Source organism: Catellatospora aurea (assembly GCF_042663325.1).
Lineage (GTDB): Bacteria > Actinomycetota > Actinomycetes > Mycobacteriales > Micromonosporaceae > Catellatospora > Catellatospora aurea.
Genome location: NZ_JBHTAC010000002.1, coordinates 286,564 through 339,905, shown reverse-complemented (window position 1 = coordinate 339,905; position 53,342 = coordinate 286,564). Strand labels below are relative to the sequence as shown.

General features: G+C 72.2%; 59 protein-coding genes and 1 pseudogene (2 of these 60 only partly in view). 20 read left to right on the top strand and 40 right to left on the bottom strand.

The annotated features are described in order from the left end of the window. Window positions 1-558, bottom strand: the 5' portion of a protein-coding gene (locus ACFQO7_RS03475) for a hypothetical protein (protein ID WP_376804993.1). Its footprint begins 159 nt before the window's first position; only the first 558 of its 717 coding nucleotides appear in the window; its start codon is at window positions 556-558; its stop codon lies beyond the left edge, outside the window. A 158-nt stretch (window positions 559-716) separates the two neighbouring features. Here ACFQO7_RS03475 and ACFQO7_RS03470 point away from each other — a divergent pair, with 158 nt between their 5' ends. Both ACFQO7_RS03470 and ACFQO7_RS03465 read left to right on the top strand, forming a co-directional pair. Beyond that, on the top strand, window positions 717-1,166 hold the full coding sequence (locus ACFQO7_RS03470) for a DUF3307 domain-containing protein (protein ID WP_360541240.1): 450 nt from the start codon (window positions 717-719) through the stop codon (window positions 1,164-1,166). A gap of 140 nt (window positions 1,167-1,306) precedes the next feature. Then, on the top strand, window positions 1,307-2,263 hold the full coding sequence (locus ACFQO7_RS03465; protein ID WP_376804992.1) for a phosphotransferase: 957 nt from the start codon (window positions 1,307-1,309) through the stop codon (window positions 2,261-2,263). 144 nt (window positions 2,264-2,407) lie between these two features. Here the strand turns inward: ACFQO7_RS03465 and ACFQO7_RS03460 are convergent, their stop codons facing one another. Genes ACFQO7_RS03460 through ACFQO7_RS03450 form a run of 3 tightly spaced genes read right to left on the bottom strand, consistent with a single transcriptional unit; the run spans window position 2,408 to window position 5,735 of the window. Continuing rightward, a complete protein-coding gene (locus ACFQO7_RS03460; protein ID WP_376805021.1) occupies window positions 2,408-3,154 on the bottom strand; it encodes a succinate dehydrogenase/fumarate reductase iron-sulfur subunit in 747 nt (248 codons plus the stop codon). 11 nt (window positions 3,155-3,165) lie between these two features. Next, complete coding sequence (locus tag ACFQO7_RS03455; RefSeq protein WP_376804991.1) at window positions 3,166-5,106, bottom strand: fumarate reductase/succinate dehydrogenase flavoprotein subunit; 1,941 nt, start codon at window positions 5,104-5,106, stop codon at window positions 3,166-3,168. Further along, complete coding sequence (locus tag ACFQO7_RS03450; RefSeq protein ID WP_376805020.1) at window positions 5,103-5,735, bottom strand: succinate dehydrogenase cytochrome b subunit; 633 nt, start codon at window positions 5,733-5,735, stop codon at window positions 5,103-5,105. The genes ACFQO7_RS03455 and ACFQO7_RS03450 overlap by 4 nt, the downstream gene beginning before the upstream one ends. A 331-nt stretch (window positions 5,736-6,066) precedes the next feature. Here ACFQO7_RS03450 and ACFQO7_RS03445 point away from each other — a divergent pair, with 331 nt between their 5' ends. Further along, complete coding sequence (locus ACFQO7_RS03445) at window positions 6,067-6,996, top strand: LysR family transcriptional regulator (RefSeq protein ID WP_376804990.1); 930 nt, start codon at window positions 6,067-6,069, stop codon at window positions 6,994-6,996. A gap of 74 nt (window positions 6,997-7,070) precedes the next feature. On the opposite strand, the gene ACFQO7_RS03440 is transcribed toward ACFQO7_RS03445, so the two are convergent. From ACFQO7_RS03440 to ACFQO7_RS03420, 5 genes are all read right to left on the bottom strand, one after another. Next, window positions 7,071-7,883, bottom strand: coding sequence for a GNAT family N-acetyltransferase (locus ACFQO7_RS03440; protein ID WP_376804989.1), 813 nt, complete (start codon window positions 7,881-7,883; stop codon window positions 7,071-7,073). A 95-nt stretch (window positions 7,884-7,978) separates the two neighbouring features. Further along, window positions 7,979-8,629: a nucleotidyl transferase AbiEii/AbiGii toxin family protein gene (locus ACFQO7_RS03435; protein ID WP_376804988.1), complete on the bottom strand. Its 651-nt coding sequence runs from the start codon at window positions 8,627-8,629 to the stop codon at window positions 7,979-7,981. Further along, window positions 8,626-8,991, bottom strand: coding sequence for a hypothetical protein (locus ACFQO7_RS03430; protein WP_376804987.1), 366 nt, complete (start codon window positions 8,989-8,991; stop codon window positions 8,626-8,628). The genes ACFQO7_RS03435 and ACFQO7_RS03430 overlap by 4 nt, the downstream gene beginning before the upstream one ends. Before the next feature lie 104 nt (window positions 8,992-9,095). Continuing rightward, the gene (locus tag ACFQO7_RS03425; RefSeq protein ID WP_376804986.1) at window positions 9,096-10,004 is read right to left on the bottom strand and encodes a pentapeptide repeat-containing protein; all 909 of its coding nucleotides are present in this window, start codon (window positions 10,002-10,004) and stop codon (window positions 9,096-9,098) included. A 56-nt stretch (window positions 10,005-10,060) separates the two neighbouring features. Then, a complete protein-coding gene (locus ACFQO7_RS03420) occupies window positions 10,061-10,585 on the bottom strand; it encodes a DinB family protein (protein ID WP_376804985.1) in 525 nt (174 codons plus the stop codon). Window positions 10,586-10,658: 73 nt separating this feature from the next. On the opposite strand from ACFQO7_RS03420, the gene ACFQO7_RS03415 reads away from it, so the two are divergent. Further along, complete coding sequence (locus ACFQO7_RS03415) at window positions 10,659-11,120, top strand: GNAT family N-acetyltransferase (RefSeq protein WP_376804984.1); 462 nt, start codon at window positions 10,659-10,661, stop codon at window positions 11,118-11,120. On the opposite strand, the gene ACFQO7_RS03410 is transcribed toward ACFQO7_RS03415, so the two are convergent. Then, complete coding sequence (locus ACFQO7_RS03410; RefSeq protein WP_376804983.1) at window positions 11,077-11,244, bottom strand: hypothetical protein; 168 nt, start codon at window positions 11,242-11,244, stop codon at window positions 11,077-11,079. The two genes, ACFQO7_RS03415 and ACFQO7_RS03410, sit on opposite strands and share 44 nt — an antisense overlap. Window positions 11,245-11,401: 157 nt before the next feature. On the opposite strand from ACFQO7_RS03410, the gene ACFQO7_RS03405 reads away from it, so the two are divergent. Then, window positions 11,402-11,590 (top strand): DUF1918 domain-containing protein, encoded by a 189-nt coding sequence (locus ACFQO7_RS03405; protein WP_203694847.1) that lies wholly within the window; start codon window positions 11,402-11,404, stop codon window positions 11,588-11,590. A 98-nt stretch (window positions 11,591-11,688) separates the two neighbouring features. Here the strand turns inward: ACFQO7_RS03405 and ACFQO7_RS03400 are convergent, their stop codons facing one another. Beyond that, window positions 11,689-12,447 (bottom strand): MerR family transcriptional regulator, encoded by a 759-nt coding sequence (locus tag ACFQO7_RS03400; protein ID WP_376804982.1) that lies wholly within the window; start codon window positions 12,445-12,447, stop codon window positions 11,689-11,691. 138 nt (window positions 12,448-12,585) lie between these two features. Here ACFQO7_RS03400 and ACFQO7_RS03395 point away from each other — a divergent pair. From ACFQO7_RS03395 to ACFQO7_RS03385, 3 genes and pseudogenes are all read left to right on the top strand, one after another. Beyond that, window positions 12,586-13,002: pseudogene (locus ACFQO7_RS03395) on the top strand (ASCH domain-containing protein); the annotation flags it as partial. Then, window positions 12,997-13,683: a maleylpyruvate isomerase N-terminal domain-containing protein gene (locus ACFQO7_RS03390; RefSeq protein ID WP_376805019.1), complete on the top strand. Its 687-nt coding sequence runs from the start codon at window positions 12,997-12,999 to the stop codon at window positions 13,681-13,683. The pseudogene ACFQO7_RS03395 and the gene ACFQO7_RS03390, both read left to right, overlap by 6 nt. Window position 13,684: 1 nt before the next feature. Then, window positions 13,685-14,947: a flavin monoamine oxidase family protein gene (locus ACFQO7_RS03385; protein ID WP_376804981.1), complete on the top strand. Its 1,263-nt coding sequence runs from the start codon at window positions 13,685-13,687 to the stop codon at window positions 14,945-14,947. A 91-nt stretch (window positions 14,948-15,038) separates the two neighbouring features. On the opposite strand, the gene ACFQO7_RS03380 is transcribed toward ACFQO7_RS03385, so the two are convergent. Further along, window positions 15,039-15,995, bottom strand: coding sequence for an XRE family transcriptional regulator (locus ACFQO7_RS03380; RefSeq protein WP_376804980.1), 957 nt, complete (start codon window positions 15,993-15,995; stop codon window positions 15,039-15,041). 12 nt (window positions 15,996-16,007) lie between these two features. Continuing rightward, on the bottom strand, window positions 16,008-17,498 hold the full coding sequence (locus ACFQO7_RS03375; RefSeq protein ID WP_376804979.1) for a peptide MFS transporter: 1,491 nt from the start codon (window positions 17,496-17,498) through the stop codon (window positions 16,008-16,010). 185 nt (window positions 17,499-17,683) lie between these two features. Here ACFQO7_RS03375 and ACFQO7_RS03370 point away from each other — a divergent pair, with 185 nt between their 5' ends. Beyond that, window positions 17,684-18,022: an RNA polymerase-binding protein RbpA gene (locus ACFQO7_RS03370; protein ID WP_360541067.1), complete on the top strand. Its 339-nt coding sequence runs from the start codon at window positions 17,684-17,686 to the stop codon at window positions 18,020-18,022. Between the two features lie 48 nt (window positions 18,023-18,070). On the opposite strand, the gene ACFQO7_RS03365 is transcribed toward ACFQO7_RS03370, so the two are convergent. From ACFQO7_RS03365 to kdd, 9 genes are all read right to left on the bottom strand, one after another. Continuing rightward, window positions 18,071-18,586: an FxsA family protein gene (locus ACFQO7_RS03365; RefSeq protein WP_376804978.1), complete on the bottom strand. Its 516-nt coding sequence runs from the start codon at window positions 18,584-18,586 to the stop codon at window positions 18,071-18,073. A 34-nt stretch (window positions 18,587-18,620) separates the two neighbouring features. After that, window positions 18,621-19,418 (bottom strand): polyprenol monophosphomannose synthase, encoded by a 798-nt coding sequence (locus ACFQO7_RS03360; protein ID WP_376804977.1) that lies wholly within the window; start codon window positions 19,416-19,418, stop codon window positions 18,621-18,623. Beyond that, on the bottom strand, window positions 19,418-21,019 hold the full coding sequence (lnt, locus tag ACFQO7_RS03355) for an apolipoprotein N-acyltransferase (RefSeq protein WP_376805018.1): 1,602 nt from the start codon (window positions 21,017-21,019) through the stop codon (window positions 19,418-19,420). Before lnt ends, ACFQO7_RS03360 begins: the two co-directional genes overlap by 1 nt. A 559-nt stretch (window positions 21,020-21,578) precedes the next feature. Next, window positions 21,579-22,913: a glutamate mutase L gene (locus tag ACFQO7_RS03350; RefSeq protein ID WP_376804976.1), complete on the bottom strand. Its 1,335-nt coding sequence runs from the start codon at window positions 22,911-22,913 to the stop codon at window positions 21,579-21,581. Continuing rightward, window positions 22,910-23,290 carry a 3-aminobutyryl-CoA ammonia lyase gene (gene kal, locus ACFQO7_RS03345; protein ID WP_376804975.1) on the bottom strand — a complete coding sequence of 127 codons (381 nt, stop codon included), beginning with the start codon at window positions 23,288-23,290 and terminating at the stop codon, window positions 22,910-22,912. The genes ACFQO7_RS03350 and kal overlap by 4 nt, the downstream gene beginning before the upstream one ends. Then, window positions 23,287-24,048, bottom strand: coding sequence for a lysine 5,6-aminomutase subunit beta (kamE, locus tag ACFQO7_RS03340; RefSeq protein WP_203694802.1), 762 nt, complete (start codon window positions 24,046-24,048; stop codon window positions 23,287-23,289). The genes kal and kamE overlap by 4 nt, the downstream gene beginning before the upstream one ends. After that, window positions 24,045-25,631, bottom strand: coding sequence for a lysine 5,6-aminomutase subunit alpha (gene kamD, locus ACFQO7_RS03335; protein WP_376804974.1), 1,587 nt, complete (start codon window positions 25,629-25,631; stop codon window positions 24,045-24,047). Before kamD ends, kamE begins: the two co-directional genes overlap by 4 nt. Continuing rightward, window positions 25,618-27,162 (bottom strand): amidohydrolase, encoded by a 1,545-nt coding sequence (locus ACFQO7_RS03330; RefSeq protein ID WP_376804973.1) that lies wholly within the window; start codon window positions 27,160-27,162, stop codon window positions 25,618-25,620. Before ACFQO7_RS03330 ends, kamD begins: the two co-directional genes overlap by 14 nt. 4 nt (window positions 27,163-27,166) lie before the next feature. Then, on the bottom strand, window positions 27,167-28,231 hold the full coding sequence (kdd, locus tag ACFQO7_RS03325) for an L-erythro-3,5-diaminohexanoate dehydrogenase (protein WP_376804972.1): 1,065 nt from the start codon (window positions 28,229-28,231) through the stop codon (window positions 27,167-27,169). A gap of 153 nt (window positions 28,232-28,384) precedes the next feature. On the opposite strand from kdd, the gene ACFQO7_RS03320 reads away from it, so the two are divergent. Then, window positions 28,385-29,749 carry a KamA family radical SAM protein gene (locus ACFQO7_RS03320; RefSeq protein WP_376804971.1) on the top strand — a complete coding sequence of 455 codons (1,365 nt, stop codon included), beginning with the start codon at window positions 28,385-28,387 and terminating at the stop codon, window positions 29,747-29,749. 65 nt (window positions 29,750-29,814) lie between these two features. Here the strand turns inward: ACFQO7_RS03320 and ACFQO7_RS03315 are convergent, their stop codons facing one another. Next, the gene (locus ACFQO7_RS03315) at window positions 29,815-30,675 is read right to left on the bottom strand and encodes a methyltransferase domain-containing protein (protein ID WP_376804970.1); all 861 of its coding nucleotides are present in this window, start codon (window positions 30,673-30,675) and stop codon (window positions 29,815-29,817) included. Window positions 30,676-30,819: 144 nt separating this feature from the next. On the opposite strand from ACFQO7_RS03315, the gene ACFQO7_RS03310 reads away from it, so the two are divergent. Continuing rightward, on the top strand, window positions 30,820-31,383 hold the full coding sequence (locus tag ACFQO7_RS03310) for a histidine phosphatase family protein (RefSeq protein ID WP_376804969.1): 564 nt from the start codon (window positions 30,820-30,822) through the stop codon (window positions 31,381-31,383). 15 nt (window positions 31,384-31,398) lie between these two features. Here the strand turns inward: ACFQO7_RS03310 and ACFQO7_RS03305 are convergent, their stop codons facing one another. After that, entirely contained in the window at window positions 31,399-31,905 is a 507-nt protein-coding gene (locus ACFQO7_RS03305; RefSeq protein ID WP_376804968.1) for a carboxymuconolactone decarboxylase family protein, read from the bottom strand. Window positions 31,906-31,959: 54 nt separating this feature from the next. Continuing rightward, window positions 31,960-32,592, bottom strand: a complete 633-nt coding sequence (locus tag ACFQO7_RS03300) for a TetR/AcrR family transcriptional regulator (protein WP_376804967.1) — start codon at window positions 32,590-32,592, stop codon at window positions 31,960-31,962. Between the two features lie 82 nt (window positions 32,593-32,674). On the opposite strand from ACFQO7_RS03300, the gene ACFQO7_RS03295 reads away from it, so the two are divergent. The 6 genes from ACFQO7_RS03295 (at window position 32,675) to ACFQO7_RS03270 (ending at window position 37,017) form a co-directional block, all read left to right on the top strand. Beyond that, the gene (locus ACFQO7_RS03295) at window positions 32,675-33,391 is read left to right on the top strand and encodes an SDR family NAD(P)-dependent oxidoreductase (RefSeq protein WP_376804966.1); all 717 of its coding nucleotides are present in this window, start codon (window positions 32,675-32,677) and stop codon (window positions 33,389-33,391) included. Window positions 33,392-33,420: 29 nt separating this feature from the next. Then, window positions 33,421-33,657, top strand: a complete 237-nt coding sequence (locus tag ACFQO7_RS03290) for a tautomerase family protein (RefSeq protein ID WP_376804965.1) — start codon at window positions 33,421-33,423, stop codon at window positions 33,655-33,657. 75 nt (window positions 33,658-33,732) lie between these two features. Beyond that, window positions 33,733-35,118: a ferredoxin reductase family protein gene (locus tag ACFQO7_RS03285; RefSeq protein ID WP_376804964.1), complete on the top strand. Its 1,386-nt coding sequence runs from the start codon at window positions 33,733-33,735 to the stop codon at window positions 35,116-35,118. 3 nt (window positions 35,119-35,121) lie between these two features. Further along, entirely contained in the window at window positions 35,122-35,541 is a 420-nt protein-coding gene (locus ACFQO7_RS03280) for an FMN-binding protein (protein ID WP_376804963.1), read from the top strand. After that, window positions 35,538-36,341 carry an FAD:protein FMN transferase gene (locus tag ACFQO7_RS03275; protein ID WP_376804962.1) on the top strand — a complete coding sequence of 268 codons (804 nt, stop codon included), beginning with the start codon at window positions 35,538-35,540 and terminating at the stop codon, window positions 36,339-36,341. Before ACFQO7_RS03280 ends, ACFQO7_RS03275 begins: the two co-directional genes overlap by 4 nt. A 64-nt stretch (window positions 36,342-36,405) precedes the next feature. Continuing rightward, window positions 36,406-37,017, top strand: a complete 612-nt coding sequence (locus tag ACFQO7_RS03270) for a hypothetical protein (protein ID WP_376804961.1) — start codon at window positions 36,406-36,408, stop codon at window positions 37,015-37,017. A gap of 112 nt (window positions 37,018-37,129) precedes the next feature. Here ACFQO7_RS03270 and ACFQO7_RS03265 read toward each other — a convergent pair whose 3' ends face one another. Genes ACFQO7_RS03265 through ACFQO7_RS03255 form a run of 3 tightly spaced genes read right to left on the bottom strand, consistent with a single transcriptional unit; the run spans window position 37,130 to window position 39,066 of the window. After that, window positions 37,130-37,582 (bottom strand): Lrp/AsnC family transcriptional regulator, encoded by a 453-nt coding sequence (locus ACFQO7_RS03265; RefSeq protein WP_155368639.1) that lies wholly within the window; start codon window positions 37,580-37,582, stop codon window positions 37,130-37,132. Window positions 37,583-37,592: 10 nt separating this feature from the next. Then, window positions 37,593-38,645, bottom strand: coding sequence for a zinc-dependent alcohol dehydrogenase family protein (locus ACFQO7_RS03260; protein WP_376804960.1), 1,053 nt, complete (start codon window positions 38,643-38,645; stop codon window positions 37,593-37,595). A 58-nt stretch (window positions 38,646-38,703) separates the two neighbouring features. After that, window positions 38,704-39,066: a VOC family protein gene (locus ACFQO7_RS03255; protein ID WP_376804959.1), complete on the bottom strand. Its 363-nt coding sequence runs from the start codon at window positions 39,064-39,066 to the stop codon at window positions 38,704-38,706. Between the two features lie 146 nt (window positions 39,067-39,212). Between ACFQO7_RS03255 and ACFQO7_RS03250 the strand changes: the two genes are divergently transcribed. Then, a complete protein-coding gene (locus ACFQO7_RS03250) occupies window positions 39,213-40,313 on the top strand; it encodes a LacI family DNA-binding transcriptional regulator (protein ID WP_376804958.1) in 1,101 nt (366 codons plus the stop codon). Window positions 40,314-40,324: 11 nt separating this feature from the next. Here ACFQO7_RS03250 and ACFQO7_RS03245 read toward each other — a convergent pair whose 3' ends face one another. The 5 genes from ACFQO7_RS03245 to ACFQO7_RS03225 form a co-directional block, all read right to left on the bottom strand. Beyond that, window positions 40,325-41,188, bottom strand: a complete 864-nt coding sequence (locus ACFQO7_RS03245; RefSeq protein ID WP_376804957.1) for an ATP-grasp domain-containing protein — start codon at window positions 41,186-41,188, stop codon at window positions 40,325-40,327. A 94-nt stretch (window positions 41,189-41,282) separates the two neighbouring features. Next, complete coding sequence (locus tag ACFQO7_RS03240) at window positions 41,283-41,666, bottom strand: hypothetical protein (protein WP_376804956.1); 384 nt, start codon at window positions 41,664-41,666, stop codon at window positions 41,283-41,285. Between the two features lie 95 nt (window positions 41,667-41,761). Then, complete coding sequence (locus tag ACFQO7_RS03235; protein ID WP_376804955.1) at window positions 41,762-42,757, bottom strand: hypothetical protein; 996 nt, start codon at window positions 42,755-42,757, stop codon at window positions 41,762-41,764. A gap of 236 nt (window positions 42,758-42,993) precedes the next feature. Continuing rightward, window positions 42,994-44,001 carry a hypothetical protein gene (locus ACFQO7_RS03230; RefSeq protein ID WP_376804954.1) on the bottom strand — a complete coding sequence of 336 codons (1,008 nt, stop codon included), beginning with the start codon at window positions 43,999-44,001 and terminating at the stop codon, window positions 42,994-42,996. A gap of 134 nt (window positions 44,002-44,135) precedes the next feature. Continuing rightward, entirely contained in the window at window positions 44,136-45,542 is a 1,407-nt protein-coding gene (locus ACFQO7_RS03225) for an aminopeptidase P family protein (RefSeq protein ID WP_376804953.1), read from the bottom strand. A gap of 129 nt (window positions 45,543-45,671) precedes the next feature. Between ACFQO7_RS03225 and ACFQO7_RS03220 the strand changes: the two genes are divergently transcribed. Continuing rightward, window positions 45,672-46,103 (top strand): hypothetical protein, encoded by a 432-nt coding sequence (locus ACFQO7_RS03220; protein ID WP_376804952.1) that lies wholly within the window; start codon window positions 45,672-45,674, stop codon window positions 46,101-46,103. A 40-nt stretch (window positions 46,104-46,143) separates the two neighbouring features. Here the strand turns inward: ACFQO7_RS03220 and ACFQO7_RS03215 are convergent, their stop codons facing one another. From ACFQO7_RS03215 to ACFQO7_RS03195, 5 genes are all read right to left on the bottom strand, one after another. After that, window positions 46,144-47,037, bottom strand: coding sequence for a carbohydrate ABC transporter permease (locus ACFQO7_RS03215; RefSeq protein WP_376804951.1), 894 nt, complete (start codon window positions 47,035-47,037; stop codon window positions 46,144-46,146). Continuing rightward, entirely contained in the window at window positions 47,034-47,930 is an 897-nt protein-coding gene (locus tag ACFQO7_RS03210) for a carbohydrate ABC transporter permease (protein WP_376804950.1), read from the bottom strand. Before ACFQO7_RS03210 ends, ACFQO7_RS03215 begins: the two co-directional genes overlap by 4 nt. Window positions 47,931-47,997: 67 nt before the next feature. After that, complete coding sequence (locus ACFQO7_RS03205) at window positions 47,998-49,215, bottom strand: ABC transporter substrate-binding protein (RefSeq protein ID WP_376805017.1); 1,218 nt, start codon at window positions 49,213-49,215, stop codon at window positions 47,998-48,000. A gap of 243 nt (window positions 49,216-49,458) precedes the next feature. Further along, window positions 49,459-50,043 carry a hypothetical protein gene (locus ACFQO7_RS03200; RefSeq protein ID WP_376804949.1) on the bottom strand — a complete coding sequence of 195 codons (585 nt, stop codon included), beginning with the start codon at window positions 50,041-50,043 and terminating at the stop codon, window positions 49,459-49,461. A gap of 61 nt (window positions 50,044-50,104) precedes the next feature. Continuing rightward, on the bottom strand, window positions 50,105-51,316 hold the full coding sequence (locus ACFQO7_RS03195) for an ROK family transcriptional regulator (RefSeq protein ID WP_376804948.1): 1,212 nt from the start codon (window positions 51,314-51,316) through the stop codon (window positions 50,105-50,107). A 64-nt stretch (window positions 51,317-51,380) separates the two neighbouring features. On the opposite strand from ACFQO7_RS03195, the gene xylA reads away from it, so the two are divergent. Beyond that, entirely contained in the window at window positions 51,381-52,565 is a 1,185-nt protein-coding gene (gene xylA / locus ACFQO7_RS03190) for a xylose isomerase (protein ID WP_203694775.1), read from the top strand. Window positions 52,566-52,688: 123 nt separating this feature from the next. Here the strand turns inward: xylA and ACFQO7_RS03185 are convergent, their stop codons facing one another. Together ACFQO7_RS03185 and ACFQO7_RS03180 are read right to left on the bottom strand one after the other, a co-directional pair. Further along, on the bottom strand, window positions 52,689-53,252 hold the full coding sequence (locus ACFQO7_RS03185; protein ID WP_376804947.1) for an HD domain-containing protein: 564 nt from the start codon (window positions 53,250-53,252) through the stop codon (window positions 52,689-52,691). Further along, window positions 53,249-53,342, bottom strand: partial view of a helix-turn-helix domain-containing protein gene (locus tag ACFQO7_RS03180; protein ID WP_376804946.1) — the end only. The gene runs 1,001 nt beyond the window's last position; only the last 94 of its 1,095 coding nucleotides appear in the window; its start codon lies off the right edge, out of view; its stop codon occupies window positions 53,249-53,251. The genes ACFQO7_RS03185 and ACFQO7_RS03180 overlap by 4 nt, the downstream gene beginning before the upstream one ends.

Below are 53,342 nucleotides of genomic sequence, written 5' to 3'. Positions count from 1 at the left end.
GGCGGCCGCCCACGCGGCCCGGTGCGCGTCGCCGCGGTGGTGGCGCAGCGCGCCCATGCGGGTGCCGACCTGCAGCGCGTACGACGCGCCGGCGGGCTCGTACACCGGCGTCGCCGCCCGGAACGCCGGACCGCCCGTGGCCTCACCGGCCTTGAGCAGCACCCCGAGCAGCTCGGCCAGGCGCGGCAGCGCCGCCTCGCCCGGCAGTGCGCCGAAGTAGGTCTGCGCCCACAACTCCTGCGCGGCGTCGGCGATCACCTGCTGCAGCTCCAGCGTGAACGCACGGCCCGGCTCGGTCAGCGACCAGGTGCCGGCCTCGTCGACGGCCATGATGCCCTGCTCCAGCTCCCCGGTCATGTCCGAGCCGCTGTAGGTGGTCGCCGCCGCGAACGCGTCGGCCGGCATCGGGCGGGCCAGCAGGCCGAAGTAGAAGCTGCCGTTGAAGCCCGGCTGCAGCCCGGTCCGGGCGACCAGCTCGCGGAGCCGGTCGCGGGCGGCCTGGCGCATTCCGATGTAGACGCGGTCGATCGCGGGCCGGACGAGCGCGGCGTAGGACATGTGGACTCCCCGTGGTCGGTTTTACTGAACCCGCCACCCTACCCAGCCGGGTGGAGGAGTTCCAGGCCACAATCCACGCTCAATCCGTAGTGCAGCACACATCGAAACTGTCGGCTGGATCGCAGCAGGACGCGCTGAAGCGAGCCACCATGGAGGGCATGTCCACCGTTGCCGACCCGATGGTGGTGGCCCGCGCGGCCACCTTCGCCGTGGTGCTCCTCGTGCTGTATGTCGGGCACCAGCTGGGCGACCACGTCGCGCAGACCGACCGGCAGGCGGAGGGCAAGGCCGCGCCCGGCCGGCGCGGCTGGGCGGCGATGGCCGGGCACCTGGCCGGCTACCACGTGACCATGGCGGTGCTGCTGGCCGGCACCACCGCGGTGCTGCGACTGCCGCTGTCGGGCTGGGGCATCGCCGCCGGGCTGGCGTTCTCCGTGGCCACCCACGCGCTGCTCGACCGCCGCTGGCCGGTCCGGGCGCTGCTGCGGGCCACCGGCTCCCCGAACTTCGCCGAGCTGACCACCCCGGTGTGCGGCATGTACGCCGCCGACCAGGCCCTGCACCTGCTCGCGCTGCTCATCTCGGCCCTGCTCATCGTCGCCGTCTGACCGGGGAGCCGCCACAGGCCGAAGGAAGGGCACCTTCACATCGATACACGTTGTGGAAGGTGCCCTTCCTCACCGTGCACCGGGGCGGGCCAGCAGAAATGGCGGGCGGGCCGGATGGCCCCGACGGTAGCCTGCCCCGCATGGACAACACGGTGACGCCCGACTGGGCGCGGGCCTTGGCCTGGATCGACGACACCCTGGCGGGAGCGGGGCTGCGGGCCGCCGGGCCGGTTGAGCAGACCCGGGTGAGGCCGTGGTCGGTGCTGGCGAAGGTGCCCGTCGGGGACGGCACGATGTGGTTCAAGGCCAACGGGCACTGCTCGACGTACGAGGCCCGGCTGCTGGACGCGCTGGGCCGCTGGGCCCCGGGACGGGTCCTGGAGCCGATCGCGATCGACGGCGAGCGCGGCTGGTCGCTGCTGCCCGACGGGGGCCGGACGCTGCGCGAGGTGGCCGCCGACGACCCGGCGCACTGGGAGGATCTGCTGGCCAGGCACGCCGAGCTGCAGCGCGACCTCGCGCCGCGGGCGGCCGAGATGATCTTGCTGGGTGTGCCGGACATGACCGCGGCAGAACTGCCGGGCCACTTCACGGCCCTGCTCGATGACCCGGCCGTCGGCGGAGCCCTGCCCGCGGAGCAGCTGGCGCGGCTGCGGGCGTACCAGCCGGCGTACCGGCTGCTGTGCGAGCGGGTCGCGGCGAGCGCGGTGCCGGTGTCGGTGCAGCACGACGACCTGCACGACGGGAACGTGCTGGTCGGGGACGGTTACCGGTTCTTCGACTGGGGTGACGCGTCGGTGGCGCATCCGTTCGCGGTGCTGCTGATCGCGCTGCGCGTCGCCGCCGACCGGTACGACCTGAAGCCCGGTGATCCGGTGCTGGCCCGGCTGCGCGACGCGTACCTGGAGCCGTGGACCGCGTACGGCACCCGCGCCGAGCTGGCCGCCGAAGTCGAGCCCGCGGTGCAGGCCGCCAAGGTCAGCCGCGCACTGTCCTGGCAGCGCTCGCTGGAGGGCGCCGACCCCGACGCGCTGGCGAAATACGGCCCCGCCGTGCCCGGCTGGCTTGAGGAACTGCTGACCCCGAACGTCCTCTAGCGGCGGCGACGCTCGCGGCGCGCCGAAACCCCGCGCGCGACAGCTCCCAACGGCGCTGACCAGCGCCGCCGCAGGCGAAAACGAAGGAAGGGCGCCTTCTTAACGGACGTCCGTTAAGAAGGTGCCCTTCCTTCGTCAAAAACCTCAGCTGGAGGCGCGGAGGGCCTGGCGGTAGTCCTTGTTGAGGCGGGCGATGGTCTCCAGGGGGATGCCCTTGGGGCAGACCGAGGTGCACTCGCCGGTGTTGGTGCAGCCGCCGAAGCCGGCCTCGTCATGCGCGTTGATCATGTCGATGACGCGGGTGTCGCGCTCCGGTTGGCCCTGCGGAAGCAGGCCCAGGTGGGTGATCTTCGCGGCGGTGAACAGCATGCCGGAGCCGTTCGGGCACGCCGCGACGCACGCGCCGCAGCCGATGCAGGTCGCGGCCTCGAAGGCGAGGTCGGCGTCGGCCTTGGGCACCGGGGTGGCGTGCGCGTCGGGCGCGGAGCCGGTGGGCGCGGAGATGTACCCGCCCGCCTGGATGATCTTGTCGAAGGCGCGGCGGTCCACGACCAGGTCCTTCACGACCGGGAACGCGGCGGCCCGCCACGGCTCGATGTCGATCGTCTCGCCGTCGGAGAAGTGCCGCATGTGCAGCTGGCACGTCGTGGTGGCCTTCTCCGGGCCGTGCGGCACGCCGTTGATGACCAGGCTGCACGCGCCGCAGATGCCCTCGCGGCAGTCGTGGTCGAAGGCGACCGGGTCCTCGCCGTCGAGCGTCAGGCGCTCGTTGAGCACGTCGAGCATCTCCAGGAACGACATGTCCGGGGAGACGTTCTGCAGCTGGTAGGTCACCATGCCGCCCTTGTCCCGCGCGTCGGCCTGCCGCCAGATGCGCAGCTTCAGGCTCATCAGCTTCTCGGTCACTTGTAGCTCCGCTGGCTCGGGTGTACGTACTCGAAGGTCAGGTCCTCCTTGTGGAGGACCGGCGTGTCGCCGCCGAACTCCCAGGCGGCGACATAGCTGAACGTGTCGTCGTCGCGCTGCGCCTCGCCCTCCTCGGTCTGGCTCTCGGCGCGGAAGTGGCCGCCGCACGACTCCTCGCGGTGCAGCGCGTCGATGCACATCAGCTCGGCCAGCTCGAAGAAGTCGGCCACCCGGCCGGCCCGCTCCAGGGACTGGTTGAGGCCCTCGCCGTCGCCGGGCACCTTGGCCCGCTGCCAGAACTCGGCCTTCAGCTCGCGGATCTCGCTGATCGCCTTGCGCAGGCCGGCGTCGGTGCGCTCCATGCCGCAGTACTCCCACATGATGCGGCCCAGCTCGCGGTGGAAGGAGTCGACGGTGCGGTCACCGTTGATCGCCAGCAGCTTCTCGATGCGGTCCTCGACCAGCTTGCGAGCTTCGGCGACCTCGGCGTTCTCGGCGTCCAGCTTCGGGAACGGGCCCGCGGCCAGGTAGTCGCCGATGGTGTTCGGGAGCACGAAGTAGCCGTCGGCCAGGCCCTGCATCAGCGCGGACGCGCCCAGGCGGTTCGCGCCGTGGTCGGAGAAGTTCGCCTCGCCGATCACGAACAGGCCGGGGATCGTCGACTGCAGGTCGTAGTCCACCCAGAGGCCGCCCATGGTGTAGTGCACGGCCGGGTAGATGCGCATCGGCGTGGTGTACGGGTCCTCGCCGGTGATGCGCTGGTACATCTCGAACAGGTTGCCGTACTTGGCCTCGACCGCGTCGCGGCCCAGGCGGCCGATCGCGGCGGCGAAGTCCAGGTACACGCCCAGCCCGCCGGGGCCGACGCCGCGGCCCTCGTCGCAGACGTTCTTCGCGGCACGCGAGGCGATGTCACGCGGCACCAGGTTGCCGAACGCCGGGTAGATGCGCTCCAGGTAGTAGTCGCGCTCGTCCTCGGGGATGTCGGCCGGGACGCGGTTGTCGCCCTTGGCCTTGGGCACCCACACCCGGCCGTCGTTGCGCAGCGACTCCGACATCAGGGTCAGCTTGGACTGGTGGTCGCCGGAGACCGGGATACACGTCGGGTGGATCTGCGTGTAGCACGGGTTGGCGAACAGCGCGCCCTTGCGGTGCGCCCGCCACGAGGCGGTGACGTTGCAGCCCTTGGCGTTGGTGGACAGGAAGAACACGTTGCCGTACCCGCCGGAGGCGAGCACGACCGCGTCGGCGAACTCGGTGCTGATCTCGCCGGTGACCAGGTCGCGGACCACGATGCCGCGGGCCCGGCCGTCCACGATGATCAGTTCGAGCATCTCGTGGCGGTCGTGCATCGTCACGGTGCCGGCCGCGATCTGGCGCTCCAGGGCCTGGTACGCGCCGAGCAGCAGCTGCTGGCCCGTTTGGCCCCGGGCGTAGAAGGTGCGGGAGACCTGCGCGCCGCCGAAGGAGCGGGTGTCGAGCAGGCCGCCGTACTCGCGGGCGAACGGGACGCCCTGCGCCACGCACTGGTCGATGATCTGCACGGAGATCTGCGCGAGGCGGTGCACGTTGGACTCGCGGCTGCGGAAGTCGCCGCCCTTGACCGTGTCGTAGAACAGCCGGTGCACCGAGTCGCCGTCGTTGCGGTAGTTCTTGGCGGCGTTGATGCCGCCCTGCGCGGCGATGGAGTGCGCGCGGCGCGGGGAGTCCTGGTAGCAGTACGACTTGACCTGGTAGCCCAGCTCGCCCAGGGTCGCCGCCGCGCTGCCGCCGGCCAGGCCGGTGCCGACCACGATGACAGTGAGCTTGCGCTTGTTGGCCGGGTTGACCAGCTTCGCGCCGAAGCGGCGGCGCTCCCAGCGGGTCTCGATCGGGCCGTCGGGGGCCTTGGTGTCGGCGACCGGGTCACCGAGGGTGTAGTAGTCCGTCATGGTCATTTCACCAACCCTGTGAGTACGGCGAACGGAACGGCGAGGAAGCCCGCGCAGGTGACGAAGGCGATGGCGAACGCGGTGCCCTTGAGGACGCGCTCGCGGCGGGCGTTGCTGACGCCGAGGGTCTGCAGCCCGCTCCAGAGGCCGTGGCGCAGGTGGAACCCGAGGGTGACCACGGCCAGGACGTAGAAGGCGGTGACGTACCAGCGCTCGGGGGCGAAGCCCTGCACGACGGCGGCGTTGGCCTGGGCGGTGTCGGCGACCGGGTTGAACGTACGGGTGGTCAGGTCGAGGATGTGGTAGACCACGAAGAAGAAGACGATCACCCCGCCCCAGCGCATGGTGCGTGCGGCGTAGCTGCCCTGGACCGGCTTGCGGTGGGCGTACTTGACCGGGCGGGCCTTGCGGGCACGGATCGTCAGCACCGCCGCCGACCAGATGTGCAGGCCCAGCGCGACCAGCAGGCCGACCCGCTGGATCCACAGGAAGCCCGAGTACGGCAACAGCGGCTCGCCGATCTCGCGCAGCCAGTGCGCGTAGTGGTCGAACGCCTCCGCGCCGAAGAAAATCTTGAGGTTGCCGATCATGTGCGCGAGCAGGAACAGCACGAGTGCCGCGCCCGAGATCGCCATGATGACCTTGAGGCCGACCGAGGAACGGAAAAGTCCAGGCCGGGAGAGGGTCTGATTCGCTACTGCCACGCCTCGGAGGCTAGGACGAAGTGGATCAGGCGTCCAATGCATGGGACCCGCAGAGTCCATAGCCGGGAGCTATCTGGAAACCAGCTGCACACCTGAACGCGTGCTGAAAGATCACCTTCAGCAGCGTGGACGTGGTCCCACCCACTGGACACCCTGTGACACATCCCTCAGCACGTGGCCAACCTCACTGCCAGCGCAAACGGACCTTTCCGGCAGGGTGGGGCATGGCAACGGGGGTTCCGATAGCCCTAGCCTATAGAGCATGCAGCTGCAGCAGCTCAAGTACTTCGTCGCGGTCGCCGATACCCGGCACTTCACCCAGGCGGCCGAGCAGGCCGGGGTGACCCAGCCTTCGCTGAGCAAGCAGATCCACGTGCTGGAGACCGAACTGGGCGCGCCGCTGTTCACGCGCTCGCGGGGCAACATCATGCTCACCCCCGCCGGAGAGGCGCTGCTGCCCCGTGCCCGGCGCATCCTCGCTGACGTGGAGACCGCGCGGCTGGAGGTGCAGGAGCTGATCGGGGTGCGGCGTGGGCGGCTGCGCCTCGGTGCCACGCCCAGCCTGTGCACCAGCCTGGTCGCGCCGGTGCTGCGCCGATACCAGGAGGGCTATCCGGGCGTACGCCTCATGCTGGAGGAGGGCGGCTCGCAGGACCTGGTCGGCAAGCTGGCCCGCGGCGGCCTGGACCTGGCCCTGATCGTGCTGCCCGACCAGGGCACCGACCCGGCGCTGCGGGCCGAGCCGATCCTGCGGGAGAGCCTCGTCGTGGCGTCGGCCGCGACGCTGCCCGCGCCGACCGAGGCGGGCGCGCTGAGCCTGTCGGAGCTGGACGGCCAGCCGCTGGTCATGTTCCGCCCCGGCTACGACCTGCGCGACGCGACCCTGGATGCCTGCCGCCGGGCCGGTTTCACCCCCACGTTCGCCATCGAGGGCGGCGAGATGGACGCCGTGCTCGGCTTCGTCGAGGCAGGGCTGGGCGTGGCCCTGGTGCCGTCGCTGGTCCTGTCCGGGCGTACCCGCCTGCGCTCCACTCCCCTGGCTCCCCCGGGCGTGCAGCGCACCATCGCCCTGGCCCACCGCCGCGACGTGACTCCCACCCACGCCGCCCGTGCCCTGCGCGAGGTTTTGCTCGCCTACGTGCACGAGGAGTCCGCCTGGTCCCGCCTGCCCACCGGCGTCGAACCCATCTGAGGGCGAAGGAAGGGCACCTTCTACAACGCAGAGCGTTGTAGAAGGTGCCCTTCCTATCCTTCGCGGAGCGCTGATCAGGCAGGAGGGTCGGCGATGCAGGCGGTGGCGACGCGGACGAAGCCCTGGCGTTCGTACACGCGGGCCACGTCCTCCGAGGCCGCGGACAGGAACACGGTGCGCACACCCTGGTCGAGGGCGTGGCGGGCGAGCAGGGCGGTGACGGTCCCGCCGAGGCCGCGGCGGCGTGCCGAGGGCAGCGTGGCCACTCCGACGATCTCGGCGACGTCGCCCGCACGCTGGTAGAGGCCGCTGGCCGCCGGTCCCTGATCGGGCAGCTCGGCCAGCGCGTTGGCCCGCACGCCGCTGCGGATGTCGGCGAGCTGCCGGGCCAGCGCCTCGGCGTCGGGGATCTTCAGCGCGGCGTCGCGCTCGGCCGGCCCGGCGTCGCCGGCCGCGGTGCCCGGGGAGCTGAATCCGACATGTGCCACGGCGCTGATCGCGGCCAGGTCGGCGGCTGCGTCGGGGGCGTCCGCGTCGACGATGCGGGCGGGTCCGGTGGCGGCGGCGAGCCGGGCGGGGTCGAGCACGAGCAGCGGGGCGCGCAGCACCGACAGTCCGGCGGCTTCGGCGAGCGGCAGCAGCCCGGGGGTGGTCTCGTCGACCCACTCGAACGCCTCGGGCAGGTCGAGTTCGCGCTGGCGGGCGCGTACGGCGGCGATGTCGGCCGCGGTCGGGACAGGCCCGCCGAGGACAGGGCGGGCGTAGAACGGGTACGGCGTGTTCTGGCGCAGGAACAGGTCGAGTCCGCCGTGCCGCTCCACGGCGGCCCGGTCGCGGGGCACGGCGTCGTAGAAGCGTTCCAGGCGGTTCAGCAGATCGTCGGTCACCGGCTGAGGCTAATGGCCGCCCGCTGGGAGTGGGGATGGGAAGGGCACCTTCTACAACGCGGAGCGTTGTGAAGGTGCCCTTCCTTCGTGCGGGGTCAGGGGCGGGGCCAGGTGGTGAAGGCGGCGCGGACGGTGGCGCAGGCTTGCGGCGACAGTCCGTAGAGGTGCTGCCAGACGTCGTCGGAGAGGCGGTCGAGGCGGGCCATGGCGGCGGTGAAGTCCTCGTCGGACAGGGTCGGGTCGGCGCGCAGGCCGAGCTCGACGAGCTGCTCGCGGGTGTAGTCGCGCAGCGCGCCCGCGACGTCGATGTAGTCGCGGGGCTCGGCGCGGGTCGCCAGCGCGGCGACCTTGCCGCCGAGCACGTCCTCGACGTGCAGCACCGGGCCGATGTCCATGACGACGGTGCCGCGGTTGCGGTCGAACCGGGCCAGGGTCAGCCGCATCACCGCGTCGGCGCGCGTGATCTGGAACTCGACGAGCTCGTCGTCGAGGCCGCCGAAGACCTCGCCGAGGTCGTCGCCGCACGCCGCGACGTCCAGCCCCGCCGCGGCCAGCGCCTGGGCGACCAGTGCCCCGGCGGAGCGGACCCCGCCGTCGACATCGGTGAACAGGTCCACGTCCTCGGTCGCGCGGTGCACGATGCCGTACAGGTTGAGCGCGTGCCCGCCGCCGAGGGCGAACCCGTGCGCCTGTGCCACACCCAGCGCGATCCGCGCGACCTCGACCTGGAGTTCCTCGACCGTCATCCGGCGGCCGTCATCGCCCGCCGGTCGGCGGCACGCAGCGCCGGGTGGCGCTGCTCCCACGCCTGGCGCACCCCGCGCGGCAGGAACAGCTGCGGCCACAGCCGGACCAGGGTCGGCCCGTCGAGCCAGGCCCGCAGCTCCTCGGTGGTGCTCGCCTCGCGCAGCACCGTCTCGTACATCCACTGCAGCAGGTGCGGGTTGTCCAGCTCGATACGGCGGTCGGCCTGCCAGAACAGCCGGTGCGGCAGGACCGCGACGCCGGAGGTCGGCCCGGCGAGCGCCGTCAGGTCCGGGGCCACCAGCGCACGGCGGCCCGGCCGCGCGCTCGGGGGCGCGGCACTGCGGCGATCGCGGCGGTCCACACACTGAGGGTAGCGGCTGGCGGACCCGCTGGGACAGCCGCGCGGGCCCGCCTTCGCCTGCCGGTGGACGGCACACCGTGTGACCTGGGCGTACGCGGTCGGGGTCAGCGGCGGCGGGTGGGGCGGTTCCGGGCCGGGCGTGATGGGCGTGCACGGCTGCCGGCGTCGCCGGTGGCGGTGTGCGTGGCGGGCCAGTGGGCGGGGCGGGTGTGGGTCGGCGGCAGCAGGGTGCCGAGGTCGCCGTGGGCCGCGTCGAGCTGTGACTGGAGCAGGTACAGGCAGCCGGTGAGGTCCGCGCCACGGATGTCCGCGCCGCGCAGGTCCGCGCCGAGCAGATCGGCTCCGCGCAGGTTCGCGCCGCGCAGGTCGGCGCCGATCAGGTACGTCCCGCGCAGGCTCCCCCGGCGCAGATCGGCACCGCGCAGGTCCGCACCCATCAGGTCGGCCCCGGACCGGTCGGGTCCGAGCGGCCCGCCGCGCCCACGCACCGCCGCGCTGGTCTGGCGCAGCAGGTCGGCGGCCTCGCGACGGCGGGCGTCGACGTCGACGGCGGCCAGTTCGGCGGGCGTGCCGCCGGTGAGCCGCTCGGTCTGGGCCAGCACCCGGGCCAGGTCCGCGCCCAGCGGGCCGCCCGGCTGCAGCGACACCGCCTCGTGCAGCAGGTACAGCAGCTCGTGCAGGTGCCGCATGACCGTGAACGAGGCGAACATGTCCCGGGCCGTGGCGGGTTCGGCGCGCCAGTCGCGGCCGCCGAAGGTGACCTGGGCGACCTGCTGACCCGCGCCGAAGCAGTCGAACACGGTGCACCCGGCGAAGCCGCGCTCGCGCAGCTGCGTGTGGATGCCGCAGCGGAAGTCCTCGCGCAGGTTCGGGCAGGCGGTGCCGGCGGGTTTGTCGATCGCGAAGTCGCTGGACCGGGCGAACGCGGGCGCGACGCAGCACAGCGCGAAGCAGCGCGAGCAGTCGGCGTGCAGGCGCTCGCGCCAGGTCTCGGCGGGTGGGGCGCTGGACACGACGACGGCTCCTGAGCTGGTCTTCTGGCGGTCGCTTCCGAGCCTAGCGGGCGGGTTCACTCGCCGGTGACGCCGTCGAGGGCCTCGCGGATCAGGTCGGCATGGCCGTTGTGGCGGGCGTACTCCTCGATCATGTGCAGGTACACCCAGCGCAGGGTCATCGTCTCGTGGAGGCGCTCGTGGGTGAACGTGTCGTCCAGCGAGGCTCCCGCGACGGCGTCGCGGCAGGCCTGCTGCTCGGCGGCCAGCGTGGCGAGGTCGGCGGCGGCGTGGTCCGGGTCGGCCAGGTCGAAGGAGGCCCCGGGGCGGCCATCGGGGTGGGCGTACAGCGCGGGGACGGCCTCGCCGCGGACCCGGCGGCGGAACCAGGTGCGCTCCACGTCGGCCAGGTGCCGGACCAGGCCGAGCAGGGTCAGCGTCGACGGCGGCGCGGACGCGGTGGCGAGCTGCTGCCCGGTGAGCCCGGCGCACTTGTGCAGCAGGGTGGCCCGGTGGCGGTCCAGGAGGCCGTCCAGCAGGGTGCGCTCGTCGGCGGCGTACGGCTCGTCGGTGCGGGTGATCGGGGGCGCGGTCCACGTCATGTGAGGCATGATGCCTGTTTCGTCCCCGGTGGGCGAGACGGGGGTGCGCCCGCGCCGGTACGCTGCTGGACTTGTGATCGAGACCGAGCGGCTGCTGCTGCGTCCCCTGACCCCGATCCTGGCGGCGAGGATCGCCGACGGCGCGCCGCGTGAGCAGCGCTGGGCCGACGACTACCCGTTCGAGGGCGACCAGGCCGCGGCCCGGGGCTACCTGGGGGCGGGCGCGCCCGCCGGGCCGTGGGTGCCGTACACGATCGAGGTGCGCGCGAGCGGCCTGGTGGTGGGCGGGGTGGGCTTCCACGGCGCGCCCGACGAGTCCGGCACGGTCGAGATCGGGTACGGCCTGGCCGAGTCCGCGCGCGGCCAGGGTTACGCCGCCGAGGCCGCGGCGGCGCTGGTGGCGCTGGCGTTCCGGCTCGGCGCGCGGCAGATCGTCGCGACCCTCGAACACGACAACCAGCCCAGCGCGAACGTGCTGCGCCGGGCCGGTTTCACCGAGCAGAGCCCGCTGCGCTGGGTCCTGGCGCCGGCCTGACCCAGCCGGCGGGCAGCGTGTACTCCCACCCCGGCTGCCAGGTGAACGGCGCGCCGACCCGCTCGGCCAGGTCCGCGCCGCCCAGCAGCACGGCCAGGGCGTACCGGTTGGCCGCGTGCGCCACCGGCAGCACCCGCCGCCCGTCCAGGTCGGCGAGTGCGTCTCGTACACCAGGGACACGGCCATGGCCCGGAGTCCGGCACAGCCGGCCCGTGCTGTGGTTGCCCGAAACGTGCATCCGACCCCGATTCGTCCGGACAATGGACGAGGAGGTGGAGGCCATGAAGGCAAAGGTCGGCGACACCATCGTCGTCGAAGGCACGCACGTCGGGGACCACCGCAGGATCGGCGTCATCACCGCCGTGCCGCACGAGGACGGCAGCCCGCCGTACACGGTCCGCTGGGAGGACGACCAGCACGAGGGCATCCTCTACCCGGGCCCCGACACCCACATCAAAACCACGACCTGACCAACCCGAAGATCGCGACGATCTTGCGCGAACTGTTGGGGGTTCGCCCCGTATGGGCGTGTCGCACCCGCGGTACGCGCAAGATCGTCGTGGTCTTGTTACGAGCGGGCCACGGCGTTGGCGTGGATCGCGTCGTGGAGGTACCGGGTCATGCCGGGTTTGATGGCCTCGTAGGTGGCGGTGAAGCGGTCGTCGGCGAGGTACATGTCGGCGAGGCCGGTGTGGATCTCGTAGCTGCACTCGTAGAACCAGCGGCTGATGAGCTGGCGGTGCTCCTCGGCGAGGTCCATGGCGTCGGGGCCCTCGGCGGGGGCGCCGGAGTCCATCAGGGCGGTGAAACGGCGGCCCCAGTCCTCGTTCTCCTGTTTGTGGCGCAGCCAGTCGTCCTTGGTGTAGCGGGCGGTGCGGCGGGTGGACTCCTTATAGGCGTCGGTGCCGCCCCAGCGCTGCTCGACCTCCTCGGTGTGGTCGTCGGGGTTGAAGTCGCCGAAGACCTCGAAGCGCTCCTCGGGCGTGAGGTTGATTCCCACTTTGCTCGCCTCCATCGCGAACTCGATCGCGGTGACCATCTCCTGCATCCGCTTGATGCGCCCGGTCAGCAGTTCGTGCTGGCGGCGCAGGTGCGCCGTCGCGTCGGACTGCGGATCGTCGAGGATGGCCGCGATCTCTTCCAGCGAGAACTGCAGCTCCCGGTAGTACAGGATCTGCTGCAGGCGCTCCAGGTCGGCGTCGACGTACCGGCGGTAGCCGGTGGCCGAGCGCTCGCTGGGCGACAGCAGGCCGATCTCGTCGTAGTGGTGCAGCGTCCGCACGGTCACGCCGGCGAGTCCGGCGACCTTGCCCACGGTGTAAGCCACGGTTCTCTCCCTTCCGAGAACCAGGTTCGAGTCTCCCGCTACGTGAGAGTCAAGCCGATAACGCGCCGGTCCGCGACCGGGTCGCGATGACGCCCCGTCCGGGCAGACCCCGGCCGACACTTGATCTAGGCTGGCCGCGTGGTCTACGACTCGCTGGGCGATTACGAGCTGGGATTTCCGGGGCCGCTGCGCGACAAGCTCGTGGCAGCGGTGCTGGACGGGAGCAAGACCGCCACGACGGGGCTGCTCGCCGGGTACGAGCGCGACAACGAGCCGCTGCCGCCGCCAGGCCACCGGTCTACCCTGATCGACTCCGGCGGGCAGCCGGTCGCGATCCTCGAGGTCACCGAGGTGCGGCAGGTGCCGCTCGGCGAGATCGACCTGGCGCACGCCATCGACGAAGGCGAGGGCTACACCAGCGTCGCGGGCTGGCGGGCCGCGCACGAGACCTTCTGGCACTCGCAGCAGGTGCGCGACTACCTCGGGCAGCCGGACTTCACCGTCGACGACGACACCGTCGCGGTCGCCGAGCGGTTCCGGGTCACCTCGCTGATCCCGGACGAGGCCGTCGTCGGCGCGGCGGTCGCCGCCGAGTCCGCCGCGCTGGTGGCGGCGCTGCGCGCGGCCCCGGTCGCGGATCTGGACCGCCCGACGTGCTGCCCACCGTGGACGGTGCGCGGCGAGTTCGCGCACGCCGCGATCGCGCTGTCGCGCACCCTGGCGATGCTCGACGCACCCGCGCCGGCGGGTCCGCCGGTCGACACGGCCCGCTACTACTCCCCCGACGAGCGGTTCAGCCCGGCGACCGACCGGCAGCGGGTCGACATCGCGCAGGAGTGCGCCGAACAGCGCACCCCGGCGGAGCTGATCGACTGGTTCGAGCAGATGTCCGCGCAGGTCGTCGCCCGGGTCGCCGGCACTTCCGGGTCGCGGCTGGTCACCACCCGCCACGGCGACCCGATGCGGCTGACCGACTTCCAGGTCACCCGGGTCGTGGAGCTGGCCGTACACGGGCTGGACCTGGCCGACGCCCTCGGGGTCGCGCCGTGGCTGACCGCGCAGGCCGCCGGGGTCGTCGAGGGCCTGCTGTTCGGCCTGGCGGCACCACGGGCGGCGCGGGAGCTGGGCGTGGACCGCGCCGGGCTGCTGCGCCGCGCCACCGGGCGGACACCGCTGTCGGACGCCGAGCGCACCCGGTTGCGGGAGCTGGGCATCACCTGGCTGACGCTGGGCTGACGTGCGCCAGCCGCGGCCGGTCGCGTGGGCGGTGTCGCGCTGGAGCACCGACCCGTGGTCGCGCGGCGCGTGGACGGGCCTGCTGCTCGGCGGGACCGGCGCGGACCGGGCCCGGCTGGCCGCGCCCGTGTCGGACCGGCTGGTACTGGCCGGGGAGGGCGTGCACCCGACCCGCCCGGCGATGGTGCACGGCGCGTACGAGTCGGGCCTGGCCGCCGCCGGGCACCTGCTCGCCGCGGGCCGCCCCGGCGAGCTGGTCACCGTCGTCGGCGCGGGCGTCGCGGGCCTGGCCGCGGCTCGTGAGCTGCGCCGCCACGGCCGCCGGGTGCGGGTGATGGAGGCGCGCGGGCGCGTCGGCGGGCGGGTGCACACGGTGGACCTGGGCGGAGTGGCTGCCGACCTGGGCGCCGCCTGGCTGCAGCAGTACCCCGGCAACAGCCTGGCCGCCCTGGCCCGCGCGTGGGATCTGCCGACCGTCGCGACGGACTTCGCGAATCCGCTGACCCTGTCGGCGTCCGGGCCGGTCCACGGCGCGCCCGAGGCCCTGGACGCGCTGTCGGCCGCCGCGCACGTGCTGACCGCGACCGTCGACCGTCCGGTCGCCGACGTGATCGCCGCCCACGCGGCCACTCTGGACGCCCCGGCCCGGCGACTGCTGGCCTACGCCGTCGAGGCCGGGGTCGTCCTGGAATCCGGGCTGGACCTGCGGCTGGCCTCGGCCCGGGGAGCGTTCGGCGAGCCGGGGGTCGGCGAGGGCGACCGCTGGCTGCCCGGCGGCCTGGGCGCGGCCGTGGCGCACCTGGCGGCCGGGCTGGACGTCGCCCTCGACCGTCCGGTGACCGACGTGCGCCACGACCCGGACGGCGTGACCGTGTCCGGGCGGTGGGGCGCGCTGCGCGCCGACCGAGCCGTGCTCGCGCTTCCTCTGGCGGTGCTCGCGGACCTGGCCGTGGACCTGCCCGCCGGGCACCAGGCGGCGCTGGCCCGGATCGGCACCGGAAGGGCCGAGAAGGTGCTGCTGCGGTATCCGGAGCGGTTCTGGCCGGTCTCCCCCGGCGGCTACCTGTGGTGGGGCGAGGACACCGCCACCTGGTGCGAGTGGGCGGACCTGACCGACGGTCTCGGGCAGCCGATCTTGGCGCTGCTGGCAGCGGGTGACGCCGCGGCCGCCCTGCACCATCCCGCCCGCACCGACGCCGAGATCGTCGCCCAGGCCCACGCCGCGGTCATCAAGCTGACCGCGGCCTGGCCCGGCCCCGCCTGACCGCACGCCAGCCTGACGAGCGGCACCGTGCGCCGGTCAGGATGCCGCGCGGGCGCGCCTGTTCGACGCCCCACCGAGGCCCGACCAGCGGTCAGCTGGCCAGCGCGGACGCGGGGCGCTGGGCGAACCATTCGATCTGGGCGCGCAGGTCGCGGGCTTCGGGCACGTCCATGAACCGGGCGTCGCGCAGCGCGTCGCCGACCCGCGACACCCCGGCCATCACCTCGGCGGTACGCCGCGGCAGGTCCAGCCGTAGCACCGGCCCGAGCGTGTCGCGGGCCGCGGCCGCGTCCCCGGCCCACACCCGGGTCAGCGCGAGCACGCAGCGCGCGCCCGCCTCGTCGCCGAAGGAGCGCTGCTCGGACGGGGCGGCGGCGTACAGGGCGATCGACCGGGTGGCCTCGTGCACGGCGCGTTCGTTCTGGCCGGGCAGGCACGCGTAGGCGTCGGCGGCGTAGTGGTGCTGGCGGGGCGGGGCGAACCAGAAGATCCCGCCGATCGCGTCGAGGTCGTCGTGCACGTGGTGTTCGCGCATGTCGTCGGCGCGCACCAGGGCCAGCCGGGCCGGTTCGGCCGCGCCGAGCCGCGCCAGCGCGCGGGCCTGCGAGCAGGCCAGCCACGAGGTGACCGAGCCGTGCTGCCCGTCGGCGATCCGCGCGCCGCAGTCGGCGAACGCGGCGGCCTCCTGCGGCCGGCCGGCCGAGTACGCCAGCAGGCTCTGCAGCCCCCGGCTCCACGCCCGCAGCCCGTGGTGGCCGATGTTGTCGGCGCACACGTACGCCATCCGGGCCAGCGACATCGCCTGGTGCTCGCGGTCGAGGTCGTGGTGGGCCTTGGCGAGCATCCCGGCCACCAGCGCCGCGAGCAGGTACAGGTCGTGGGCGTGGTCGGGTTCGGGGTCGTTCTCCAGCCGGTTGAAGACCCGCTCCTGGACCTCCAGCAGCGGGCCGAACAGCTCGGTCACCGGGTCGCACAGGCACCGCCCGGCCAGCGACGTGACGTCGTCGCGCAGCTGCTCGACGGTGATGGTGTCGGCAAGGATGGTCATCGGTGTCGCCTCTCAGTGCACGCCGGACATCAGGTCGCCGATCCGGCGGGCGCCGAACCAGAAGCAGACGCCCACGACGATCGCCAGCAGGCCCAGGCTGCCGTAGTACGCGGCGTCGGACAGCTTGCCGCTCAGCGGCGTCACCCAGGTGTTGAGGGCGTTGCCGGCGGCGGTGGCCAGGAACCACAGACCCATCACCTGGCTGGCGTAGCGCAGCGGGGCGAGTTTGGTGGTGACGGACAGCCCGACCGGCGACAGCAGCAGCTCGGCGCAGGTCTGGATGAAGTACACCAGCACGATCCACCACGGCGAGATCAGCCCGCGTGCGGCGGCCGCCCCGGCGGCACCCATGACCAGGAACGACAGGCCGATCCCGAGTAGGGCGAGGGAGAACTTGACCGGGGTGCCGGGCTGGCGGCGGTCGAGTCTGGTCCACATCCACGCGAACACGGGAGCGAGCAGCAGGATCAGCACCGGGTTGACGGACTGGAACCAGGCGGTGGGGATCTCGAAGCTGCCGACCTGCCGGTCGACCTTCTCGTTGGTGAACAGGTTGACCAGGCTTCCCGCCTGGTCGTAGATCATCCAGAACAGCGCCGCCCCGATGAAGATCCACACGTAGGCGCTGACCCGGGACCGCTCCTGGTGGGTCAGGCTGCGATCGCGGAACATCATGACGAAGTACAGGGCGGGCACGACCAGCGCCAGGATGGTGAGCGCGTTCTTGACGTGGTCGGCCTTGAAGGTGCCCGCGGCGATGTCGATCGCCAGCAGCACGACCACGACGGCCAGGCACACTGCGGCGATCTTCAAAATCTTGTTGCGCTCGTGGTGCTGCAGGGGCTTGTGCGCCTTGAGGCCGACGCCTTCGAGCCGCCGGTAGCCGAGCACGTACTGGATCACGGCGATGGTCATGCCGACCGCGGCGATGCCGAACGCCACGTGCCAGTCCTTGCGGGCGGCGAAGATGCCGGTCAGCAGCGGGGCGATGAACGCGCCCAGGTTGATGCCGAGGTAGAACAGCGTGAAGCCGGCGTCACGGCGGGACTCGTGCATCTCCGGGTGCTTGTCGTACAGCTCGCCGACCATGGCCGAGATGTTGGGTTTGAGCAGGCCGGTGCCGAGCACGATGAGCACCAGGCCGAGGTAGAACATCGACCGGGCGGAGAAGGCCAGGGAGTAGTGGCCCAGCGCGATGATGATGCCGCCCCACAGCACGCTGCGGCGGGTGCCCATGACCCGGTCGGCGATCCAGCCGCCGGGCAGGGCCATGAAGTACACCATCGAGTTGTAGATGGAGTACAGCGAGGCGGCGGCGACGTCGTCCATCCCGAAGCCGCCGTCGGTCAGTTCGGTGGCCAGGAACAGGGTGAGGATGGCCCGCATACCGTAGAAGCTGAACCGCTCCCACATCTCGGTGAGGAACAGCACGACCAGGCCACCGGGGTGCCCGAGCCAGGTTTTGACCGGTTTGCCCGATGCCGGCACCGCCGTGGTGGCCATCGCGTTACCCCCGGATGTGATGTAACCCGCAAAAGTGGTCCAATCGGACGATATCGCGCCGCCTGGGCACACATGAGGAGCTCTCCGGAATCGGCGGCGGCAGCGGCGTGGGTCACGGCAGGGAATCGTCGCGCGTTCCGGGTCGTTGCATCACCCGGAAGCCAATCGACTGCTGAGGAGCTGACATGGGCGATCGGATGCTGCGGGGAAGCCGCCTGGGGGCCGTCAGCTACGAGTCCGAGCGCAACACCGAGCTCGCGCCGCGCCAGATGCGCGAGTTCCAGTGCGCCCAGGGCCACCGCTTCGAGGTCCCGTTCGCGGTCGAAGCCGAGGTGCCGGCCATCTGGGAGTGCAAGTTCGACGGGAGCGTGGCGCGCCTGGTCGACGGCACCGAGCCGGAGGAGAAGAAGGTCAAGCCTCCGCGTACGCACTGGGACATGCTGCTGGAGCGGCGTTCCATGACCGAGCTGGACGACATCCTCAACGAGCGCCTGGCCGACGTGCGCACCAGACGCGGCCGCTGAGTTACACGAGGAAGCCCGCCCCGATCTCCGGGGCGGGCTTCCTCGTGTTCAGTCGACGATCTCGCCTTCGATGACCTCGCTCGGCCCGGGGCGTCCGGTCGTCGGCGGCTGTTGCGCCTGCGGCTGGTGGTGCGGATCGTGCGGGGTGCTGACCCGGACCCGCCTGGGCCCGAACACGCTGTTGGCGGCCGACGCCGGGATGCGCTTCTCGGTCGCGGCGCGCACCCGCCCGCGGGCCAGCCGGCGCACCGGCGGGATCAGCAGCAGCAGCCCGACGGCCGCGGTCAGCAGGCCCGGAACGACCAGCAGCAGGGCGGCGATCAGCCCCACCACGCCGTCGACGGCCTGATCGCCGCGGGTCTGCCCGGCCAGCCGCGCCTCGCGCAGCCGCCGCCACGCCGACAGGCCCTCCCGGCGCAGCAGCACCACGCCCAGCAGCATCAGGCCTACCGCGAGCAGCAGGGTCAGGCCCAGGCCGAGCACCCGGCTCAGGCCCCAGAAGACGGCGAACTCCACCACTCCGAGCAGCAGCACGGCCAGCGGCACCCACCGCAGCTTGCGCATCCGGTCACCTCCAGCCGGTCGAGCCGGCACGGGGTCACGGCCAGCGGTCACTCGGCTTGAACATACGCCGTACCGAGTCGCGGCGGGACTGCGCACCCCACACCGTGACCTTCCACAGCGCCTCCTTGATGATGGAGCCGCTCATCTTGGACACGCCGTGCTCGCGCTCGGCGAACGTGATCGGCACCTCCACGATGCGGAAGCCGTGCCGGTGGGTGCGGTGGGTCAGCTCGACCTGGAAGCTGTAGCCGCGCGAAGTCACCGTCTCGACGTCGATCTTGCGCAGGACGGGGAGCCGGTAGGCGCGGTAGCCGCCGGTGGCGTCCTTGACGCCCATGCCCATCACGATGCGGGTGTAGAGGTTCGCCCCGCGCGACAGGATCAGCCGCCGCACCGGCCAGTTGATCACCTTGCCGCCGCGTACCCAGCGCGAGCCGATGACCGCGTCCGCGCCGCGCAGCGCGTCCAGCAGCCGGGGCAGTTCCTCGGGGGCGTGCGAGCCGTCGGCGTCCATCTCGACGACGGCGTCGTAGCCGTGCTCGTGGGCCCAGTCGAAGCCCGCGATGTAGGCCGCGCCCAGGCCCTGCTTGCCGGGCCGGTGCAGGACCTTGATGTGGTCGTCGGCGGCGGCCATCTCGTCGGCGATCGCGCCGGTGCCGTCGGGGCTGTTGTCGTCGGCGATGAGGATGTCGACGTCGGGCGTGGCCTGGCGCACCCGGGGCACGATGAGGCGCACGTTCTCCGACTCGTTGTACGTCGGGATGATCACCAGGACCCGGCCCACGCCGGGGTACCCGATCTCCGCCTCGTTGCCGCTCACCGGGGCCTCCATTACGCCGCTGCCGTCTGTCCAGTCTCCTCCACCGGCGCGGTCCGGCGCCTGCGCGCCACGCCCGCCGCGACCAGCAGCGCGAGGGCCGCGGCCGTCAGCAGGTACTCGGGCCACGCCCCGAGCCGCGTCGCCGGCGTGGTGCCGGAGCCGAGGCGCAGGTCACGCACGATCACCGCTTCGGTATTGAAACCAGTAGCATCATGCACATTTCCGTCGGCAGTTACAAATCCGGACACACCGACAGTCGAGGCCATGAGGCTGTCGCGGCCGTGCTCCACGGCCCGCAGCCGCACCATGGCCATCTGCTGCATCGCCTCGGACTCGTCGAACGTGGCGTTGTTGGTCTGCACCGCGAGCAGCTGCGCCCCGGCCAGCACGGTGTCGCGTACGACGTCGTCGTAGGCGACCTCGAAGCAGATCACGTCGCCGACCTTCGCCGGGCCGAGGGTGAGCACGCCGGGCGCGGTGCCGGCGACGAAGTCGGTGCGCAGCAGCTTGGCCTGGTTGGTGATGGCCTGCGCGATCGGCTCGACGATCGGCCGCAGCGGCAGGTACTCGGCGAACGGCACCGGGTGCTGCTTGAGGTACATCTGCTGCGGCTGCGTGCCGGGCGCGAGGTCGGTCGGCCAGACGATGCCCGCGTTGCGGGACTCGCCCTCGCCCGGCCCGGACAGCACGGCCCCGACCAGGATCGGCGCGCCGATCGCCTGCGCGGCGGTGTTGATCGCGCCGGCGGCGCTCGGGTTGCGCAGGGGGTCTATGTCGGAGGCGTTCTCCGGCCATACCACGAGGTCGGGCTGCTTGGCCTGCCCGGCGCGGACCCGCTCGGCCAGGGCCACGGTCGCGGCGACGTGGTTGTTGAGCACTGCCTGGCGCTGGGCGTTGAAGTCCAGGCCCAGGCGCGGCACGTTGCCCTGCACGACCGCGACGCTCACCACCGGCCCGGCCGGGGTCGTGCCGGGCAGGACGAGCCCGACCAGCATGACCGCGAGCGCCCCGCCGGTCGCGGCCGCGGCGCGCGTCCAGGCCCGTGCGGCGATCAGTTCCGCGGCGGCGTACGCCAGCAGCCCGCCGGCCGCCGCGACGGCGAACGTCACCAGCGGTGCGCCGCCGTACCCGGCCAGCGCCAGCGTCGGGGCGTCAGCCTGGCTGAACGCGAGCCGCCCCCACGGGAACCCGCCGAACGGCGCCCGGTCCCGTAGCGCCTCCTGCGCGACCCACAGCAGCGCGATGCCGACCGGCCACACCCACGGCCGCTTCCCGGCGAGCCCGCTGATCCACGCCAGCGCCAGCCCGAGCAGCCCGAGATAGGTCGCCTGGAACAGCGTGAGCAGGATCCACGGCGTGTACCCGACGTGCATGTTCGTCCACGCCAGCAGCGGCCCGAAGAACACCGCCCCGGCCACCAGCCCGAGCCCGAACCCGGCCCGCAGCCGCCGCCCCTTCACCGCCACGGCCAGCAGCGCCACCCCGGCCGGAGCGGCCCACCACAGCCCGTACAACGGGAACGCCACCAGCAGCGCCACTCCGGCAAGAACCGCCAGCACAAGTGCGACGGGCAGCCGCAGCGGCCCACGCCCCACGGCCGGTCCACCGGCCACACCGTCCGGGCCGGTCTGGCCGTCCGCCGGAGCGAGGGTCTGCACAGTCACCACGTCACCAATCTTTCGCCGTCGCGCGCGCACATATCCCACCCACGCCAAGATCGCCGCCCGGGTGCCGCTGCAAGGCTACACATCCCACCCGCCGCCACCCCGCTGCCCCAACCCCACCTCACGATCATGACGATCTTGCGTGAACGGTTGCCTTTTTGCCGGATACGGGCGCGTCGTCCGCACAGCCCACGCAAGATCGTCGCGATCTCGGGGTGGGGCGGGAAAAGGCCGGGGCGCGGTCGAGAAGACCGCGCCCCGCACTCCCAACTCCTACGGCGGCACCAGCCGACCTTCGGGCCGATCGGCTTCCGGCGCCTGAACCCGGGGGCCGATCGTTTTCTACTGATCGGTGCTGCCGCCTGCCGTGCCAGGTCGCCGGACGGCGACGCCCGCCGGGGAACGGCGGCAGGCACGGTGGAGGACCTCACGACGGTACCGGCGCGGCCGCGCACGGTCAATTTCACGATGTGGTCACCGACCGTGACGAGCACCGCAGTTCAGGACATCAGCCCAGCTCAGCGGCGAGCAGCGCGGCTGCGGCGTCGGGATGTTCCACCGACAGGAGTCCCGCCGCGGCCAGAATGTAGGACGCGTCGACGACCGTACGGGCCGCCCTCGGCAGCGCCCATCCGCCCGCGGTGTCGCCCAGGCCCGCGCCGAGCACGGCTTCGGCGACCTGCGGCGGGCTGTGCCGCAGCACCCCGCCGGAGCCGATGACGGTCCGCACCGCCCGCAGGTCCCGCCCGCCACGGCGCGGCCCGCCCGCCACGACGGCCTCCCCGCGGGCATGGCGGCGCAGCGCGACCATGACGGCCAGTTCGGCCAGCCGCCGGTCCACGGCCTTCTCGACTCCGTCGTCGGCGACATACCCCGGGTGCTCGGCGCGGGCGGTCGCGGTGAGTTCCAGAGCGGATGCCTCGTCCGGCCCGATGATCTTCTCCAGGATCGCGGCGGCCACCACGCCGGGCGCGGACCAGCGCATACCCAGGTCGCCCTCGACGGTGCGGGCGGCCCACAGCACCCCGGCGACCTCGTCGCGCACCCCGGCGAGCTGCTCGGCGTCCGGGGTCAGCACCGAGTACACGTCGGTCGTCGCCCCGCCGATGTCCACGACCAGCAGGTCCTCGGCGCTGCGGGCCGCAAGCAGCTCCACGCCCGACAGCACCGCGTCCGGCGTCGCGGCCTTCACCAGCGAGGCGAAGCGCGGCCCCCGGGACAGCTTCTTGCCGCCGATGACGTGCTGCAGGAAGACCTGCCGGATCGCCGCCCGCGCCGGGCCGGGATCGAGGACCCCGATCGCGGGCAGCACGTTGTCGACCGCCACCACCGGCACCCCGGCCCCGGCCAGCAGGTCCGCGAGCTGCTCGCGGCAGTCCGCGTTGCCGGCCAGCACCGTCGGAACGCGCCAGCGGGCGTTGGCGAGCCGGGTCGCGTTGTGGGTGATCGTCTCGGTGTCGCCGCCGTCGGTCCCGCCGACCAGCAGCACCACGTCCGGGCGGGCGGCGCGCAGCTCGGCGAGCCCGGCCCGGTCGAGGCGGCCGGCGGCGACGTGCACGACCCGCGACCCGGCCGACAGGCCGACCCGGTGCCCGGCCTGCGCCGTCACCAGGCGCTCGTAGCCGACGACGGCGAGCCGCAGGCCGCCGCCGGCCGACGAGCACACCAGCAGCCCGTCCGGGGTGCGCCCGGTCGCGGCGACGGCCGCGTCGAGGCCGTGCAGGACGTCGGCGCCGACGGTGGTGCGGTGCGAGCCGGTCGCGACGAGTTCACCGCTGCCGGTGTCGACCAGGGCCGCCTTGGTGAACGTCGACCCGACGTCGACACAGCACAGCAGGCTCACTTGGTGGGAACCACCACGGTGCCGGTCGCGGTCACCGCGACGACGGGCGGGTCCAGGACCTCGGCGGCAGACTCCGACCGGTCCGGGCGGCCCCGGCACACGACGCGCGCCTCGAAGTCGATGGTGCGGCTGCGGGTGCCCATCCGGGCCACCGTCGCGACGACCTCCAGCACGTCACCGGCCCGCATCGGGGCCTTGAACTGCACGTCGGAGTACGACGCGAACAGGCCCTCGTCGCCGTCGAGCTGGATGCACACCTCGGTCGCGACGTCACCGAACGCCGCCAGGGCGTACGCCCCGTCGACGAGGTTGCCCGCGTAGTGCGCGTGGCTGTACGGCACGTACTTCCGATGGATGACGGTGAAACCGACGCTCATGCTGCGACTGCCTTCTTCCGCTCGGCCTTGTTGGTGATCAGCGCGTGGACCAGGTAGCTGGCGACCTCGCGCGGGGTGGTGCCCCGGCCGAAGATCCGGTCGACGCCGAGTTCGTCGGTCATCAGCTCGTCGAAGCGCGGACCGCCGACGATCAGCAGCGGCCGCTTGTCGGCGGGCAGCGCCTCCCGGAACGCCGCCGACATCTCCCGGGTGTTGTGCAGGTGCGCGTCGCGCTGCGTGACGACCTGCGAGACCAGGACCGCGTCGGCCTTCTCCGCCTTCGCGGCGGCGACCAGCTCGGGCACCGTGATCTGCGCGCCCATGTTGACGACCTTCAGCTCCCGGTAGTACTCCAGGCCCTTCTCGCCCGCGATGCCCTTGAGGTTGAGGATCGCGTCGATGCCGACGGTGTGCGCGTCGGTGCCGATGCACGCCCCGACCACCGACAGCTTGCGGCGCATCTTCTGCTTGACGACCGTGTTGACCTCTTTGGCGGTCAGCAGCGGGAAGTCCCGCTCGACGACCTGGACCTTGTCGAGTTCGACCAGGTGCCGGACGCTGCCGTAGACGACGAAGAAGGTGAACCCGTCGCCCATCTGCTTGGCGTGCACCAGCATCGCCGGCTCCAGGCCCATCTTCGCCGCGAGCTGCAGCGCCGCGCCTTCGGCCTTCTTGTCGTGCGGCAGCGGCAGGGTGAAGCTGACCTGGGTCATGCCGTCGCCGGTGGTGTCGCCGTACGGGCGGACGACCGTCTTCACTGCTCCTCCTTGGCGGGGGTCTCCAGGATCTCGGTGGCCGGGTTGTAGTAGCCGTCGTCGTGCTCGGCGACGCCGTCCAGGCCCTTGCCCCGGTCCGCGGGGCGCTTCATGATCCCGAACGTGCCGTCGGCGATCGCGTTGAGCAGGGTGTCGTCCTCGATCTTCTCCAGGAGGTCGATGGCCTCGTCGAGAACCTGGTGGGCGCGGCGCTGGATGAACCCGTCGGGGGCGGGCACGAAGTCCTCGTGCAGGTTGCCGGCCGCGCCGAGCACGTACCGCACGTTCTGCAGCGCGATGTCGCGGTCGGACAGCCACGGCGTGACGACGGCCTCGGTCATCATGCCGACGAGCAGGATGCCCTGCCCGGTCAGCGCGCCGACCAGGTTGAAGAACCCGTCGAGCAGGTTTCCGCGGAACACGTCGCCGGTCATGTGCTTGGTCGGCGGCATCCACTTGAGCGGCGCGTCCGGGAACAGCTCCCGCGCCAGCAGCGCGTGGGCCAGTTCGAGCCGGAACGACTCGGGCAGGTCCGGGTTGATCTCGAACGCGTGCCCGAGGCCGAGCTGCCAGTCCGCGAGCCCCGCCTCGTGCGCGAAGTACTCGTTGAGCAGCTGCGACACGGTGACGGTGTGCGCGGCCTCGACCGCGTCGGCGGTGGTGAGGTAGTTGTCCTCACCGGTGTTGATGATGATCCCGGCGCGGGCGTGGATCTGGCGGGAGAAGCGCTGGTCCACGAACGTGCGGATCGGGTTGATGTCGCGGAACAGGATGCCGTACATCGAGTCGTTGAGCATCATGTCGAGGCGCTGCAGCCCGGCCAGGGTCGCGATCTCGGGCATACACAGGCCGGACGCGTAGTTGGTCAGGCGGACGTAGCGGCCCAGCTCCTTGCTCGACTCGTCCAGGGCCGCCCGCATCAGGCGGAAGTTCTCCTGAGTGGCGTACGTGCCCGCGAAACCCTCCCGGGTCGCGCCCTCGGGCACGTAGTCCAGCAGCGACTGGCCCGTGGACCGGATCACCGCGATGACGTCCGCGCCCGCGCGGGCCGCCGCCTGCGCCTGCGGGATGTCCTCGTAGATGTCACCGGTCGCCACAATCAGGTAGATCCAGGGCCGCTGCTTCGGGTCGCCGTACCGCTTGATCATCTTGTCGCGGTCGACGCGGTTGCGGTCGATCTGCTTGATGCCCGCGGCGACCTGACGGCGCGACGCCTTCTTCGCGGCGGTGACGGCCTTGCCGGTGGGCAGGTCGAAGCGCACCGAACCGGAGGCGGCCTTCTGCGCCAGCAGCGTCAGCTCGGCCGCGGTCGGCTCCAGGCCGTGCTCGGCCAGGGCGTGGAACACCGGAAGCGCCACGCCGTGGCCCAGGCCGACGTCGTTGCGCACCGCGTCGACCAGGCGGTTCACCCATGGGATGCCGTCCGGGTCGGCGCCGGTCACCCCGGCCAGCCGCAGGACCGCCCGCTCCACCGACACCGTCGTGTGCGACCGCGCCATGTCCACCACGGGCCGCCCGGCCTTCGCGGCCAGCGCCCGTGCCCGGTGCACCAGCGCCGGGTCGAGACCAAGTTTATTGCTGCTCATAGATCGTTTCTCCACGCAGTACCGTACGGACACAGACCGGCAGCTCGTCGTGCTGCTCAAGGCTGGGAAGGGTGCCGGACAAGCCGGCCGGGGTGCGCCACACCGCGAACGTCGCCGGTGCGCCGGGCACGAGCACGCCCTCGGCGTCGCGGTGCACCGCGCGCCAGCCGCCGCGGGTGTGCGCCGCGAACGCCGACTTCGCGCTCATCCGCTGATGGGTGTTGAAGTGCTGCATCGCCGCCCGGACGCTGCCCCACGGGTCCAGCGGCGTCACCGGGCTGTCCGACCCGAACGCCAGCGCCACTCCCGTGTTGTGCATCTGCCCCATCGGGTTCGACGCGAGGCTGCGCGCCACCCCGAGCCGCTGGGCGTACATCTGGTGCTCGCCGCCCCACAGGCGGTCGAACGCGGGCTGCATCGACGCGACGATGCCGTACTCCACGAACGCGGCGATCAGCCGCTTGTCCATGATCTCGGCGTGCTCGACCCGGTGCCGGGCGTCGCGCAGCGCGTCGGTGCCCAGGACCTCGTCGGCGGCCGCGAACCCGGCCACCACCGTCGAGATCGCCGCGTCGCCGATGGCGTGAAAGCCGCCCTGCATCCCGTGCCGGTGGCAGTCGAGCAGGTGATCGCGCACCTGCTCGGCGGTCACGTAGCCGTGGCCGCAGCCGCGCTCGCCGTCCAGGTAGTCCTCGCCGAGGTGCGCGGTCCGCGAGCCGAGCGCCCCGTCGGCGTACAGGTCCCCGCCCGCGCCGACCGCGCCCAGCTCCCGGGCCTTGGCCGCGCCCATCAGCTCGCCCCAGAAGCCGTACACCTCCGGCAGCCCCTGCCCCGACAGGCGCAGCAGCTCGGTGAAGTCGTCCTCGCTGGACGTGCCCGGTCCGCCGCACTCGTGCACGGCGGCGATGCCCAGGCTCGCGGAGTGGCGCAGCATCCGCATCTGCGCGTCCCGCCGCTGCACGATGGTGATCTGCCCGAACGCCGCCGCCCGCACCACGTGGTGCGCGTCGCGGCGCACCCAGCCCGACGCGTCGTAGCCGGGGGCGTCTGCGGCCAGCGCCAGCAGGTCCGAGGAGACCAGCGCCGAGTGGATCGACGCCTGGGACAGGTACACGCTGCGCCCGCCCGCGGCCCGGTCCAGCTCGGCGGCGGTCGGCGGGGTCTGCGACGCGCCCCACGTGCTCTCGTCGAAGCCGTGCCCCAGCACGACGGCCTCCGGGCCCAGCCCGGACGCGAACTCGGCCACGGCCTTGAGCAGCTCGGCGGCGGCGCGCACCGACGACAGGTCCAGCCCGGCCAGGGCCAGGCCGGTGTCGGTCGCATGAACGTGCGCGTCGACGAACGCGGGCGTGACCAGGGCCCCGCCCAGGTCCACCCGCAGGTCGGCGGTGGGGGCGTCGGCCAGCGGCCCGAGCCAGACGATGTGCTGGCCGCGGGTCAGCAGCGCCGTGGCGCCGGGGTCGGCGGGGCTGCGGACGACGGCGTTGTGCCAGAGCGTCGTGCGCTCGGCCGGCAAGGCGGAGATCTGCATGGGCTCAGTCTGCCGTGCCGGACGTGGCCCGCGAGGCCTCGTGGTGCAGACGGGACTCGAACATCGCCCGCACCGCCGGCACCTGCCGCAGCAGATCCAGCGCGTACGCCGCGTGTCCGGGCACGTACCCGTTGCCGACCAGCATCGTCACGTCCGCGGCCAGACCCTCCGCGCCCAGCGCGGCGGCGGCGAAGCTCGTCGCCATCGAGAAGAAGATCACGGTGCCGCCGTCGGCGGTCGACAGGATCGCCCCGTGCTCGCAGCCGGGCACGTCCACGCAGACCACGGTCACGTCCGCGGCCCGCCCGCCGAGTGCGGCCTCGACGGCCTCGGCGAGCGCGACCGGGTTGCGGGCGTCGGCCAACGCGACCACGTCGGCCAGGGCCGCGTCCGCCAGCATCACGCGCTCGCGCTCGACCGGGACGACGCCGACGGTCCGGCTCGCGCCGGCGGCCTTGGCTGCGGCCAGGGACAGCGAGCCGCTCTTGCCCGCGCCGCCGATCACGGCGACGGTCGGGTTGTCGTACCGCCCCACCACCCGGGCGGTCAGCGCAGGCGCGCCGCATACGTCCATCACGGCCAGGGCCAGCTCGGGGTCCAGGTCGGCAGGCAGCACCGCGGCGATGGAGCGGGCGAACAGGATCGCGTGGCCCTCGCAGGGGACCTGCTCGCTGCCCCCGTCCCAGTGCTTGAGGCCGTCGCTGATCGACAGCGGGGTGAGGGTCAGCGAGACCAGCGTGGCGACCCGGTCGCCGACCTTGAGGCCGAGCGGGGACTCCGGTCCGACGGCCTCGACGGTGCCGATGAGCATGCCGCCGGAGCCGGTGACCGGGTTCTGCATCTTGCCCCGGGCGCCGATGATCTCCAGGACCTCACCGCGCACCGCCGCGCCGTCGCCCGCGTGCTTGGTCGACAGCTGGCGGAAGCTCGCCGCGTCGAGGTTGAGCCGCTCGACGGCGATCCGCACCTCGTCTGCCCCGATCTCGGGTGAATTGTCCAGGCGACGTGCCGCCTGGGGCAATACCCCGCTCGGTTCCAGGACCCGGTGCAGGCCGATCGGTGACGTCATTGTCCGGTTCTCCTAAAAAGTGAAGTCCACCCGCGAGATCAAAACCAAAATTGCGGTTAGATTTGATGCGTGCGGGAAATTCTACGGCAGACTAGTTGGTACGCCGGAGAACTTCCAGTATGGTCAACGGCGACCGCAAAGGAGAGGCCACCGATGAACGCTGGGCAACCCTACGAGTACCGACGCGTAGAGCTGATCGAGCCGGACTGGACCCGGTTCCCGGGCTGGCGCGATGTCACGGCTGCGCAGTGGGAGTCCGCGCAGTGGCAGCGCGTCAACTGCATCAAGAACGTCAAGCAGCTGCGCGCCGTGCTCGGCGACACCGTCGACGAGCGCTTCTACGCCGATCTCGAGGCCGACCAGAAGGCGCTGGCCACGATGTCGATGCTGGTCCCCCCGCAGATGATCAACACGATGGCGCGGGAGGAGCTGACCACCGAGGCGTTCTACGCCGACCCGGTGCGCCGCTACATGATCCCGGTCGCCTCCGACCGGCTCACCGAGTGGGCCAGCCACCCGCACGCCAGCCGTGACAGCCTGCACGAGCACGACATGTGGGTCGCCGAGGGCCTCACCCACCGCTACCCCACCAAGGTGCTCGCCGAGCTGCTGTCCACCTGCCCGCAGTACTGCGGCCACTGCACCCGCATGGACCTGGTCGGCAACTCCACCCCGGCGGTCGAGAAGCTCAAGCTCACCCTCAAGCCCGTCGACCGCTACGACGCGCACATCGCCTACCTCAAGGCCCACCCGGGCGTGCGTGACGTCGTCGTCTCCGGCGGCGACGTGGCCAACGTGCCGTGGAAGAACCTCGAGTCGTACCTGATGCGCCTGCTGGAGATCGACACCATCCGCGACATCCGGCTGGCCACCAAGGCGCTGATGGGCCTGCCCCAGCACTGGCTGCAGCCCGAGGTCGTCGAGGGCCTGGAGCGGGTCGCCCGCACCGCCCGCCGGCGCGGCGTCAACCTGGCGATCCACACCCACGTCAACCACGCCAACTCGATCACCCCGACCGTGGCCCGCGCCGCGAAGACGGCCCTCGAAGTCGGCGTGCGCGACGTGCGCAACCAGGGCGTGCTCATGCGCGGCGTCAACGCCACGTCGCCCGACCTGCTCGACCTGTGCTTCGCGCTGCAGGGCGAGGCGAACATCCTGCCGTACTACTTCTACATGTGCGACATGATCCCCAACGCCGAGCACTGGCGCGTGTCCGTGGGCCACGCCCAGGCCCTGCAGCACGACATCATGGGCTACCTGCCCGGCTACGCCACCCCGCGCATCGTCTGCGACGTCCCGTTCGTCGGCAAGCGCTGGGTGCACATGGTCACCGAGTACGACCGCGAGAACGGCATCTCGTACTGGACCAAGAACTACCGCACCTCGATCGAGGCCGACCAGAACGTCGACGTGCTGTCCCAGCGCTACGCGTACTACGACCCGATCGACACCCTGCCCGAGTCCGGCCAGAAGTGGTGGCGCAAGCAGCTCGACGAGCAGCTCGCCGCCCAGGCCTGACCCGTCCCGCACGACCGGGGCCCCGCCCGAGCCGCCCACGCGGCTCACGGCGGGGCCTTCGCCGTTCACGCCGGAACCGTGCCCGCGACCACCCACACCGTCAGCGCCACCAGGAAGTCCTCCCGCTCGTCGGCGTCGCGCACCGCGTCCAGCCAGCGGTCCACCATCGCCGCGGTGTCGCCGTCCTCCTCCCCCACGATGTGCAGCAGCAGGTCACGGTCGAAGTACGGCACCACGTGCTGGGCCTCGGCAGGGTCGGTGAAGCACATCGTCATCGGGTGGCACTCCAGCTCGTACACCCCCAGCCGGCGCAGCCGGTTGCGCAGCGTACGACCCATCGACGGGTTGCACATCACGCTGTGGTGCCGCAGCCGCCACATCATCGGCGTCAGCACCTCCGCGGGCAGCCCGTCGAAGACCAGCGACTCCCAGTCGGTGTCGATCAGGCAGATCCGCCCCTGCGGCCGGGTCACCCGGACCAGCTCCGCGATCACCGCCTCGGCCTGCGGCAGGTGCTGCAGCGTACGCTCGCACCGCACCGCGTCGAAGACGCCGTCCGGGTAGTCCAGCCTGGTCATGCACCCGGTGACGAAGCGGACCTCGCCGGCGTCGGGGTGGGTCTGCCGCCAGCGCTCGTAGCGGTGCGCGGCCAGCGACAGCATGCTGCGCGAGTTGTCCACGCCGTCGACCCGGCCGTCCACCCCGACCAGCAGCGCCAGCACGCACGCCTCCTCGCCGAGCCCGCACCCGCCGTCGAGCACGTGGTGGCCCGGTTTGACGTGCATGGTCTCGGCGGCCCGCGTCCGGATCTCGGTGATCGCCCGGTAGCCGGCGGCCTTGTCCAGGTATGCCACGAGCCGCGCCTGCATCTGCGGCGGGCTCTGATCGACCCGCGCGTAGTGCGGCATGAGCGGCGCGTCCGTCATACCTCAATTCTGTGAGCCCCGTAGCCGTCGCAGGCGAAACCACCGAGATCCACCTCGACCCGGCACACTCACCGGGCGAAACCGCCCGTCCGGGTGGTGACCACCGCTAACGTGTCCTCAGGAACACGAGCGGGGAGGATCGGCATGCGAGAGATCGTGCTGCTCCGGCACGGGCAGACCGAGTGGAGCGCGACCGGCCGCCACACCTCCTTCACCGACCTGCCGCTGACCCCTGCGGGCGAACGCCAGGCGGCCCAGCTCGCCGGGCGGCTGGCCGGGCGGGCCTTCGCCGCGGTGCTGTGCAGCCCGCTCCAGCGTGCGGTGCGCACCGCCGCGCTGGCCGGGCTGGAGATCACCGCCACCGACGACGACCTGCTGGAGTGGAACTACGGCGCGTACGAGGGCCGCACCACGCCGGAGATCCGCCAGGAGCGTCCCGAGTGGACGCTGTGGCAGCACGGCTGTCCCGGCGGCGAGACCGCGGCCCAGGTCGGCGCCCGCTGCGACCGGGTCCTGGAACGTGCCCGCACGATGCTGGCCAGCGGCGACGTCGCCCTCGTCGGCCACGGCCACCTGCTGCGCGCGCTCACCGCCCGCTGGCTGGGCTTGCCCGCCGCGGACGGCGCGCTGTTCCGCCTGGAGACGGCCACCCTCAGCGTGCTCGGCTTCGAACGCGAGCAGCCGGTGCTGCTGCGCTGGAACAGCTGAGGGGCGGCGGGGCGCTCACGCCCGCAGCGCGTCGTCGGGGTCGGCGCCGACGGCGGACAGCACACCGCTGAAGAACCGGCGGATGCACACGGCCAGCACGATCTGCATGACGTCGGTGTCGGACAGGCCGAACCCGCGCAGCGCGGCGGCGTCCTGCTCGGTGACGGTGGTCGGGTCGGCGGCCACCTTGTCGGCGAAGTCCATGATCGCAACGTCGACCGGGTCGAGACCGGCGCTGTGGTGGTCGGCGATGATCGCGCGCAGCTGCGCCTCGTCGTAGAAGCGGTCGCGCAGCACCTTGGCGTGGGCGAGGGTGCAGTAGTCGGAGCCCAGCCGCCGAGCCGCGGCGAGGGTGACTAGCTCGTACCGGCGCAGGTCCATACCGTCGCGCACGCTGCCGGCCAGCTGCTCCCAGCCCGCGTACGCGTCGGGCCGCAGCGCGAACACCCGCAGGTAGTTGGGGATGTAGTCGGCCTGGTCGGCGTACAGCGGGGACTCGGCGGGGGTTGCGAGATAGGTCATGGCCGCGAGGTTAGCCGCGGCCGCACTCCGGCACGGCCTGGTGTCCCCCATCCGTCAGTCGACGGAGGTCAGGCTCGCGCGGCCAGCGTTAGGCATACCCAGGTAATTAGAGACGCTGTTCTGCCAGAGCGTGCCGAGCTGGGCGGGGTCGTCGAGCAGCTTGGCCAGCAGCACCCGGCCCTCGATCTGGGCGACGATGGAGCGCGCCGCCTCGCGGGCGTCGACGGCCGGGGCGGCCTGCCCGGTGTCCCTGGCCTCGACGACCACCTTCTCGATCATGTCGATCTGGGCCTCGAAGATCTCCTGCAGCCGGTCGCGGATCTCCGGGACCTGGTTGCTGAGCTCGGCGGCGAGGTTGCCGAACAGGCAGCCGACGACCAGGCCCGCCTGCTGCCGGCCGGCCCGCTGGAAGTCCTCGGTCGCCGCGAACAGGTCGCGCAGGCGCTCCAGCGGCGGCCGCCCGCTGCCGAGCAGCTCGCTCCACTGCTGCCGCTGAGCGGCCCAGTGCTCGTCGATGACGGTGAGCGCGAGCGCCTGCTTGGAGGCGAAGAAGTGGTAGAAGCTGCCCTTCGGCACCCCGGCGGCGGCGCAGATCTCGGCGACGCCCAGCGCGGAGTAGCCCCGCTGCTCGATCAGCGTCCTGGCCGCTTCGAGGATCTTGTTCCGCGCGTCACTAGTCCTGCCCATGGCGTTGACGATACACGACCAGTCGTCTAGCTTTTAGTAGACCGGTCGTCTAGTGGCCGCGAAACAGCAAAGGAACAGGCACATGAGCACCGAGAACACGCAGAAGGTCGCAGTCATCACCGGCGCCTCCCAGGGCATCGGCGCAGGCCTCGTCGAGGGCTACCGCAAGCTCGGCTACGGCGTCGTGGCCGTCTCCCGCACCATCGCCGCCTCCGCCGATCCGGACATCGTGACCGTGCAGGGCGACATCGCCGACGCCGGCACCGCCGAGCGGGTGACCCGGGCCGCGCTGGACCGCTTCGGCCGCATCGACACCCTGGTCAACAACGCGGGCATCTTCATCGCCAAGCCGTTCACCGACTACACCGCCGACGACTTCGCGCAGGTCACCGCCATCAACGTCGGCGGGTTCTTCCACCTGACGCAGCGGGTGCTGCCGCACCTGCTCGCCGTCGGCGGCGGGCACATCGTCAGCATCACCACGGCCCTGGTGGACCAGGCCGACAAGAACGTGCCGTCGGTGCTCGCCTCGCTGACCAAGGGCGGCATCAACTCCGCCACCAAGTCGCTGGCCATCGAGTACGCCTCGCGCGGCGTGCGCGTCAACGCGGTCGCCCCGGGCATCATCAAGACCCCGATGCACCCGGTCGAGTACCACGAGACGTACGCCGGGCTGCACCCCGTCGGCCGGATGGGCGAGACGAGCGACATCGTCGGCGCGGTCCTCTACCTGGAGTCCGCTCCGTTCGTCACCGGCGAGATCCTGCACGTCGACGGCGGACAGAACGCCGGCCACTGACCCGTCCCGATCATCCGAGAGGACCGATCATGCCCATCGTCAACATTCAGATCACCCGTGAGGGCAGCACACCGGGCACGACGGCCGCGACCGCCGAGCAGAAGGCGGCGCTCATCGCCGGGGTCAGCCGGCTGCTGCTGGATGTGCTGGACAAGCCGCTGGACTCGACGTTCGTCGTCATCGACGAGGTCGAGCTGGAGAACTGGGGCCGCGGCGGCCTGTCCGTCCCGCAGTACCGCGAGCAGCAGCGCGCGAGCGGGCAGTAGGCCGCGGCTGCGCAGGGGCGCGTGGATTCCGGGTGACACCGGGAACTGCGCGCCCCTTTCGCGACTCGCCGTGGCGTGACCCCTGACCGATTCCCCCTCCCCCGGCCCCGCGACGGGGTGCTCGGGCGCGCCGTCACCGCGGCCCTGGCCTGCGCCACCGTGCTGGTGGTGGCGGCCCTGTGGGTGTCCGCCGGCGGCCCGGCCGCGCTGGGCGCCGACGGCACCGGCCTGGTGACCGCGGCCCGCCTGACCGGGCTGGTCGCCGCCGATCTGCTCCTGCTGCAGGTGCTCGCGATGGCGCGGGTGCCGTGGGTGGAGCGCGCCTGGGGCCAGGACCGGCTGGCCCGGATCCACCGCCTGCTCGGCTTCACCTCGTTCTGGCTGATGACGGCACACGTGGTGCTGGTCGTCGCCGGGTATGCCGCGTCCACCGGCACCGGTGTGCCCGCCCAGCTGGCCGACCTGGTCGTGCGCTACCCGGGCATGCTGCTCGCGGCGGCGGGCACGGCGCTGCTGGCGCTGGTCGTGGTGCTGTCGGTGCGGGCGGCGCGGCGGCGGGTGCGCTACGAGAACTGGCACCTGCTGCACCTGTACGCGTACCTCGGGGTGGGCCTGGCCGTGCCGCACCAGCTGTGGAACGGCGCGCACTTCGTCACCTCCGCCGCGGCCTCGGCGTACTGGTGGACGCTGTGGGGTGCGGCTGCCGCCGCGTTGGTCGTGTTCCGGGTCGGGCGGCCGCTGTGGCTGTCGCGCCGCCATCGGCTCACCGTCGCCGAGGTGCGCCACGAGGCGTCGGACGTGTACTCGGTGCACCTGTCGGGGCGGCGGCTGGACCGGCTGGCGGCCCGGTCCGGCCAGTTCCTGACCTGGCGGCTGCGCACCGGCCGCGGCTGGAGCCGGGCGCACCCGTTCTCGCTGTCCGCAGCGCCGCGCGCCGACCGGCTGCGGTTCACCTTCCGGTCGGCGGGAGACGACGGCGCACGGCTGGCCGGGGCCGTACCGGGCACGGCCGTGCTGATCGAAGGCCCGTTCGGCACGCTCACCGAGGGCCGCCGCCGCGGCGAGCGGGTGCTGCTGATGGCGGCGGGCATCGGCATCACGCCGATGCGCGCGCTGCTCGAAGGCATGCGGTACGCCGACAGCGAGCTGACCCTGATCTACCGCGCCAGCAGCGCCGACGAGCTGGTGCTGCGCGACGAGATCGACGCCATCGCGGCCGAGCGCGGCGCACAGGTGATCTACCTGCCCGGACCCCCGCCGTCCGGGCGTGCCTCGTGGCTGACCGCCGAGCTGGCCGAGCGCCACACCGACCACGAGGCGCTCACCGAGCTGGTCCCGGAGCTGGCCGGACGGGACGTGTTCCTGTGCGGTCCCCCGCCCTGGATGGCGGCGGTCCGCGCTGCCCTGCGGGCCGCCGGGGTGCCCGCGCGGCAGATCCACGACGAGCGGTTCGGGTGGTGAGCGATGCGTAAGATCACGTTCTTCCTGCTGGCGACTCTCGCGGGCCTGGTCGGGCTGTTCAGCTACCGCACCAGCTTCGGCGAGGCGGTGCCGCGGCCCGCCGACGGGGCGGTGCCGGCGCCCGCCCCGGGGCTGATCGTCGGCGAACGGCTGGTCGACGGCGACGCGGTGGTCACCGACTACGGCACGGTGCAGGTGCGGGTCGGCTTCGCGGGCGGGCGCATCGCCGACGTGGTGATCGTGCAGAAGCACACGGTGCACGAGCACTCGCTGGTGCTGAACGAGTTCGCCCTGCCGCGGCTGCGCGAGCAGGTGCTCGCCGCGCAGTCGGCCGACGTGGACACGGTCACCGGCGCGACCGCCACCAGTCGGGCGTACCTGGACTCGCTGCAGTCCGCGATCGACCGGGCGCACACCCGGTGAGCACGCTCGCGCCGCCGCGCCGGGCCTGGGTGGAGCAGATCATGGGGATGCCGGTGAGCCTGCACCTGCGCGGCCCCGGCCTGGACTCGGCACCGGTGCGGCGCACCGTCGACGCCGTGTTCGCGCTGCTGCGCGAGGCCGACGCGGTGTTCAGCACGTACCGGGCCGACAGTCAGGTGAGCCGGATCAACCGGGGTGAGCTCGCGGTGGCGGACGCGCATCCGTGGGTCGCCGAGGTGGCAGCCCTGTGCGACGAGGCCCGCGAGCGCACCGGCGGCTGGTTCGACACGTGGCTGCCCGGTCCGGACGGCGCGCACCGGTGGGACCCGTCCGGGCTGGTCAAGGGCTGGGCGGTGGAGCGGGCTGCGGGCCTGCCATGGCACGACTTCTGCCTCAACGCCGGGGGCGACGTGGTCGTGTCGACGGCGCCGGGGTATCCGCCGTGGCGGGTAGGGGTGGAGGACCCGCTGGCCCCGTCGCGGCTGGTCGAGGTGGTGGCCCTGGCGGCGGGCGCAGTGGCCACCTCGGGCACCGCCCGGCGGGGCGCGCACATCGTCGACCCACATCACGGCATGCCGACGGCCGAGGTGGCGGGGGTGACCGTCGTCGGGCCGTCGCTGTGCTGGGCCGATGTGTACGCCACCGCGGCCGCCGCCAAGGGAGTCTCCGGGTTGGACCTGCTGGCGGGCACCGGCTGCGAGGGGCTGCTGATCAGCCGGGACGGGCAGGTCCGGATGACGGGCGGCTTCCGTTGCTTCCGGAACCGCAGGTCGTCGGCCTGGACGCTAACAGCCCGTTAACACCATTGTGGACAGACTCAGCCGAGATGGCCGCGACTGGCGGTCCGGAGCGAACGGTGCTGACATGACCGAACCCGCACCGCCCACGACGCAACCGCACCTGGTCGTGGCGGCCTGGGCGTCCGCCACGGCGCGGCGGCTGGTGCATCCGGCCTTCGGCGGGGTGGCGGCGGTAGGCGGGGCCATGATCTTCGCGGCGATCGGGTGGACGGCCGTGGGTGTGGTGCTGCGGTCGGACCCCGACACGATCGTGCGGTACTGGCTGTGGCACATCGCCGCGGCGGCGCTGCTCCCGGTCGGCCTGGGCGTGCTGTCGGTGCAGCTGACCCACCAGGGCGGCTACGGCGTGGGAGCCGAGCGGGCCTGGCTGGTGTGGGCGCAGGCCTGCGCCGCGCTCGCGCCGCTGACCGGTCTGCTGCTGATGGCCGCCCGGCCGCTGCTGTTCCGTGGCTACGACGTCCACGATCGCTGGGGAGTGCCGGTGCTGGTGGCCGGCGGGTTCGCGCTGGCCTGCGCGGTCGCGGCCGGGGTCCGGCAGGTGCGCCGCATCCCGCCGGGTCGGCGGGCCGAGGTGACCCGGCTCATGGCCGGGGTCGCCACCGCGTCGACCGGCCTGGCCGCCATCGGGCTCACGGCCCTGTTCCTGCCCGCGCCGCTGCCCTGCTGCCACTGGTGACGCGAGAGCACAGGTGACTGCGGCTTTACATCTTTTTTGATGTGGGCACATCAAAAAAGATGTAAAGCCACGTCGAGTGCTGTCCTCCGGCGGGGCCGGGAGCGGGCGTGGCTCAGTCGGCCAGGTGGATGCGGGGGGCACGCTGCTCGAACGGGGTGGACAGCACCACGGTCGTCCGGGTGGTCACGTTCGCCGACGTGCGGATCTCCTGGAGCAGGCGCTCCAGGTCCACCGGTGACGCTACGCGTACCAGCAGGATGTAGAAGTCCTCACCGGCCACCGAGAAGCACGACTCGATCTCCGACAGGTGCGCCAGGCGCTCGGGGGCGTCGTCGGGCTGTGCCGGGTCGAACGGGCGGATCGCCACGAACGCCGTCAGCGGCAGCCCGATCGCGTTGTAGTCCACCCGCGCGCCGTAGCCGGTGATCACGCCGCGCTGCTCCAGCCTGCGTACCCGCTGGTGGACGGCGGACACGGACAGCCCGACCTTCTCGGCCAGGTCCGTGTACGACATGCGCCCGTCGGCGGTCAGGGCCGAAACGATGGCCTGGTCGGTCTCTTCCACGGCGCTCAAGCTACACCGCCCCGCCGTCCGGGCGCACCAGCACTTTCAGCGCTTTCCGATCATTCATCGCGGCATATCCGCCGGGCACCCCGGCCAGATCGACCGAGACGTCGAAGACCGGCGACGGGTCCAGCGTCCCGGCCAGCACGTCTGCCAGCAGCTCCGGAATGTACGCCCGCGCGGGCGCGACGCCGCCGCGCAGCGCGACGTTGCGGCCGAACATGTCGCCGATGTCGACCCCGGCCGAGCCGCCGTGCGGCACCCCGACGAAACCGACCGCGCCGCCGTCGCGGGCCACGCCGATCGCGGTGCGCATCGACTGCTCGGTGCCGACGGCCTCGATGACCGCGTGCGCGCCCTGGCCGCCGGTCAGCTCCCGCACCACGGCCACCGCCTCGTCGCCGCGCTCCGGCACCACGTCGGTCGCCCCGAACCGCCTGGCCAGCGCGGTGCGGGCGTCGTGGCGGCCCAGCGCGATGATGCGCTCGGCGCCGAGGCGGTGCGCGGCGAGCACCCCGCACAGGCCGACCGCGCCGTCGCCGACCACGGCGACCGTGCCGCCCTTGCGCACCCCGGCCGCGAGCGCGGCGTGATGGCCGGTCGACATCACATCGGACAGGGCGAGGATCTTGACGAGGTCCGCGTCGCCGAGCCCGGACGGCAGCTTGACCAGGGTGCCGTCGGCGTACGGGACGCGCACCGCCTGGCCCTGGCCGCCGTCGGAGCCGGGCTGGCCCCAGAAGCCGCCGACCGGGCACGAGGTGTGCAGGCTCTCCCGGCAGAACTCGCAGGTCCCGTCGGACCACACGAACGGGGCGACCACGGTGTCGCCGGGCTTGACGCCGGTGACGTCCGCGCCCGCCGACTCGACGACGCCGAGGAACTCGTGCCCGATGCGCTGGCCCGGCTCCCGCTTGGCGACGCCCTGGTAGGCCCACAGGTCGCTGCCGCAGATGCAGGCGTGGGTCACCCGGACCACGGCGTCGGTGGGGTGCACCAGGACCGGATCGGGCACGTCCTCGACCCGGACGTCGTGCGGACCGTAGATCACCGTTGCGCGCATGTGATCATCGTAGTCGCGGCGCTTCGTCCCGGGCCGCGGGATGCCCGCGGCGCGCGGCTCAGTGGCGCTCGCGGAGCAGGCAGAACTCGTTGCCCTCGGGGTCGGCGTACACGGTGAGGTCGTCCTGCTCGCGGACCAGCGTCGCGCCGGCGGCGACGATCGCGGCCCGCTCCTCGTCGTCGGCGACGATGTCGAGGTGGATGCGCCCGACCGGCAGCAGGTCGACCGCCTGCGCGATCCACACGTCCGGCTCGGTGCCCGACGGGTCGTGCAGCAGCACCGACTCGCGCTCCTCCAGGCTACGGTCGGCGAGCTTCACCGCGTCCTCGTCGACGACAGGCAGGCCGGTGACCAGGCTCCAGAAGGGCGCCATGAGGTACGGGTCCCGGCAGTGGATGACGACGGAGGAGATGTACGGCATGGCGGTCACCCTAGCCGGGTAGGCGGTTCCCGCCGACCGGATAACCGAGCGGTCTTGACAGCGTCGCCTCGTGGCCGCTTACCGTGTGTAGCCGCCACCGGTCCGGTACCGGTACCGCGAGACGGCGTGGTTTCTCGGAGGTCCACATGCGCGTGACGATCGCCGACGTCGCCCGGCTGGCCGGAGTGAGCAAGGCGACGGTGTCGCGCGTGCTCAACGGCCGGCCCGACGTCGACCAGGCCACCCAGGCCCGCATCGAGGAGATCATGGCCGAGACCGGGTACGTGCCCAGTTCCCGCGCCGTCGACCTGGCCCGCGGGCGCACCCGCACGGTCGGCGTGCTCGCTCCGACGCTGCGTACGGCGTGGATGCCGGAGCTGCTGCAAGGTGTCGCCGACGTCGTGGAACCGTCCGGTTACGGGCTGTTGCTGCACTCGGCCGCCGGCGGCGGTCCGGCGCTGGAGCGGTTCGCGGCGAGCGTGCGCGGTCACGCGGTGGACGGGGTGCTCGCCGTCGACCCCGGCGCGGCCCTGGATCACCTGCGTGACCTGCACCGGCAGGGCCTGCCGGTGGTCGTGGTGGACACCGTCGGCGTGCGGGCGGCGCTGCCGTCGGTCGGCGCGGACTACGCCGACGGCGGACGCCGCGCGGCGGAACTACTGCTGGCCGCGGGGCGGCTGCGGCTCGCCATGATCACAGGACCTGCCGAGGAGCCCACCGGGGCCGCCTGCGCCGACGGGTTCGCCGACCTGCTGACCGGCACCGGCGCGGTGCTGCGGGCCAGCCACGTGACCGAGGCCGACGGGACCGAGCAGGGCGGCTACGACGCGGTGCAGCGGCTGCTACGTGCGCGGTTGTTCTTCGACGGACTGTTCGCGCACGGCGACGCGATGGCCGCGGGCGCGCTGCGGGCCCTGCAGGAGGCCGGGCGGCAGGTGCCCGGCGAGGTCGCCGTGGTCGGCTTCGGCGACGTCCCGCCCGCCGCGTACACCGTGCCGCCGCTGACCACGGTGCGGGTGCCGTGGGAGGAGATGGGCGCGGCCGCCGCGCGCTCACTCATCGATCGCCTGCGCGGCGAACCCGTCTCCGACGAGCCGGAAGTGTTCGAGACTTTCCTGGTCAGCAGGGGTAGCACCCCGCCGGTGGGCCGCATCCCGGGACAGCGCAACCGGCGCGCGGCGCGCACCGCGGAGGTGCCCGTGTTCCGGGCCTCGACACCGGCCACGGAACCGGTACCGGAGCTGTGAGCTGCTGATACTCAGGTCAGATGGTCGAGGACGGCCGACGGATCGACACTGGTCGGCAGGTCGCTCACCTGGCCGTCGCCGAGTTCGACCACCCGCCAGGCGCCGTCGTCACGCAGCGCGACGTCGGTGGTGACGAACGGGTGCCCGAACGCCGCCACCAGCGGGGCGATCGGCGTCAGGTCGGGCTCGCCGGACAGTTCCGGCGTGTCCGGGTGCGGGCCGGTCAGCACCGGTTCGCCGTGCACCCACCAGACCCGGGACTCGACGGTGCGGCCGTCCTGCTGCGCGAAGCGCTCGAACCGGCGCACCACGATGCCGCCCTGCAGGGACTCCTCCTGCAGCTCGACCATGCGGGCCACGACCCGGTGCGCCTGTGCGGCGTCGGCGAGGTCGGGGATGAAGCAGGCCTGCGCCCACTCGTGCTTGCGCGACTTCACGTAGTCCTTGACGATCGCGGGTCCGCCGCCCAGCGGCGCGACCAGCTTCTCGACCTGTTCCAGGGTCGGCGGCTCGGACGGCTGCCACGGCGTCCACACGCTGTCCGGTGTGACCTGCGCCAGTGCGGCGTACCAGCCGGGCAGCTCGTGGGCGGCGCGGTAGGCGGCCGCGGATACCCGCAGGCTCACCCCTCGCCCGGCGAGCGCGTCGGCCAGCTCGGCGTAGCGGTCGGCCGGAATCATCCACCCGCGGTACCAGACCTCGCCGAGGTCGCGCGGAATGCGGCGGACCGCCGCGGCGACGTCGCCGGCCAGCAGCGCGTCATGGTCGAGCAGGGCGATGACGCCGCTGCCGTCCCGCACGGCTCGCGCCTGCGCGGCGAAGTGGGGATCGGTGCGGGTCGGGGCGAGCGGGTCGGCGCAGAACACCACGGTCACGACCGGCGAGCCTAGTCGAACCGGCACCGCCGCGCCGCGCCGTTTCCCGGCCCGGCGCCGGAGTCTCCCACCGCCACCGGGCCGGTCGGCTGCTTCAGTAGGTCCACAGCACCGCGAGGTAGTCGTTGCCGGTGGCCGTGGTGTAGGCCTGGCCGACGGTCTGGCCGAGCCGGTTCACGCCCCGGGCCTCCGACCGGCCGCCCGGCAGCAGGCCGGGCAGCAGGCGCGGCGTGCCGAACTCCGACCAGTACACGGCGCGCGTGGACCCGTCGACGGCCGACCGCCAGCCCACCGAGTGCCGGCTCTCGTTGATCGCGGCGGTCGCGGCCAGCTCGCCCCCGGCCGGCATGGCCAGGTGCAGCACGGTGCCGTCGGCCCGCCACACGAACGCCCCCTGCCGGGCGTCCCAGTACGTTCCGGACACATCGCCGCCGTCGTTGATCCCGGTGGCGTGGCCGAGCAGACCCGACGCCACCACCTGGCCGTTCTTCCAGGTGGCCGGGTTGCCGGGCGGGCCGCGGGGCCGGCGCTCCGGCTCGGCGGCGTTGTCCGTGCCGCCCCATGTGACGCCGGTCAGGACGTCCAGATCACCGCGTGCCAGTCGCCGCCGACCGACACCTGGGCGGTGCCGACCGTCACACCGAACTTGTTGACCCCGTGCGCCTTCGCTCCGCCACCGGTGACCAGGCTCGGCAGCCGGTGCGGCACACCGGCCTCGGACCAGTACACGGCCCGGTACAGTCCGGCGGCGTTCGAGCTCGCGCCGACCGTGTCACCGTCGTCGTTGATGGCGCCGACGAACGCGCTGTCGGCACCGCTGGGCAGGCCCAGGGTCACGATGGTCCCATCGGCCTTCCACACGAAGTTCTCGTCGCTGCCGCCGTAGTACTGGCCGGCGATGTCGCCCCCGTTGTTGATCCCCGCGGCGTACGATCCGTTGGCTGGCGGTGACGGGACGCTCGTCGCGACGCCGCCGACCAGCCGGGCGATGACGTCGCCGAGATGGCCGGTGACGACGCCGCTGTTGTTGATCGCCTCGGCGTCGAACTCCAGGCCGTAGAGGTCACCGGGGTGGTCGAGCTCGGTCATCACGCCGTTGGCCCAGCGGAAGCTCGTCGAGGTGTCGTCGGCGATGGCCCGGCCGACCACCACGCCGTTGTCGTTGACGCCCGTGGCGTAGCTGTAGTTGTTCTCCAGCGCGCCGAGGTCGGTCATGCCCACGCCCGGCCGCCACAGGAAGCCGTGCATGGTGACGTTGTCGGCCAGCAGGCTCTGCCCGACGATCCAGCCGTTGTTGTTGATGTCGGCCGGGTAGGTGCGGGTGCCGCCCAGGCTGCCGATGTCGGTCATGGTGCCGTTCTTCCAGCGGAACGCGCGCATCGGCGCGGTCTGGCTGACCGCGCCGCTGTAGCCGATGACGACGCCGTGGTCGTTGACGTCGGTCGCGGTGCTGCAGCAGGCGCCGCCGAGCGTGCCGAGGTCGATGACCTGCAGCGCCGCGGCCGCGGCGGGAGAGGCGGGCAGTGCCACCGCGCCGGCGGCGAACACGGCCAGGGACGCGATGAGCACGCGTAATACAGTTCTGCGCACAGGCTGTCGCTTTCTCTCGTGGAACAGAGGTTCACGCCCCCCGTGGGGCCTGATCTCCGCAGTCTCCTCCGATGTGCGGCCGAAGCAATCGGATTGACGACCGGTCCGACCGTCCATTGTCGACATGCTTGTCGACCGTTCGGCTGATGACGCGGGCCGGGCGCCCGGACGGCCGCCGTGGCGACGCGTCCGGACGCCCGGCCGGTGAGTGCCGCTCAGCGGGTCCAGAGCACGGCGGTGTACTCGCCGCCGGTGGCGGTGAGGTTGGCGTGGCCGACCGTCTGGCCGAGCCGGTTCACGCCCAGCGCCGTGGCCTGGCCGCCCGCCACCAGGCTGGGCAGCAGGCGGGGCGTGCCGAACTCCGACCAGTAGACCGCCCGGGTGTGCCCGAACTCCAGGGTCCGGGTGCCCACCGTGTGCCGGCTCTCGTTGATCCCGTTGGCCGCGGCGAACTTCGCCCCGGCGGGCATGCCGAGGTTCAGCACGGTGCCGTCGGCCCGCCACACGAACGCGCCCTGGGCGCCGTTCCAGTACGTGCCCGCCACGTCGCCGTTGTCGTTGATGGCGCCGGCGTGGCCGACCAGCCCGGACGCGACCGTCTGGTTGTTCTTCCACCAGGCGGGCTGACCGGAGTACTCCCCGTTGAGGGAGCCGCCGATCTTGCCGTGCTTGTTGATCCCGGCCGGTTCGAAGCCTTCGCCGGTCGGGGTCACGATCTTCGACATGACGCCGTTCGCCCAGCGGAAGCCGTGCAGCTGGCCGTTGACCACGTACCGGCCGACCACGAGGCCGCTGTCGTTGACGCCGGTGGCGATGCTGCTGGCCCCCAGCGTGCCCAGGTCGGTCATGCCGAGTCCGGGCCGCCACAGGAACCCGTGCACGGTGCCGTCACCGCCGGCCAGCTCGCTGTAGCCGACGATCCAGCCGTTGTTGTTGATCGCGAGCGCCACCGCCCGGGGCCCGCCCAGCGTGCCGAGGTCGGTGATCACGCCGTTCTGCCAGCGGACCGCCCGCTCGGGCGGGTTCTCCATGGTGCCGACCTGGCTCTGCCCGACCACGACGCCGTGGTCGTTGATGGCGAACGCCTGGCTGCAGCAGCTGCCGGACAGGTTGCCGAGCACCACGATCTGCGGGCCTGCCGCGGCCGCCGGCGCGGCGGTCAGCGACATCGCGGTGAGGACGGCGGCGACCGTCACGGACAGCAGCCTTCGGACTGTTCTCATCGGCGCTCACTCTCTCGGGAGGACGGGAGTTCACGCCACGTGACGGCGTGAACTCTCACAGTCCCCCGCCGGACGCCGTTCGCGCAGTCAGCATGCTGACCACGTCTGTCCATTGCCGACCTGTGAACGAAATGTTAAGACGCCAGCCTGTGCATCCAGGACTCCACGTCGGACGCGGTGCGCGGCAGGCCGTCGGACAGCATCCGGTAGCCGGTCTCGGTGATCAGCAGATCCTCCTCGATCCGGAAGCCCATGCCGCGCAGCTCCGCCGGGATCAGCCCGTCGTCGGGCTGGAAGTAGATGCCCGGCTCCACGGTGAGCACGTGCCCCGGGGTCAGCGTCCCGTCGAGGTAGTGATCGGCCCGCGCCGCGGCGCAGTCGTGCACGTCCAGGCCGAGCATGTGCCCCGAGCCGCACAGGGTCCAGCGCCGGTACAGCCCGCTGTCCTCGTCCAGGGCCTGCTCGGCGGAGACCGGCAGGATGCCGAGGTCGGCCAGGCCGTACGCGTACACGTGCATCGCGGCGCGGTGGAAGTCGCGGTACGCCGCACCGGGCACCAGCGCGGAGAGCGCGGCGTCGTTGGCCTTGCGGCACAGTTCGTACAGGTCGCGCTGCAGCGGGGTGAAGTGCCCCGAGATGGGCAGCACCCGGGTGATGTCCGCGGTGTACAGCGAGCGCGTCTCCACTCCCGCGTCGAGCAGCAGCAGGTCGCCGTCGCGGACCGGGCCGTCGTTGTCGATCCAGTGCAGGGTGGCGGCGTGCGCCCCGGCGGCGACGATCGAGTGGTAACCGACCTCGTTGCCCTCCAGCCGGGCGCGCTGCCAGAACACGCCTTCCAGCAGCCGCTCCGAGGTGGCCTTGGCCTGCGGCAGGGCACGCACCACGTCCTCGAAGCCGCGGGTGGTGATCGCGACGGCCTCCTCCAGCTGGGCGATCTCCCACGCGTCCTTGACCAGCCGCAGCTCGGCCAGCACCGCCTTCAGCTCGGCGTCGCCGTCGACCGGCGCGACCGCCGCGTCGACCTCGGCGTCCAGGCCGCGCAGCACCAGCGTCGGGGTGTCGGGCTTGAGGGCGGCGGCCAGCTCGTCGCGGTGCCGGGTCGTCACGCCCAGCGCCCGGGTGCTCTCCCCCAGCGTCGGCCGACGACCCGCCCACAGCTCCCCGTAACGGCGGTCGCGGAAGAACTCGCCGTTGTCCCGCGCCGAGCGCGGCCGCAGGTAGAGGGCGCTGTCTCCATCCGGCTCGACGACCAGCACACCGTCGCTGGACTGGTCACCGGTCAGCCACACGTACGCCGAGTGCGCCCGGAACCGGTAGTCCTGGTCGTTGGAGCGCGCCTTGAACGAGCCGGCGGGCACGACGATCCGGTGCCCCGGGAACGCCTGGTGCAGCCGGGCACGCCGGCCCGGCGTCCACGCCGCGACCTCCGCCCGCGGCAGGTCGTGGTGCTCCGAATCGAGCCAGCCCGTGCGCATGAACTCGTCGAGTGCCGCCGACACGGGCAGGTCGTGGCTACCGGTGTGGAATCGCTGCTCCGCCATGCCGCAGACAGTACCGCACAGCCCTACGCCCCTTACACCCCCGACGAAGGAAGGGCACCTTCTTAACACGCCCGCCGACGCTGCCTGCGGGGGCAGCGGATGGGCGGAGGTGGTAGCTAGACTGCGGCTATGTCGAGCGAAATCGATGCCGCCGCGTATGCCGCCGACACGGCGAGTCTGTCCGGCCGTATCGCGACCCGGGTCCAGTACGTACTGGCCGGGGCGTACTTCCTGGCCACCGCCGTGGCGCTGGGCCGGGCGGCCCAGCTCGCGGGGCGGTTCTACCTTCCGCACCAGGGCGACGAGGCCACCGGCAACGCCGACATCTGGCCCGGCGTGCTGGCCGCGGCCTGGCTCGCGATCACCTTCGTGCTGAGCGTCGCGCCGATCCTCGCCGGACTCACCGCGCTGTACGCCGCCGTCCTGCTCGCCTCGGCCCGGCAACGCGCCGACCGCCGCACGTGGCGCTCGCTGGCGGCGAGCACCGTGCTGGCCGCGCTCGCCTTCGCGGCGTCGCTGACCCCGCAGGCGCAGACCCTGCTCGCCTGGCTGCTCGACTGACCGGCTGCGGGGCGCCGCGCGGGCGCCCCGCAGCCGCGGGTCAGCTCTTGACCGAGCCCGCCATCATGCCGCCGATGAACCAGCGACCCAGCAGGATGTACACCAGCAGCGTCGGCAGCGAGGTGATCAGCGCACCGGCCATCGCCGCCGCGTAGTCCGGCGACTGCGCCCCGGCCAGCGCGTTGAGCGCGATGGTGATCGGCCCGTTGCGGGTGTTCGACAGGAAGATCGCGAACAGGTAGTCGTTCCAGGACGAGGTGAACTGCCAGATGACGGTCACCACGAAACCCGGCAGCGACACCGGCAGGATCAGCGACCGGAACGTGCGCAGCAGCCCGGCCCCGTCCATCTGCCCGGCCTCGATCAGCTCCTCCGGGATGATCGTCGCGTAGTAGTTGCGGAAGATCAGCGTGCAGATCGGGATGCCGTACACCGTGTGCACGAAGATCAGCGTCGGGATGCCCGGCGCGACGCCCAGCCACAGCACGATCTCCCGCAGCGGGATCATGACCGCCTGGTACGGGATGAACATGCCGAACAGGATCAGCGTGAACACCACGTCCGCGCCGGGGAAACGCCAGCGCGACAGCACGAAGCCGTTCGCCGCCCCGATGATCGACGAGAGCAGCGCGACCGGGATCGCCAGCTGGAACGTGCGGCCGAACGACGGGCCCAGCGAGGTCCACGCCTTCTCCCAGGACGCGAACGTCCACGTCTCGGGCAGGTTCCACTGCCCGTTGACACCGATCTCGCGGCCGGACTTGAAGCTCGTCACGACCAGCACGTACAGCGGCATGAGCACGATCAGCACGAACAGGATCAGCAGCCCGTAGCGCAGGGCGCGGGCCACCGGCTTCGGCAGGCCCTGGCGCGGCGCGGGCGCCGGCACCGGTGGCGCGGCGGCGGGCGGGGCGGCGACGGTCTCGGTGCTCATGAGCGCTTCTCCGAGCGGTTGACGTGGATCAGGTACGGTACGACCACCACGGCGACGACCAGCAGCAGGAACACCGAGATCGCGGCGGCCTTGGCGTAGTCGCGGGTGAGCAGGGTCTGCCAGACGTACACGGCGGGCACCTCGGTCAGCCACTGCGCCCCGGACACCGACATGATCAGGTCGAACATCTTCATCGACATGTGCCCGGTGATGATGAGCGCCGACAGGATGGTCGGCGTCAGCTGCGGGAACAGCACCTGCCGGTACAGCTGGAAGGTGGTGGCCCCGTCCACGACCGCGGCCTCGCGCAGCTCCTCGGGGATGCCGCGGAACCCGGCCAGGAACAGCGCCATCACGTATCCGGACAGCTGCCAGATCGCCGGCACCGCCATCGCGGCCATGCCCCAGTCGGGGTCGGTCCACCACGGGCTCTCCAGGAAGCCCAGCCCGAGCCCGTGGAAGATGGCGTTGATGCCGCCCGCGTTCTCCCCCTGCCCGGTGTTCATCAGCCAGCGCCAGACCACGCCGGAGGCGACGAACGACACCGCCATCGGGAACAGGTAGACGGTGCGCCAGAAGCCCTCGGCCTTGGCGCGGCGTTCCAGCAGCAGCGCCCAGATCAGGCCGAGCACGATGGTGCCGACCATGAACACGAGCGTGAAGACGACCAGGTTCTGCAGCGAGTGGGTGAAGCGGTCGTTGATGTCGCTGGTGAACAGCTTGGTGTAGTTGTCGAGCCCGACGTAGCCCTTGGCGGGGCGGGCGTTGTGGCGGTCCTGCAGGGACAGGTTGACCGTCCAGCCGATCAGGCCGTACACGAACACGGCCAGCAGGATCAGCGACGGTGAGATGAGCAGCAGCCCGGGTATCCAGGTCCGCCTCCGGTGGCGCAACGCGACCTCCTCGGTAAGGAAGGGCGCCTTCCTGGTGGGAAGGCGCCCTTCGTTGCCTTGCGGCGAACTACTTCTTCGGGCCGAACTCCGCCGCGGCGGCCGCGAGCGCCGTCTGCAGCGCGGCGACGTCACCGTCGGCGGAGAACTTGCCCTGCGCCGAGCCGACCGCGCCCTGCCAGCCCTGCGCGCACGCCGAACCGTGCGGGCAGCTCGGCACCTGGGTGGCGGTCTTCCAGTCGCCCATGGCGGCCTGCTGGTACGCCGGGAAGCCGTCCGTGCCGACGTCGGTGCGGGCCGGGATCGAGCCCTTCTTCTGGTTGAACGCGGCCTGGCCGGTGGCGCTGCCGACCGTCTTCAGCCAGCACTTGGTGCCGTCGGCGTTCTTCGCGCCCTTGGGCAGCACGAACGAGTCGGCCAGCCACTGGAACACGTTGCCGTTGCCCGGGAACACCGACCAGCCGTAGTCCTTGAAGCCCTTGGCGTCGAGGTCGGCCGCCTCCCAGTCACCCATCAGCTGGTACGCCGCCTTGCCGTCCATCAGCATCTTCTCGGCGTCGGTCCAGTCGAAGGTGTCCCGGTCCTTGTTGGTGTAGGTGAGCAGCTTCTTGTAGTCGTTGATCGCCGCCGTGATGTCGGCGCCCTTCCAGTCGGTGCCGCCGTTCCACAGCCCGTTGAACTTCTCCGGGCCGAGCTTGGAGATCAGCAGCGCCTCGAACAGCATCTGCTGGGTCCAGTCCTTGCCCAGCGCCAGCGGCGTGGCCACCCCGGCGGCCTTGAGCTTGTCCAGGTCGGCGAAGAAGCCGTCGAGGGTGGTGGCGTCCTTGGTGATGCCGGCCTTGGCCAGCACCGTCTTGTTGCTCCACAGCACGTTGGCGCGGTGGATGTTGGCCGGCACCGAGTAGATCTTGCCGTCGACCGTCAGGTTCTCGATGAGGCCCTTCGGGAAGGCGTTGCTCAGACCCCATTCGGTGTACTGCGCCGACAGGTCCTCGAGCTGGTCGTCGTTGATGTAGTCGGACAGCTCCGCGCCCGCGTGGGCCTGGAACGTGTCCGGCGGGTCGTTCTGCTGCAGCCGCGAGGCCAGCACCTGCTTGGCGTTGCTGCCCGCGCCGCCGGCAACCGCGCCGTTGACGAACTCGTAGTCCGCGCAGTCGGTCTTGAAGGCACCCACCAGGCCGTCGAGACCGGCCTTCTCACCGCCGTCGGCCCACCAGGTGAAGACCTCGACCTTCTTGGCGCCGGCGCCGGGCTCTTCACTGCTGCTGCAGGCCACGGTCGCGAACATCGTTCCGAAAGCGACGGCCAGGGCTGCCACTCGCCTGGAAAGACGCATGCTTCCTCCATCTGATTCTTGACATCGTTGTCTCACGCGCCAGCCCAGACTTCTCCCCCCGTGACGAGCCTGTCAACGCCGGTTACCGTTTTGTTGCCGGACACAACAGAATCGAGATCGCGAACTCGCCCATGGTCACCAAGCGCACACCGACGGCGTACCGCGGGTGTGCACCATGGTCGGCGGCGCGCCGGGTCAGGCCCAGGACGCGTCCGCGTACTCGGGGTCGCGCAGGCGGGCCGGGAGCAGCTCGGTCTGCTGTGTATCGCTGCCGTCGGTGACCGCGACGGCGAACGCGGCCAGGCCCACCGCGGTGATGTCCTCGGCGACGGCCCAGTACCGGTCGGGCAGGTTGGTGCGCTGGTCGAGCGCGGCCCGCAGGTGGTAGCCGCCGAACGCGCCCAGGCCCGCGCCGGCCGCGCCGAGTGCCGCACCGGCCACCGCGCGGCCGAAGCCGCGATCGTCGGACCAGCCCAGCAGGCCGCCGGCCAGGCCGCCGAGGGCGAGGCGGGCGAGCAGCGGGCCACGGTTGAGCCGGCTGGGCGTGCTCGGCAGTTTGTCGGCGACCAGTTCGGTGGCGGCCGTGGCGACCAGGCTCTTGCGTACCAGCGGGCTGGACAGCACCTGGCCCTGCACCATCGTCGCGAACCCGCGGCCCTTCTTGCCCTTCTTCTTGCCGCCCCGGCTCATCGCCACCGCGAGCGCGGCCAGGCCGAGCTGCGAGCGCATCCCGGTGGCCATGCCGAGTGCCAGCGGTCGAAGAACCGTGATCGCGCCCATGGATACAGGTTATGCCTGCGGTGGCCGCGCCGCGGGCGGTCCGCGACGCTGCCGCCCGGAGCTAGGCGGCGGCCGTGCGGGTGGCCAGGAAACGGGCCGGGTCGTCGAGGATGGCCTGGGTGACCGCGCGCGCCGCACCGACCAGGGCGGCGTCCGCGCCCAGGGCCGACGCGCGGACCTTCACCGGGGACCAGCGCGCGGTGATCACGCGGCGGGTCAGCTCTCGTTCGAGGGCCGGGCGCAGCCAGTCGATCAGCTCCGCGTAGTGGCCGCCGAGCACGACGGTGGCGATGTCGAGCAGGTTCACCGCCCCGGACAGCGCCACGCCGAGCGCCGTGCCGGCCCGGTCCAGCGCGTCGAGCACCGGCGCGCTCGCGCGGCGGGCCCCGTCGACCAGGTCGGTGAGCACGGCCGCGCCGGTGGGCAGCCCGGCGGCGGCGCGGATGGCCTCCTCGCCAGCGTACTGCTCCAGGCAGCCGCGGGAGCCGCAGTGGCAGTCGGGCCCCTGCGGGTCGATGGTGACGTGGCCGATCTCCCCCGCCCAGCCGTGCGAGCCGCCGAACAGCTCGCCGTCGAGCACGATGCCGCCGCCGATGCCGATCTCGCCGGAGACGTAGAGGAAGCTGCGCAGCCCCGTGGCGTGCCGCTCCCCCAGCGCGGCCAGGGTGGCCTCGTTGGCGACGTCCAGCGGCAGGTCGCGCAGCCCGCCCAGGTCCTCGGGCCGGGGCAGGGCGACCTGCTGCCAGCCTAGGTTCGGGGCGATCCGGATGGTGTCGCCCTCGACCAGGCCCGGGACCGCGATCACGCCGCCCGCCGCGCTCAGGCCCAGCTCAGCGACGGCGGCCATGGCCTGGTCGGCCAGCTCGGCGAGCGCCTGCCAGGTCTGCGCGGGGCGGTGCTCGCGCTGGTCGAGCCGGCGCACCTGCCGATGGCGTACGGCTCCCGTCAGGTCCACGGCGCACACGGCCAGGTAGTCGACGTTGACCTCCATGCCGAGCCCGGCCGGGCCGGTGCCCGCGGGCACGATGCCGGTGCCCGGCCGGCCGACGCCGGAACGCGACACGGGCTCCAGTTCGGCGACCAGCCCTCCGGCGATCAGCTCGTCGACGATGGCGGAGACGGTGGCCCTGGTCAGCCCGCTGGCCGCCGCGATCTCGGCCCGGGACGGGGGCCGGTTCGCGGCGGTGACATGGCGCAGGACCAGCGCGAGGTTGTGATCGCGCAGGCTGCGCTGGCGCACCGGATCGTCTCGGCGCGGCGGGCGGGGCGGCATGGTCTTGACAATGCCACACCCTATAAGTTCAATGGCTGAACAAACAAGATTTCAGGGAGATGACATGACGCAGCCGACTCCGGCCGACAAGTTCACGTTCGGCCTGTGGACCGTGGGATGGCAGGGGCGCGACCCGTTCGGCGACGCCACCCGCGAGGCGATCGACCCGGTCGAGTCCGTGCACCGCCTCGCCGAGCTGGGCGCGTACGGCGTCACGTTCCACGACGACGACCTGATCCCGTTCGGCTCCGACGACAGCGAGCGCGAGCGGATCATCAAGCGCTTCCAGGCCGCGCTCGCCGAGACCGGCCTGGTCGTGCCGATGGCCACCACCAACCTGTTCACCCACCCGGTCTTCAAGGACGGCGGCTTCACCAGCAACGACCGCGCCGTGCGCCGGTACGCGCTGCGCAAGGTCATGCGCAACATGGACCTGGCCGCCGAGCTGGGCGCGCAGACCTACGTGCTGTGGGGCGGCCGCGAGGGCACCGAGTACGACGGCTCCAAGGACGTGCGCACCGCGCTGGAGCGCTACCGCGAGGGCCTGGACATGCTCGCGCAGTACAGCATCGACCGCGGCTACGGGCTCAAGTTCGCGCTGGAGCCCAAGCCGAACGAGCCCCGCGGCGACATCCTGCTGCCGACGATCGGCCACGCGATCGCGTTCATCGACAGCCTCGAGCACCGCGACATGGTCGGCCTCAACCCCGAGGTCGGGCACGAGCAGATGGCCGGCCTGAACTTCCTGCACGGCATCGCCCAGGCGCTGTGGCACGGCAAGCTGTTCCACATCGACCTCAACGGCCAGCGCGGCATCAAGTACGACCAGGACCTGGTGTTCGGCCACGGCGACATCGTCAACGCGTTCTTCCTGGTCGACCTGCTGGAGTTCGGCGCCGCCGACGGCGGCCGGGCGTACACCGGCCCGCGCCACTTTGACTACAAGCCCTCCCGTACCGAGGACCTCGACGGGGTCTGGGCGTCGGCGGCCGCGAACATGCGCACGTACCTGCTGCTCAAGGAGCGCGCCGCGGCGTTCCGGGCCGACCCCCGGGTCGCCGAGGCCCGCGCCGCCGCCCGCTACGACGAGCTCGGCGTGCCGACCCTGGGCGCGGGCGAGACCTACAGCGACCTGCTCGCCGACCGGTCGTCGTTCGAGGACTTCGACGTCGACGCCCAGGCCGCCAAGGGCGGCGCGTTCGTCCAGCTCAACCAGCTGGCGCTGGAGCACCTGCTCGGCGCTCGCTGACCGGCTACGGGCCGCCGCCGCGGTGCGACGGCGACGGCCCGTCCTTGATCGCCGTTTCCGGGCAGAACCTCGGGCCACACCGCAGGTTCTGCCCGGAAACGGCGATCTTCGCCTGACGCGGGCTCACCTGAGCCAGTCGAGGATGCCGACGGTCTCGACGGTGTCGGCGATGCGTTTGGCGGACGCGGTGGTCAGGCTCGCCCGCGAGCTGTCGATCCACCGCTGCACGTCGGCGCATCCCTGGTGGCGGTACTCGACTGCCTGGATCAGGCACTCCAGCTTGTCCGCGTCCCGGGCCACGATCGCCTCCGGACTCTCCCCGCGCTCGTACTCGGCCACCACCGACATGATCATCTGACTGACCGCAGCCGGGGCTGCAACCACCTGGTCCGCGGTGACCGACTCGTTGTCCGCTGCTGTCAGGTAACGCCGCCCGATCCGCGGAATGTCACCGATCCGGGTCTCCTGCGTGTCGTGGTACAGGCACAGCAGGCCGGTCCGCGCCGCGTCGACGCCCTCCATCGCCGCCAGCATCGAGCCCAATATCGCTGTACGGAAACTGTGCTCGGCGATCGTCTCCGAATCTTTGACGCCGGCGATCCACCAACCTGTTCGCTTGGCACGTTTGAGCATGCCCAGCTCGAACAGGTAGCGAACCGCTCCGGCCACCTCGTCGTCAGATGTCAATTCGCCAGCCCCTCGATCCGCAATCCATACATGATCGCCTCAAGCTCCCACCTCGACTGACGCGAGATCTCATCCGAGTCGATCGCGATC

Excerpts from the sequence above, each read along its gene's own strand:
- ACFQO7_RS03320 (WP_376804971.1), top strand. The coding sequence starts at position 28,385 with ATGAACGCTGGGCAACCCTACGAGTACCGACGCGTAGAGCTGATCGAG.
- ACFQO7_RS03310 (WP_376804969.1), top strand. The coding sequence starts at position 30,820 with ATGCGAGAGATCGTGCTGCTCCGGCACGGGCAGACCGAGTGGAGCGCG.
- kamD (WP_376804974.1), bottom strand. The coding sequence starts at position 25,631 with ATGAGCAGCAATAAACTTGGTCTCGACCCGGCGCTGGTGCACCGGGCA.
- ACFQO7_RS03230 (WP_376804954.1), bottom strand. The coding sequence starts at position 44,001 with ATGAGAACAGTCCGAAGGCTGCTGTCCGTGACGGTCGCCGCCGTCCTC.
- ACFQO7_RS03380 (WP_376804980.1), bottom strand. The coding sequence starts at position 15,995 with ATGACCATCCTTGCCGACACCATCACCGTCGAGCAGCTGCGCGACGAC.
- kal (WP_376804975.1), bottom strand. The coding sequence starts at position 23,290 with ATGAGCGTCGGTTTCACCGTCATCCATCGGAAGTACGTGCCGTACAGC.
- ACFQO7_RS03465 (WP_376804992.1), top strand. The coding sequence starts at position 1,307 with ATGGACAACACGGTGACGCCCGACTGGGCGCGGGCCTTGGCCTGGATC.
- ACFQO7_RS03405 (WP_203694847.1), top strand. The coding sequence starts at position 11,402 with ATGAAGGCAAAGGTCGGCGACACCATCGTCGTCGAAGGCACGCACGTC.
- ACFQO7_RS03445 (WP_376804990.1), top strand. The coding sequence starts at position 6,067 with ATGCAGCTGCAGCAGCTCAAGTACTTCGTCGCGGTCGCCGATACCCGG.
- ACFQO7_RS03205 (WP_376805017.1), bottom strand. The coding sequence starts at position 49,215 with ATGTTCGCGACCGTGGCCTGCAGCAGCAGTGAAGAGCCCGGCGCCGGC.
- ACFQO7_RS03360 (WP_376804977.1), bottom strand. The coding sequence starts at position 19,418 with ATGGAGGCCCCGGTGAGCGGCAACGAGGCGGAGATCGGGTACCCCGGC.
- ACFQO7_RS03420 (WP_376804985.1), bottom strand. The coding sequence starts at position 10,585 with ATGACGTGGACCGCGCCCCCGATCACCCGCACCGACGAGCCGTACGCC.
- ACFQO7_RS03290 (WP_376804965.1), top strand. The coding sequence starts at position 33,421 with ATGCCCATCGTCAACATTCAGATCACCCGTGAGGGCAGCACACCGGGC.
- ACFQO7_RS03295 (WP_376804966.1), top strand. The coding sequence starts at position 32,675 with ATGAGCACCGAGAACACGCAGAAGGTCGCAGTCATCACCGGCGCCTCC.
- ACFQO7_RS03305 (WP_376804968.1), bottom strand. The coding sequence starts at position 31,905 with ATGACCTATCTCGCAACCCCCGCCGAGTCCCCGCTGTACGCCGACCAG.
- ACFQO7_RS03280 (WP_376804963.1), top strand. The coding sequence starts at position 35,122 with ATGCGTAAGATCACGTTCTTCCTGCTGGCGACTCTCGCGGGCCTGGTC.
- ACFQO7_RS03370 (WP_360541067.1), top strand. The coding sequence starts at position 17,684 with ATGGGCGATCGGATGCTGCGGGGAAGCCGCCTGGGGGCCGTCAGCTAC.
- ACFQO7_RS03315 (WP_376804970.1), bottom strand. The coding sequence starts at position 30,675 with ATGACGGACGCGCCGCTCATGCCGCACTACGCGCGGGTCGATCAGAGC.
- ACFQO7_RS03215 (WP_376804951.1), bottom strand. The coding sequence starts at position 47,037 with ATGAGCACCGAGACCGTCGCCGCCCCGCCCGCCGCCGCGCCACCGGTG.
- ACFQO7_RS03455 (WP_376804991.1), bottom strand. The coding sequence starts at position 5,106 with ATGACCATGACGGACTACTACACCCTCGGTGACCCGGTCGCCGACACC.
- ACFQO7_RS03250 (WP_376804958.1), top strand. The coding sequence starts at position 39,213 with ATGCGCGTGACGATCGCCGACGTCGCCCGGCTGGCCGGAGTGAGCAAG.
- ACFQO7_RS03195 (WP_376804948.1), bottom strand. The coding sequence starts at position 51,316 with ATGCCGCCCCGCCCGCCGCGCCGAGACGATCCGGTGCGCCAGCGCAGC.
- ACFQO7_RS03270 (WP_376804961.1), top strand. The coding sequence starts at position 36,406 with ATGACCGAACCCGCACCGCCCACGACGCAACCGCACCTGGTCGTGGCG.
- ACFQO7_RS03470 (WP_360541240.1), top strand. The coding sequence starts at position 717 with ATGTCCACCGTTGCCGACCCGATGGTGGTGGCCCGCGCGGCCACCTTC.
- ACFQO7_RS03300 (WP_376804967.1), bottom strand. The coding sequence starts at position 32,592 with ATGGGCAGGACTAGTGACGCGCGGAACAAGATCCTCGAAGCGGCCAGG.
- ACFQO7_RS03435 (WP_376804988.1), bottom strand. The coding sequence starts at position 8,629 with ATGACGGTCGAGGAACTCCAGGTCGAGGTCGCGCGGATCGCGCTGGGT.
- ACFQO7_RS03225 (WP_376804953.1), bottom strand. The coding sequence starts at position 45,542 with ATGGCGGAGCAGCGATTCCACACCGGTAGCCACGACCTGCCCGTGTCG.
- ACFQO7_RS03260 (WP_376804960.1), bottom strand. The coding sequence starts at position 38,645 with ATGCGCGCAACGGTGATCTACGGTCCGCACGACGTCCGGGTCGAGGAC.
- ACFQO7_RS03375 (WP_376804979.1), bottom strand. The coding sequence starts at position 17,498 with ATGGCCACCACGGCGGTGCCGGCATCGGGCAAACCGGTCAAAACCTGG.
- ACFQO7_RS03220 (WP_376804952.1), top strand. The coding sequence starts at position 45,672 with ATGTCGAGCGAAATCGATGCCGCCGCGTATGCCGCCGACACGGCGAGT.
- ACFQO7_RS03450 (WP_376805020.1), bottom strand. The coding sequence starts at position 5,735 with ATGGCGATCTCGGGCGCGGCACTCGTGCTGTTCCTGCTCGCGCACATG.
- kdd (WP_376804972.1), bottom strand. The coding sequence starts at position 28,231 with ATGACGTCACCGATCGGCCTGCACCGGGTCCTGGAACCGAGCGGGGTA.
- ACFQO7_RS03200 (WP_376804949.1), bottom strand. The coding sequence starts at position 50,043 with ATGGGCGCGATCACGGTTCTTCGACCGCTGGCACTCGGCATGGCCACC.
- ACFQO7_RS03460 (WP_376805021.1), bottom strand. The coding sequence starts at position 3,154 with ATGAGCCTGAAGCTGCGCATCTGGCGGCAGGCCGACGCGCGGGACAAG.
- ACFQO7_RS03330 (WP_376804973.1), bottom strand. The coding sequence starts at position 27,162 with ATGCAGATCTCCGCCTTGCCGGCCGAGCGCACGACGCTCTGGCACAAC.
- xylA (WP_203694775.1), top strand. The coding sequence starts at position 51,381 with ATGACGCAGCCGACTCCGGCCGACAAGTTCACGTTCGGCCTGTGGACC.
- ACFQO7_RS03255 (WP_376804959.1), bottom strand. The coding sequence starts at position 39,066 with ATGCCGTACATCTCCTCCGTCGTCATCCACTGCCGGGACCCGTACCTC.
- ACFQO7_RS03365 (WP_376804978.1), bottom strand. The coding sequence starts at position 18,586 with ATGCGCAAGCTGCGGTGGGTGCCGCTGGCCGTGCTGCTGCTCGGAGTG.